This is a genomic window from Streptomyces sp. NPDC040589 (assembly GCF_055594445.1).
Genome location: NZ_JBVIWP010000014.1, coordinates 1 through 56,878, shown reverse-complemented (window position 1 = coordinate 56,878; position 56,878 = coordinate 1). Strand labels below are relative to the sequence as shown.

The window sequence follows — 56,878 nt, the reverse complement described above, 5'->3', positions numbered from 1 at the left end:
GCGCTCCTGTTTCTCGGGGCGCATGACGCCGAGGGTGCGCATGTTGTGCAGCCGGTCGGCGAGTTTGATCGACATGACGCGGACGTCGTTGCCGGTGGCGACGAGCATCTTGCGGAAGGTCTCGGACTCGGCGGCGGCGCCGTAGTCGACCTTCTCCAGTTTGGTGACGCCGTCGACTAGGTAGCGGACCTCTTCGCCGAACTGGTCGCGGACCTGGTCGAGCGTCACGTCCGTGTCCTCGACGGTGTCGTGGAGCAGGGACGCGGTCAACGTCGTGGTCTCGGCGCCGAGTTCGGCGAGGATCAGGGTCACGGCGAGCGGGTGCGTGATGTACGGCTCGCCGCTCTTGCGCATCTGCCCGCGGTGCGAGGACTCGGCCAGGACGTAGGCGTGGCGCAGGGGTTCGAGGTCGGCGTCGGGGTGGTGGGCGCGGTGGGCCTCGACGACGTGGCTGATGGCGTCGGGCAGCCGGTCGCGCGCGGCCGGGCCGAGGAGCGCGGCACGGCCCAGGCGGCGCAGGTCGATCCGGGGACGGGCCTTTCTGCGCGGGGCTGTCGGCGTCACCGGTGATGACACCGCACCCGGCATCGGGCCTGGGGTCACGGAATTCGTGGCCTCCGCACTCATGGGCACCTCCGGCTGCGTGGACCGGCGGACGGGTGCCCCAGGGCGGACACGGCTCACGGGGCGGCTTCGGTCCCCCGTCCGGGCCGGTGCTTGATGCTACCGAGCCCACCACGCCCGGCTGACCGCCTCTCGCCGAGCGTGAAACTGATCACCCATTCGAGGGATGAATGTGAGGTTTGTGCCCCGTTACGTCGCGACCATGACGGTTGGTTTTCCGCCAAGTGGCCGGTTCTCACGGCGGTTTCGGGTCGGGCGGCCGAGGGTGAGCGGCTGTTTCGGGCCGATTGGCCCCTGCTCACGCGCCGGTGGCGGATTCCAGCCAGACCGAGTCGATCTCGCCCTCGGCCACGATCACGGCCGGGCCGGTCATCTCGATCTCGCCGTCGGGCCGCTCGGTGATCACCAGGGTGCCGCCGGGGACGTCCACGGTGTAGGTCGCCGGAACGCCGGTGGCCGCGGGGTCGGCACCGTCGCGCCGGGCGGTGGCCACGGCGACCGCGCACGCGCCCGTGCCGCAGGAGCGGGTCTCGCCGGAGCCGCGCTCGTGCACGCGCAGGGCGACATGCCGGGGGCCGCGGTCGATCACGAACTCGACGTTCACACCGTCCGGGTAGGCGGCGGCCGGGCTGAAGGGCGGCGGGGAGAGCAGGTCACCCGCGTGGGACAGGTCGTCCACGAAGGCGACGGCGTGCGGGTTGCCCATGTTGACGTTCCGCGCGGGCCAGCTGCGCTCGCCGACGCTCACCATGACGTCGCCCTCGGGGAGCAGCGCCTTGCCCATGCCCACGGTGACGTCACCGTCCTTGGAGATGTGCACGGCCTTCACGCCCCCGCGCGTGGCGACGGCGATGTCTCCTTCGGCCACGTGCCCGGCGCGCTGGAGGTAGCGCGCGAACACCCGCACGCCGTTGCCGCACATCTCCGCGATCGAGCCGTCGCCGTTGCGGTAGTCCATGAACCACTCCGCCTCGGCCGCCATGTGCCGGGCCTCGGGATGCGCCGCGGACCGCACGACGTGCAGCAGTCCGTCACCGCCGATGCCCGCGCGGCGGTCGCACAGGGCGGCGACGGCGGCCGGGGGCAGGTCGATGGTGTTCTCGGGGTCCGGAACGATCACGAAGTCGTTCTCGGTGCCGTGGCCCTTGAGGAAGGCGATCCGCGTGCGCGTGCTCATTCCTCGATCGTACGGGGCGCTCCGCGGGGAGAGCCGGATCGGGGTGGTGCGGTCCCAGTGCGGTCCGTCGCGGGCTGCGGGTGCGTCGTGGCCGGTCGCGCGGTTCCCCGCGCCCCTTTGGGAGCGCGTGCTCTAGCGGAGCCTTGCCACCCGCCAGACGGCGAGGGTCACAACGACCGCCACGACCAGGGCGTACGCGAGTACGACGCGCCAGTCCGGTCTGCGGCCGGAGCCGCGGGCCGGCAGGCCCGGCCAGGTGTAGCCGACGCGGCGGGCGGCCATCATGCCCCAGCCGGCCGCGCACGAGCAGATCAGCAGTCCGAGCATGGCGATGACGGCCCCGCTGTCGCCGAAGTCGAAGGCGAGCGGGAACGCGAACATCAGGGAGCCGAGCGCTGCCAGGCCCACGATGGGCGCGAGCTGCCAGATGCGCATCCGGCGCTGCGGGCGCAGCTCGACCTCGACCTCCTCCGCGAACATCTCGTCGGGCTCGGGGCCGTCGTCCGTCACACCCTGCGACTCGTCATCGGGCCCGTCGGAGCTGAGACGGTCCGTCTCCTGCTCGGGTCCGTCCCGGTGCTCCGGTCCGTCCAGACGCTCCGGTTCATCCCGGTCGGCGGTGATGTGATCGGTGCTGTGTGCGGTGTCGCGAGGGCCGGCCTCCATCGCCACGCGCCCTCCCAACTAGGACTCACTCGGTCGATCGAAGCTCGATGATGGCACGCCGCCGCAGGCCCGGATGACGGCCTGGGCGTCCCGATGCCATGACGTGATCAGGCTGTAACCGGTCGTTCGACCAAGGACAGCGCGAGCTGCGGAAGTTCTGTGAGATCGGCCGCAGCCCCACTCAACCAGTGCACCCGCGGATCGCGCCTGAACCATGAATCCTGACGGCGCGCGAAGCGCTTGGTGGCACGTACGGTCTCGGCCCGCGCTTCCTCGATCGCGCACTCCCCGGCAAGCGCCGCGAGGACCTGCTGGTAGCCGAGCGCGCGCGAGGCCGTACGCCCTTCTCGCAACCCCTGCGCCTCCAGTGCGCGCACCTCGTCCACGAGGCCGGCGTCCCACATCCGGTCGACCCGGCGCGCGATGCGCTCGTCGAGCTCGGGGCGGGCCACGTCGACGCCGATCTGGAGGGTGTCGTAGACGGAGTCGTGGCCGGGGAGGTTGGCGGTGAAGGGCTTGCCGGTGATCTCGATCACCTCAAGGGCCCGGACCACCCGGCGGCCGTTGCTCGGCAGGATCGCGCGAGCGGCCTCGGGGTCGGCGGCGGCCAGGCGGGCGTGCAGCGCGCCCGGGCCGCGCAGCGTGAGTTCCTCCTCCAGTCGGGCGCGGACCTCGGGGTCGGTGCCGGGGAACTCCATCTTGTCGACGGCCCCGCGCACGTACAGTCCGGAGCCGCCGACCAGGATCGGCCAGCGGCCCTCGGCGAGCAGCACGTCGATCCGCTCCCGGGCGAGGCGCTGGTACTCGGCGACGGACGCCGTGACGGTCACGTCCCAGATGTCCATGAGGTGGTGCGGGACGCCGCCGCGCTCCTCGGGCGTCAGCTTGGCGGTGCCGATGTCCATCCCTCGGTAGAGCTGCATGGAGTCGGCGTTGACGACCTCGCCGCCGAGGCGCTGGGCCAGGAAAACGCCCAGATCGGACTTTCCGGCCGCAGTTGGTCCGACGACGGCGATGACGCGGGGGGCGGGGGGTGCACTGCTCACCGACACAGTCTCGCAAACCTCGAACCCCGCTCTCGAACGAGTTACGTGACGCCGCGACTCCGGGGTCGTTGCCCGTTGCGAGGTTCCTGCCGCCGGATCACAGAGGCGGTGGCCCTGGTGGCGCAAACAGACGCACCGGGCAACGCGGGATTTCGCCCGCACGAGTAACGTATGGAGTGAATATGGGCGTTTTTGCACGACTTCTTCGGCGGTCGAAGGCCACATCTGAGGCGCCTGCCGCCGAGGCTCAGGCAGACATGGCGAAGGCCGGGCCCGAGGCGGAGGAGGCGGCCGAGGCCCTGGAGACGAAGGGGGCCGACGGAGCCACGGAAGCGGCCGAGGCGAGTGCCGAGGCCCCCGCAGAGGCCACCGATGGCGAAGGCGTCGACATCCCCAAGCAGCAGTCCACCGACAAGGCCGCCGACAACGAGGCCGGCGAGGGCGCCCGTACGTGATCGCCCCGCGCGAGGGAAGGTGAAGCGATGGGTCTCCTGGACGACTTGAAGGCCAAGCTGGGCCCGGCCAAAGGCAAGGTCTCGGACCTCGCGCAGCGTCACGAGGGCAAGGTCCACCACGGTCTCGAGAAAGCGGCGCATGCCGTCGACAAGAGGACCAAGGGCAAGTACAGAGACAAGATCCAGTCGGGCACGGGCAAGGCCAAGGGCGCCGTGGACCGGCTCGCGCACAAGGGCGGCAAAGGACCGGACACGGGCGGCACGACACCGCCGCCGAACGTGGGTGGCAGCACGCCGCCGGCCGGACCACCGCCCGCTTCCTAGGGCACATCGACGTACTGAAGTTCCTGAACGCACCACTCAAGGGCACATCGGCGGACGGCCGCGGAGCACGAGGGCTCCCGGCCGTCCGCCGTTTCCGGTGCCCTGCCGCCCGGGCTAGGACCAGGTGGCCACGAGGTATCCCACGCCGTACGGCGCGTCGTCGTACAGCAGTGATCCGCCGAGGTCCGCGCCCTCGGCCGCGCCCGCCAGGACCTGCCAGGGGGCCCGGCCGGACGCCTTCAGGTCATGCGCCAGCCGTGTGTCCAGCGTCATGAGGGCGGCCGCGTCCGCCGCGCCCAGCGCTCGCGCGACCTCCGCGTCGAAGGGCGCCGACCGTTCGTCCAGATAGCCCGGGGCCTTGAGCGTCCGGCACGCGCCGGCGTCCCCCATCACCAGCAGCGCGACCCGCTCGGCCCGCGCGGCGATGTCCCGTCCGGTCCGGGCACACCTCTCGGGCATGAGGGATTCCCCGACACCGAGCCCCTCGACCGGGGCGTCGGACCACCCGGTCCGCTCCAGCAGCCAGGCGGCCACCGCCAGCGAGTACGGCAGCCGCTGTGCCCCGTGCGGGCCCGCGGCCGGCCCCAGCCGTACGTCGAGATCGACGCCGAAGCCCCGGAACGAACCCCGTGTGCCCTGCGAGTAGGTCTCGGGCCCGGCGCTCTCCCCCGGCCCGACGACCACGAGCCGGTCGGGCCGGGCGGCGGCGAGCACCCCCAGGGCGTCCGTGCAGGCGGCCCGCGCGGCGTCCAGCTCCGGTGCGGCGCCCGCGGCGACCTCGGGGACCAGAAGGGGCGGGCAGGGGCAGACAGCGGCGGCGACAAGCATGATCGGCAGGGTAACCCCGGGGACCCACCCGCGCGCATCCCGCGCAGGGCGAACCGGCTGTGGGTCTCCGCAGGCGGGACCGGTCAGTCCAAGGCGCAGCCGCTCGTCGCGACCGGGAGCGGCTCGGGCACGCCGATCTTCGGCAGGCCGAGCAGCACTCCGGCCTGCTGTGCCGGCTTGCCCGCCTTCTCGGCGGTGCGCCTCTCCCAGGCGTCGCCCGCACGCGTGCGGCGCACGTCGAGCACGGCTCCCTCGGCGAGGAGGTGGTGCGGAGCGGCGTAGGTGATCTCGACCGTCACCACGTCGCCGGGGCGGACCTCCTGGTCCGGCTTGGTGAAGTGGACGAGGCGGTTGTCGGGGGCGCGGCCGGACAGGCGGTGGGTGGTGTCGTCCTTGCGGCCCTCGCCCTCGGCGACCATGAGCTCCAGCGTGCGGCCGACCTGCTTCTTGTTCTCCTCCCAGGAGATCTCCTCCTGGAGGGCGACGAGACGCTCGTAGCGCTCCTGGACGACCTTCTTGGGGATCTGGCCGTCCATCTCGGCGGCCGGGGTGCCGGGGCGCTTGGAGTACTGGAAGGTGAAGGCCTGGGCGAAGCGGGCCTCGCGCACCACGTGCAGCGTCTGCTCGAAGTCCTCCTCGGTCTCGCCGGGGAAGCCCACGATGATGTCGGTGCTGATCGCCGCGTGCGGGATGGCGGCGCGGACCTTCTCGATGATCCCCAGGAAGCGCTCCTGGCGGTACGAGCGGCGCATGGCCTTCAGGACCGGGTCCGAGCCGGACTGGAGCGGCATGTGCAACTGCGGCATCACGTTGGGCGTCTCGGCCATGGCGGCGATGACGTCGTCGGTGAAGTCGCGCGGGTGCGGGGAGGTGAAGCGGACGCGCTCCAGGCCGTCGATCTTCCCGCAGGCGCGCAGCAGCTTGCTGAAAGCCTCGCGGTCGCCGATGTCGGAGCCGTACGCGTTGACGTTCTGGCCGAGCAGCGTGATCTCGGAGACGCCCTCGCCGACCAGGGCCTCGATCTCGGCGAGGATGTCGCCGGGGCGGCGGTCCTTCTCCTTGCCGCGCAGGGCCGGGACGATGCAGAACGTGCAGGTGTTGTTGCAGCCGACGGAGATCGACACCCAGGCCGCGTACGCGCTCTCGCGGCGCGTCGGCAGCGTCGAGGGGAACTCCTCGAGCGACTCGGCGATCTCGACCTGCGCCTCTTCCTGCACGCGCGCGCGTTCCAGCAGGACCGGCAGCTTGCCGATGTTGTGCGTGCCGAAGACGACGTCCACCCAGGGCGCCCTCTTCACGATGGTGTCGCGGTCCTTCTGCGCCAGACAGCCGCCGACCGCGATCTGCATGCCGGGGCGGCTCGCCTTCTTCGGCGCGAGGTGGCCCAGGTTGCCGTACAGCTTGTTGTCGGCGTTCTCCCGCACCGCACAGGTGTTGAAGACGACGACATCCGCCTCGCCGTCGGAACCCTCGGGGGCGCGCACATAGCCCGCGTCCTCCAGCAGACCGGACAATCGCTCGGAGTCGTGGACGTTCATCTGACATCCGTAGGTGCGAACTTCGTATGTCCTGGATGTCTGCTTATCCACTGCCGGGCTCCGGTCGCTGCTGATGGTCATGGCTCAAGGGTAGGCGCTCCCGGGCGAGGGCCGTGTACGGACCGGTTCAGGACGCCTGCAGCACCGACGGCCCCTCCTCGAGGATGCGGTCGACGACGGCGGGCGGCAGACCGTCGTCGGTCACGATGGTGTCGAGCCCGTTGAGGGGGGTCACGTTGAACCGCTCGACGATGCCCCACTTCGTGCTGTCGGCGAGCAGGGCGACCGATGTCGCGGCTCGCATCACGGTCTGTTTGAGCAGCACCTTGTCGGTCGAGGGACTGGTCACGCCGTGGGCCAGGTCCCACGAGCCCGCGCTCAGGAAGAAGACGTCGATGTTCAGCGCCCCGATGGCCTGGGCGGCGAGCGGCCCGCTGCTCGACCCGCTCGACACGTCGATCTCGCCCCCGGTGTGAATGGCGCGGATCTCCGGATGGCCGCAGAGGGCGATCGCGGCGTGGAAGTCGTTGGTGACGACGGTGAGGTCCTTGCGGCCTGCCAGGAACGGGACGGTGGACTGGCAGGTCGTTCCCGCGTCGAGGAAGACCGCCATGCCGTCCTCGACGAGGCCCGCCGCGGTCTCGGCGATGGCCTGCTTGCGGGGAAGTTCCAGCTGGGCCCGGGACGCCCGCTCGCGGGGCGGGGCGTGCCCCGTCCAGTCCGCCAGTCTGACGCCGCCCTGGACCGAGATCACCTGGCCGCTCTTCTCCAGGGCGGCGATGTCTCGGCGCACCGTCATGTGGGAGACGTTCAGCCGCGTGGTGAGCTCCCGGATGCTCAGCACGCCGGTGCTCCGCAGCAGGCGCAGGAGCTCCTGGTGCCGCTGTTCCGGAATCAGCGGTGCCCTGACCATCACGTCTCCTCCAGAACGGTGGGGGAGATCAGATTAACTTCCCGCTTCCGACCTAGTGACAATATGTGAATCCGTGTTCTAGCGTGTTCCGCCATGGTAACGAAGTTTCAATCTCTTGACGCGATCGTCCGCACCGGAGCCCTGCTGATCGTCCGGCTGGACAGCGCGGAAGAGGCCCTGGCCGTGTCCGAGGCCGCGATCGAGGGCGGTGTGCGGGCCCTGGAGATCACGCTCTCGGTGCCGGGCGCGCTGGATGTCATCGCGAAGCTGTCCGAGCGCTACGGCAAGGACGGCGTGGTCGTCGGCGCCGGGACGGTCCTGGACGAGCAGGCGGCGCACGCCTGTGTCTCGGCCGGGGCGAACCTGCTGGTGAGCCCCAATCTGAACCCGGCGATGATCGCGGCAGCCAACCGCTATCAGGCCGTCACGGTCAGCGGCGCCTTCACCCCGACGGAGATCGTCGACACGATGCAGGCGGGCGCCGACATCGTGAAGCTCTTCCCCGCCGAGTTCATGGGCCCCGAGTACGTCCGGACCGTCAAGGCTCCCCTCCCCCAGGCGCCGCTCATGCCTGCGGGCGGCGTCTCGCCCGACAACGTGAAGGCGTGGTTCGACGCCGGTGTCGTCGCGGTCGGCGTCGGCAGCTCCGTGACCAAGGCCGCCCGTCCCGACGGTGACTACCGGCGCGTGACCGAAGCGGCCCGGACCGTCCTGCGGTCCATCGAAGACGCCCGGGCCTGAGGCCCGGGCCCCCGACTCCGCCCCCCACTCCTGCCCCTTGCGGTGTCTCGTCCCCCTCCCCAACCCCTTGCGGTGATCCCCCAGGAGCCCCCCATGTCCCATCCGCTCTCCGATGCCCAGGTTCCCGAGAGAACTGACACCGACGCCCCGCGGTCGATCAGGATCCGCTGGGTCCTGGTCGCCCTCCTGGTGATCGGCGGCGTGGTCAACTACCTCGACCGCTCCAACCTGAGCGTCGCGAACACGACCGTCGCGAGAGAGTTCGACCTGAGTTCCACCCAGATGGGACTCCTGCTCGCGGCGTTCGCCTGGCCCTACGCGCTGGCCAACCTCCCGGCCGGCTACCTCGTCGACCGCTTCGGGCCCAAGCGCATGTACGCCTGGGCGGCCGCGCTGTGGTCACTGGTGTCGATGCTCTCCGCGACCGCGAGTTCGTACGGCTTCATGTACGCGGCCCGGGTGGCTCTCGGTGTCGCCGAGGCCCCCTTCTTCACCGCCAGCCTGAAGGTCAACCAGCGCTGGTTCGCCCAGCACGAGCGCGCGCTGCCGATCTCGATCGTCAACACGGGCTCGCAGATAGCCAACGCGATCGCCCCGCCGCTGCTCACCACGCTGATGCTGCTGCTCGGGTGGCGCGGCATGTTCGTCACCATCGGCGCGCTGGGCGTCGTGCTCGTGCTGGTGTGGCTGCGTGTCTACCGTGACCCGACGGTGCGCGAGCAGGCGGCCATCCTGGGCGAAGAGTCCGCACCCCCGGCGCCCGAGGCCGAGGCGAAGGCCGGGTGGGGGCAGCTGTTCCGGCAGCGGAACACGTACTTCATGGTCCTCGGCGCCTTCGGCATCTTCTACACGGTGTGGGTGTACCTCACCTGGCTGCCCAGCTATCTGGAGACCTCCCGCGGCTTCAGCCTCACCGCGACCGGCTGGCTGGCGTCCCTGCCGTTCCTGTGCGGTATCGCGGGCGTGCTCTTCGGCGGCTTCCTCTCCGGGCGCCTGATCAGCCGCGGGGTCTCCGCCGTCACCTCGCGCAAGATCCCGATCGCCGGCGGCGCGGCCCTGGCGGCCGCCGCCGTACTTCCCGTGGCCTACGTCGAGAGCACCCCGCTCGCGATGGTGCTGCTGTCGGTGGGCTACTTCGCCGCGCAGGTGCCGATCGGGTGTCTGTGGACCCTGGCGTCCGACGTCGCGGAGCCGCACCAGGTGGCCTCGCTGGGTGCCATCCAGAACTTCGGCGGCTTCCTCGGCGCGACGCTGGCTCCGATCGTCACCGGGAGCATCCTGGATGCCACCGGAGGCAGCTACAACCTCGTCTTCCTGGTCGGCGGGGTGCTGCTGCTGGTCGGCGGTTCCTCGTACCTGTTCTTCGTCAAGGACCGCAGGGCTCCGAAGGAGAGCCTCACATGACCGTTCCACGGGCCTACTTCGTGATCGGGCCGGCCGGGTCGGGGAAGAGCACCGTGGCCCAGTTGCTCGCCCGGCTGACCGGGGCGGCCTACATCGACAAGGACACCGCCTGCACCCGCTTCACCGAGGCGCTCCTGGAGCTCGCCGGCACGGACCCGTCCGAGCGGGACCTCAACCCGTACTACCAGTCGGCGGTGATGGACCTGGAGTACCTGACCGTCCTGGACCTGGCGCGCGACAACCTCGTGGTGGGCCGGCCGGTCGTCCTGGACGCCCCGTTCGGCCGGTACTTCTCCCGCCCGGACTACCTCGCCGAGGTGGCCGAGCGTCACTCCTGGCCCCACCACGCCGAACCGGTGGTGGTGCGGGTCGAGACCGATTCCGACACCGCCCGGGCCCGCGTCCTCGCCCGCGGCTGCGCACGGGACCTCTCCAAGCTCGCCGACTGGGACGCCTTCTGGCAGAAGTCCCAGGACAACGCGTGCCGGTGGTCGAGCCGTCACAGTCTGGTGTTCGACAACCGGGCCGACGGTGTCACCCCGGACGCGGTCGCTCGCGCGCTGGGCGCACTCGCCGACGACGACGCGAGGGAGCCCGGGCTCACGGCTCGATGAGCCCGGCCCGGATCGCGTACCGGGTCAGCTCCAGGCGGTCGCGCATGCCGAGCTTCTGGAGGAGGTTGGCGCGGTGGCGTTCGACCGTCTTGGCGCTGATGAAGAGGAGTTCGCCGATCTCCTTCGAGGTGTGGCCCTCGGCGACCAGCTTGAGGATCTCCTCCTCGCGTTCGGTGATGGCCCGTTCCGGCAGGCCGTCACCGCGGTGCAGCCGCTCCAGGTAGGAGCGGACGAGGGCCCGCTCGGCGCCCGGGTAGATGAACGGCTCGTCACGCACGGCCGCCCGGCAGGCCTCGACCAGGTCGCGGTCGGCGACGGACTTGAGGACGTAGCCGCTGGCTCCGGCCCTGAGCGCCTCGAAGAAGTACTCCTCGTTGTCGTACATCGTCAGTATGAGGATGTGCAGGTCGGGCAGCCTGCGGGAGAGTTCGCGGGCCGCCTGGAGGCCGGTCATGCGGGGCATGGCGACGTCGAGGACGGCCAGGTCCACGGCGGTGTCCCGGGCCCGGGCGACGGCCTCGGCACCGTCCCCGGCCTCGGCGACGACCGTCAGGTCCGGCTCCCCGTCCAGGATGAGGCGCACTCCCCGGCGTACGAGGGTGTGGTCGTCGGCGAGCAGGACACGGATCGGGATGGGGGCGGACATCAGCGGGCTCCTCGGCCTGACGGGTGGGGACACATCAGCGGGCTCCTCGGCCTGACCGGTGCGGACACATCAGCGGGCTCCTTCCGTCACCGGTACGCGCAGGCGTACGTCGGTGCCCCGGCCAGGGGCCGGTTCGACGGTGAGGGCGGCGCCGATCAGGAGGGCGCGTTCGCGCATGCCCGTGATGCCGGCGCCCTCCGGGGCGTCGCCGACGCCCGTGCCGTTGTCGCGTACGAGGAGTTCGACGCCGTCGGGGACCTGCTGGAGGCGGAGTTCGGCGCGGTCGGCGCCGGCATGGCGGGCGGTGTTGGTCAGGCCTTCCTGGGCCACCCGGTAGACGACGAGTTCCGATTCCGGGCTCAGGGCGGGGAGGTCGCCGGTGACGTGGTGGCGCACGGTCAGCCCATGGGTCGTGAACTCGGAGGTGAGCGAGCGCAGGGCGCTGGCCAGCCCGAGCTCCTCCAGGACACCGGGGCGCAGCCGGCGGGCGATCCGGCGGATCTCGTCCAGACCGGCCCGGGTCGCCTCCTGCGCCTGGCCCACCTCCTCGCGCAGTTCCTTGGGCGCCCGGTCGGCGACGCGCTTGAGCTGGAGCAGGACGGCGGTCAGGGTCTGCCCGACCTCGTCGTGGAGCTCGCGGGCGATCCGGTGCCGTTCGCCCTCCTGCGCGGACAGGGCCCGGGCGGCGCCCGCGGCCCGCTCGGCCTCCAGCCGGTCGAGCATCGTGTTGTACGTCGCGATCAGCGCGGCCGTCTCCGCCGGGCCGGCGGCCACCGGACGGGATCCCGGACGCAGCAGATCGGCGGTGGCCATGGAACTGCCGAGCCGTTGCAGGGGCGCGAGGCCGAAGCGCAGCACGAGCGCGTTGCCCGCCAGCAGCATCACCAGGCCGCCGAGCAGGACGAGTGCCTCGCCCGCCAGGACGGGGGTGGACACGGTGACCGGGCCGAGCAGCAATGCCGTGGCCACGACCAGGCCCGCGGCGTTGAGGGAGAAGATCCGCCAGAACAACGACACGTTCCTGGATCCGCCCCTTCCGGCCTTCGCGTACGGCACCTCCCGCTCCACCCTTTCCGGCGACCGGCCGCTGTGTATATCCGTCACAACACCCATGTCGTCACCGTACGGGCGGATGGCAGCATGCGGACTTGACCCGTCCGTTGATCTACACCGTTCACGACACCGACACAGCAACACCAACAAGACAAACAAACCAAACAAGACGAAAAAGGGGAAGCAACGTGTCAGCTCCGCGCCTGAGGGCGACGCCGCTGCCGGGGATCGGGGTCCAGTACGACCTGGAGACCCGGGAACACCGCCATCTGTCGGTGGTGGCGCACCGCGACGGCACGCGCACGGTCAACGTGTACCGGGCCGACGATCCCGACTCCTGCGCGCATTCGCTGCGGCTGACCAGCTCGGAGGCGGGTTCGCTGATCGACGCGCTGAAGCCGTCCCACCACAGCCCGAGCCTGCTGTACACCACGGACCTGGGACTGGTCGCCGAGCGGATCGAGGTGGCCGCGACCTCGCGCTGGAACGGGCGGGTGCTGGGCGACATGAAGATGCGGACGGAGACGGGGGCGTCGGTCGTGGCGGTGCTGCGCCGGGCCGAGGCCATTCCGTCGCCCGCGCCGGACTTCCGGCTGGCGGGCGGTGACACGCTGATCGTCGTCGGGACCCGTGAGGGCGTGGACGCCGCCGCGACGGTACTCGGGCGGGAGTGAGCCAGTGCACTCCGCTGTCCTGCTCATCGAGTTCGGTTCCATCATTCTCGGCCTCGGCCTGCTCGGGCGGTTCGCCGGCCGTTTCCGGCTCTCGCCGATACCGCTGTACCTCCTGGCCGGTCTGGCCTTCGGCGAAGGCGGCCTGCTGCCGCTGGGCGCGAGCGAGGAGTTCATCGCCACGGGCGCCGAGATCGGCGTCATCCTCCTGCTGCTGATGCTGGGCCTGGAGTACACGGCGAGCGATCTGGTCTCCAACCTCAAGACGCACTACCCCTCCGGTCTGGTCGACTGCGCGCTCAACGCGCTGCCGGGAGCGGCGGTGGCGCTGCTGCTCGGCTGGGGGCCGGTGGCCGCCGTCGTCCTGGCCGGTGTCACCTGGATCTCGTCGTCCGGCGTGATCGCGAAGGTGCTCGGCGATCTGGGCCGGGTCGGCAACCGTGAGACGCCGGTGATCCTCAGCGTGCTCGTGCTGGAGGATCTGGCGATGGCGGTGTACCTGCCCATCGTCACGGCGCTGGTGGCGGGCGTCGGTCTGATGGCCGGCAGTGTGACGCTGGCGATCGCGCTGGGCGCGGCGGGGCTCGTGCTGTTCCTGGCCGTGCGCTACGGCCGGCTCATCTCGCGCTTCGTCTCCAGCGACGACCCGGAGAAGCTGCTGCTGGTGGTGCTGGGCCTGACGATCCTGGTCGCGGGTGTCGCGCAGCAGCTCCAGGTGTCGGCCGCGGTCGGGGCCTTCCTGGTGGGCATCGCGCTCTCCGGAGAGGTGGCGGAGGGTGCGCACACCCTCCTCAGCCCCCTGCGGGACCTGTTCGCGGCGGTCTTCTTCGTCTTCTTCGGACTGCACACCGACCCGTCCAGCATCCCGCCCGTCCTGCTGCCCGCCCTCGCGCTGGCCGTCGTCACGGCCCTGACGAAGATCGCCACAGGCTACTGGGCGGCCCGGCGCGCCGGGATCTCCGTCAAGGGCCGCTGGCGGACGGGCGGTGCGCTGGTGGCCCGCGGGGAGTTCTCGATCGTCATCGCCGGCCTCGCCGTCGCGGCCGGCATCGAACCGTCCCTCGGCCCTCTGGCCACGGCCTACGTCCTCATCCTGGTCGTCCTGGGCCCGCTCACCGCGCGCTACACGGAGCCGGTGGCGATGTGGTGGAGCGGCCGCCGCGAGGCCCGTCGGGGAACCCCGGAACCCGCGCCCCGGAAGGCCGAGGCGGAGGCGCCGGTGGGCGACTGAGGAGGGGGTGGGCCACCTCGGGGGCCTCTACTCACCGCCCGGAGCCCACCCCTGTCTCCGCAGCACCCCCGGCACATCCGGTGCCTCGTAGTGCTCGCCTTTGAGGACCTTGCCGTCCTCGCGTCGGGAGACCGCGCCGTCGGGGCCGATCTTGGTCATGTTGGAGCGGTGGATCTCGGTCAGTACCGCGTCGAGGTCGATGCCGTGGACGAGGGCGGTGCCGTAGGCGACGTAGACGACGTCCGCCAGTTCGTGGGCGAGCCGGTCGAGCGGGCCCCGGACCGACACCTCGGCGACCTCCGCGGCCTCCTCCGCGAGGAGTTCGCCGCGGTGGGCGGCGAGTTCCGGGGAGATCTCCGTCGGGGTACTGCGGGCGTCCAGGCCGAAGGCGAGGTGGAATTCACGGACCAGGTCAGCGGGCGAGGAGCTCATGGGGACGACAGTAGCGGCCGCCACTGACACTCCTCCCCGCCCCGGTGGCGGACCCCGCCCCTGGTCAGCGGGGCACCAAGGCTGGCAGGATCTCGCGCATGTCCAAGATGTTCCCCCCTATCGGCAGGCGCCGGGCCCTGCAGGGCGGCACCGCCTCCCTCCTGGTCCTCGGGCTGCTGCTGTGGTGGCTGCGCCCCTGGGCCGAAGAGCCTCCGGGCGGGGCGATCACCTTCAGCACGGGCACGCGCGCCGGGGTCTACCACGAGTACGGGGAACTCCTGCGTGCCGAGATCGACCAGGACATGCCGGACCTGAGGGTGCGCCTGCTGACCAGCGCCGGGTCACAGGAGAACGTCTCGGACGTGGCGACGGGCAAGGCCGACTTCGCGATCGCGGCGGCGGACGCGGTCGCCACGTACAGGCTCGACCACGGCACGGGCGCCGACCGGCTGCGCGGTATGGCCCGCCTCTACGACGACTACCTGCAGCTCGTCGTACCGCCCGACTCGGACATCCGCTCCGTCGCGGACCTGCGGGGCAAGCGCGTGGCCATAGGGCTGCCGAACTCCGGTGTGCGGCTGATCGCGAACGGAGTGCTCAAGGCGGCCGGAATCGATCCGGAGAAGGACATCAAGCCCTCGTCGGACGGCATCGACACCGGTCCCAGGCGGCTGGGGCACGGCCTCGACGCGTTCTTCTGGTCGGGCGGTCTGCCCACGGACGGGCTCAGCCGCCTGGCCAAGAAGTCGGCCTCCGCCTTCCGGTTCGTGCCGATCGACGCCGGGCTCGTCGCCAAGCTGCACGACCAGGGCGGTGCCACGCGGTACTACCGCGCCACCAAGATGCCGGAGTCGGCCTACCCCACCATCCAGCGCGGTGACCCGGTGCCGACCCTGGCGGTGTCCAACCTGCTGGTCACCCGCAGCGACATGAACCCCCGGCTCACCGAGTGGCTGACCCGTACGGTGATCGACAGCCGGGACGGCATCGGCGCGACCGTCCACTCCGCCCAGCTGGTCGACGTCCGCACCGCGATCTACACCGACCCGCTCCAGCTGCACCGCGGCGCACAGCGCTACTACCAGTCCGTCAAGCCGTAGGGCCCGACCTCGGCACCCTCACCGTCACCCGCAGCCCGTGCGGCTCATGACGGTCGTAGGCGATCGAACCGCCGCCCGCCGTGAGCAGCGCCCGCGAGATGGACAGTCCGAGGCCCGAACCCTTGATGTTCTGGTGGCGGCTGCTGCGCCAGAAACGGTCGCCGACGCGAGCCAGTTCCTCGTCGGTGAGGCCGGGTCCGTGGTCGGTGACGACGATGGTGGAGGTGTCGCCGTGGGAGGCGACGGTCACCTCGACGGTCTGGTCCTCGGGCGTGAACTTCACCGCGTTGTCGATGATCGCGTCCAGCGCGCTGGACAGCGCGACCGGGTCGGCCCACGCGGTCGTGGGCGGGCAGTCGCCGACCAGGCGTACGCCCTTGGCCTCGGCGGTCGGGGCCCAGGCCGCGAGGCGTTCGGCGGCGAGCTCGCCGATGTCGGTGATCCTCAGGTCGGCCTCGGTGTGCTCGGCCAGCGCCAGGTCCAGCAGGTCGTCCAGGACCTGCGCGAGGCGCTTGCCCTCGGCCTGGACGGAGGCGATCTCCTTGTTGCCCTCGGGCAGCTCGAAGGAGAGCAGCTCGATGCGCAGCAACAGCGCCGCGAGCGGGTTGCGCAGCTGGTGCGAGGCGTCGGCGACGAAGGCGCGCTGCTGCTCCAGCACGTCCTCGACGTTGTCCGCCATCTCGTTGAACGACCGGGCCAGACGCCTCAGTTCCGGCGGTCCGCCGGCGGCCGCGACCCGGGACTTGAGCCGACCGGTGGCGATGTCGTGGGTGGTGGCGTCGAGGACGCGCACCGGCCGCAGGACCCAGCCGGTCAGCCGCAGGGCGGCGCCGACGGCCAGCAGCATCGCGGCGCCCTCGCCCGCTCCGATGACCAGCCAGCCGTGCAGGGTGCGCGAGCGCATCTGCCCGGTGGGCGAGTCGGTCACCACGACCGCGACGACGTCACCGTCCCGGATGACCGGCGAGGCCACCACGAGGTTGTTCCGCTGCCAGGGCCAGACCTGCTTCGGGTCGTGGCTGCGGCGGCTGAGCAGCGCCTCGTCGAAAGCGTCACGCACCTCGCCCTCTTCCGGCAGGGACCACCTGGCCGGTGCATGAGCCATGGCACTGCCGCTGCGGTAGAAGACACCGGCCCGGATGCCGTAGACGTCGTAGTAGCTGTCGAGTTCGCTGCTGAGCGTGGCCAGGCGCTCGTTCTCGAACGCGCCGGTGGTCCCGTCGGGCGAGTCGGTGACGAACTGGGCGAGGGCGGCGAAGCGCGCGGTGTCGTCGATGCGGTCGACGACGACCTTCTGCTGCTGGGCCCCGGCCAGACTGACGGCGAGCGGGACCCCGAGCGCGAGCAGCACGGCCGCCATCAGGATGATCAGCAGCGGGAGCAGACGAGTGCGCACCCGGCCCCGCTATCCGGCAGGCGCGACGAGCCGGTAGCCGACGCCGCGTACGGTCTCGATGAGGGCCGGCATGCGCAGCTTGGCGCGCAGGGACGCGACATGCACCTCCAGGGTGCGCCCGGTCCCCTCCCAGCTGGTCCGCCACACCTCGCTGATGATCTGCTCCCGGCGGAAGACCACCCCGGGCCGCTGCGCGAGCAGGGCCAGCAGGTCGAACTCCTTGCGGGTCAGCTGGACCACCGACCCGTCGACGCTGACCCGGCGTGTGGGCAGCTCTATGTGCACGGGCCCGAGGCGCAGCTCGGTCTCGATGCCGCTGGAGGTGTCCTCGTGGGAGGTGCGCCGGCTCACGGCGTGGATGCGGGCGAGCAGTTCCCCGGTGTCGTACGGCTTCACCACGTAGTCGTCGGCGCCGAGGTTGAGGCCGTGGATGCGGGAGCGGACGTCGGAGCGCGCGGTGACCATGATCACCGGGGTGGCGGTGCGTTTGCGGATCTTGCCACAGACCTCGTACCCGTCCTGGTCGGGCAGGCCGAGGTCGAGGAGGACGACACCGAAGCAGTCGCTCTCGGGGACGAGTGCCTGGAGGGCCTCCTCACCGCTGCGTGCGTGCGTGACGTCGAACCCGTGCCGTGCCAGGACCGCCGACAGGGCGGCGGCGACATGGTTGTCGTCCTCGACGAGCAGCAGTCTCATCCGGGCCCCCTTCGGTTCACTGGCCGTACGATCTGTCTGTGTACAAGAAATGCGTGCACGCGCGCGTGCACGCATTGCAGTCACGCTGATGGATGAGGACGGCGTCAAGAGGGTTCCGGTTGCGGAGAGCTTCCGTTACCCGGCCGATATGAGCGCTGCTCACAAGTGCTACGACACGTGTCCGATTGCTATCGGATCGTGATGCTCAGATTCCCCTCAGATGTAATGACGCAGGTCGTAGAGGGTTACTACTGTCCTCCGAAACCGAGGAGGACGGAGCCTGAGAGCGATGACCGAAGTATCGGTGGCCAAGGAAGATGTGGCCGCGACCGGCGAACTGGTCGTCCTGAAGAGCGTCAACAAGCACTTCGGCGCGTTGCACGTACTCCAGGACATCGACCTGACGATCGCCCGCGGTGAAGTCGTCGTGGTCATCGGACCCTCCGGGTCCGGTAAGTCCACCCTGTGCCGCACCATCAACCGCCTGGAGACGACCGACTCCGGCTCGATCACGATCGACGGCAAGCCGCTGCCCCACGAGGGCAAGGAGCTGGCCCGGCTGCGGGCCGACGTCGGAATGGTCTTCCAGTCCTTCAACCTCTTCGCGCACAAGACCGTGCTCGAGAACGTGATGCTCGGCCAGATCAAGGTCCGCAAGAAGGACAAGAAGGCGGCCGAGGAGCGGGCTCGGGCCCTGCTCGACCGGGTCGGCGTGGGCGCGCAGGCCGAGAAGTACCCCGCACAGCTCTCCGGCGGCCAGCAGCAGCGCGTCGCGATCGCGCGGGCGCTGGCCATGGAGCCGAAGGTCATGCTCTTCGACGAGCCGACCTCCGCGCTCGACCCCGAGATGATCAACGAGGTGCTGGAGGTCATGCAGCAGCTCGCCCGCGACGGCATGACCATGATCGTCGTCACCCACGAGATGGGCTTCGCACGATCGGCCGCGAACCGCGTGGTGTTCATGGCGGACGGCCGAATCGTCGAAGAGGCTGCGCCCGACCAGTTCTTCAGCAACCCGCGTAGTGACCGTGCCAAGGACTTCCTGTCGAAGATCCTGCACCACTGACGGCGCACTCCGCGCGCGACGCGACCGGCGTCGCCGCCCTGCCGACCCGCATCTCTTCACCAGCCAAAGGATGTTCATCATGAAGCTCCGCAAGGTCACCGCCGCCTCGGCCACCGTGTTCGCCCTCGCCCTCACCGCCACCGCCTGCGGCGGCGACAACAGCACGGGCGGCGACTCCGGCTCCGACGGTGGCAAGACGATCACCGTCGGCATCAAGTTCGACCAGCCCGGCCTCGGCCAGAAGACGCCGCAGGGCTACGCCGGCTTCGACGTCGACGTCGCCACGTACGTCGCGAAGAAGCTCGGTTACAACGCGGACCAGATCGAGTGGAAGGAAGCGAAGAGCGCCGACCGCGAGACCATGCTGCAGCGTGGTGACGTCGACTTCATCGCCGCGACCTACTCGATCACCCCGGAGCGCCAGGAGAAGGTCGACTTCGCCGGCCCGTACCTGCTGGCCCACCAGGACGTGCTGGTCCGCGCCGACGACAACAAGATCAAGTCGCCGAAGGACCTGAACAACGCCAAGCTCTGCTCGGTGACCGGCTCCACCTCCGCGCAGAACGTGAAGGACAAGCTGGCGCCGAAGGCTCAGCTGCAGCCGTACCCGACGTACTCCGCCTGTCTGCCGGGTCTGCAGAACGGTGCCGTCGACGCGCTGACCACCGACGACTCCATCCTCGCGGGTTACGCCGCCCAGTCGCAGTTCAAGGGCAAGTTCAAGCTCGGCGGCTTCAAGCTGACCAACGAGAACTACGGCATCGGTGTCAAGAAGGGCAGCGACCTCAAGGCCGACATCAACAAGGCCCTCGAGGCCATGGTCGCCGACGGCGCCTGGCAGAAGGCCGTGGACAAGAACCTCGGCCCGGCCAACTACAAGAACGAGCCCGCGCCGAAGATCGGCGACATCAAGAGCTGAGGCAGCGCCTGACGGGTGCGCCGCCCCGCGGGGCGGCGCACCGGGGCATCCCTATACGCGGAAGCGCGGGAGATCGTGTTCGACTTTCTCAAGGATTACGACCTGCTGGGAGCCTTCTGGACGACAGTGCAACTCGCTGCGCTGTCCGCCGTCGGCTCTCTCATCTGGGGCACCATGCTGGCCGCCATGCGCGTGGGCCCGGTGCCGCTGATGCGCGGTTTCGGGACCGCGTACGTGAACACCGTGCGGAACATCCCGCTGACCGTCATCATTCTGTTCACGTCGCTGGGCCTGAACCAGACGCTGGGTGTCTCCCTCGGCGCCGATGACGTCGAGACGATCAACTTCCGGCTGGCCGTCCTGGGCCTGATCTTCTACACCTCGTCCTTCGTGTGCGAGGCGCTGCGTTCCGGCATCAACACGGTGCCGGTCGGGCAGGCGGAGGCGGCTCGGGCGATCGGTCTCAGCTTCCGCCAGGTGCTGGGTCTGGTCGTGCTGCCGCAGGCGTTCCGTTCGTCGGTCGTCCCGCTGGCCAACGTGCTGATCGCCCTCATCAAGAACACCACGGTCGCGGCCGCCATCGGTGTCGCCGAGGCGGCGGTGCTGATGAAGGAGATGATCGAGAACGAGGCCCAGCTGCTGCTGATCGCGGCGATCATCGCGTTCGGCTTCGTGGTTCTGACGCTGCCGACCGGTCTGATCCTCGGTTGGGTGGGCAAGAAGGTGGCGGTGAAGCGATGAGCTCCGTTCTGTACGACGCCCAGGGCCCTCGCGCCAAGCGGCGCAACGCCGTCCTCACGGTGGTCTTCGTGGCCGCCGCCGCGGCCCTGCTGTGGTGGGTGTTCGGCACCCTCAAGGACAAGGGCCAGCTGGAATGGGCCCTGTGGGAGCCGTTCTTCTCCGGCAGCGAGGCCTGGTCCACCTACATCTGGCCGGGTCTGCTGAACACGCTGAAGGCCGCCGCCCTGGCGGTGATCATCGCGATGCCGCTCGGCGCGGTTCTGGGCATCGCCCGCCTCTCGGACCACGTGTGGGTCCGGGTTCCGGCAGCGGTCGTGGTCGAGTTCTTCCGGTCCATCCCCGTGCTGGTCCTGATGATCTTCGGTCTCGCCCTGTTCGCCGAGTACACCAACGTCAGCTCCGACGACCGTCCGCTCTACGCGGTCGTCACCGGCCTGGTGCTGTACAACGCGTCCGTCCTCGCAGAGATCGTCCGGGCGGGCATCCTGGCCCTGCCCAAGGGCCAGGCCGAGGCGGCGCAGGCGATCGGCCTGCGCAAGGGGCAGCTGATGCGCCTGATCCTCCTGCCGCAGGCGGTCACCGCGATGCTCCCGGCCATCGTGAGCCAGCTCGTCGTCATCGTGAAGGACACCGCGCTCGGCGGCGCCGTCCTCACCTACTCCGAGCTGCTCTCCTCGGCGAACACGATGAGCGGCTACTACGGCGCGAACGTCATCGCCAGCTTCACGGTCGTGGCCGTCATCTTCATCGCGCTCAACTTCGCCCTCACGTCGTTCGCGAGCTGGCTCGAGCGCCGGCTGCGGCAGGCCAAGAAGTCGACGGGAGCGGTCGTGGGCGCGAACGACGCACAGATCGCCGGCACCACCGGGACCGGCACCGGAGGCACCGTCTGACACTCGGTCAACCCGGATGACATACTCAGGGGCAGTGGCATGATCGCCACTGCCCCTGGTCACTTGACGCAAGCACCGGCAATGGGTTGCATACGTTCTGTGATCGTGCACCCTGCTCCGACTTCGTGTTCACCTACGTCCCTCAGGACGTCACCACGGGCAGGGGGCGCCGCGCCGTGGACCCGGTGATCGTCGTCGGAGCGGGGCCCGTCGGGCTCACGCTCGCCCTGGCGCTGGCGCGTCAGGAGGTGCCGTGCGTCGTCCTGGACGAGGGGCCGGGCAAGGACGAACCCCGTGCGTCGCGCACCGTGGTCCTCCGCGAGGACACCACCGCCCTCATCGAACGGCTCACCGGCGTTCCGATGGACCGGGTCGGCGCCCACTGGGCCGGATGGCGGTCGGTGCGGCGCAAGCAGGTGATGCGCGAGGTCTTTTTCGACGGCACCGAGCCCGTCCCGCTGCACATCGCCCAGCACGTGCTGACCGACGTCCTGCGCGCGGCCCTCGCGGGCGAACCGCTCGTCAAGATCGCCGTGGAGAGCCGGCTCGACGGCATGGAGCAGGAGTCCTCGGGCGTCACGGCCCACACACGCGGCCCCAAGGGCACATGGTGGCGCGGCAGTTACCTGGTCGGCTGCGACGGCCCCCGCTCGACCGTACGCAAGCTCCAGGACATCCGCTTCCCCGGCCGTACGGCGGTGGAACGTCACGCCGTCGCGGCCCTGCGGACGGAACTGCCCTGGTACAACGAGGCGTTGCTGCACCGCATGCCGCCGTGGCGCATGTCGGGTCCCTCGGCCGGCGAGGTCACCGCGCGCCCCCTTCCGGACGGCGTCTGGCGTCTGGACTGGCTCCTGCCGCCCGGAAAGGACCTGGTCACACCCGAGCTGCTGCTGACCCGCATCCGGGAGACCCTGGCGGGTTGGTCGGGCGGCACGACCCCGCCGTACGAACTCCTGGACACCGGTGTCCACACCGTCCACCACCGGCTGGCCCGCCGCTGGCGCGCCGACCGCGTCTTCCTCGCGGGGGACGCGGCGCACCTCCACGGCTCACTGGGCACGCACGGGCTGGACGAGGGCCTGCGGGACGCCGACAACCTCGCCTGGAAACTGGCCCTGGCCTGGCACCACGGACCGCACGAGGCGCTCCTCGACAGCTACCAGACCGAACGCCGGGCGATCGTGGCGGCCCGGCTCCGCGCAGCCGACCAGGCCCTGCCCCTGCTGCGCGGCGGCGGAGGCCTGCGCTCCTACGTCCCCGGCTCGGCCCGGGGCCACGACTCGCTCCTCACGGACGGCCATCTGGGGCACGGCCAGCTGGGCGCGCCGGGGGCGTACGCCGACTCGCCGCTCGCTCCGCCACCCCTCGAAGGAGAGGTCCCGGTCCGGACATCGCCCGGCTCGCCGGTCATCGACGTACGGGTCACCGCGGAGGACGGCACCTTCGTCCGGCTGCGGGACCGGCTCGGCCGCGGCGCGCTGCTCGTCGTGCTGATCGCCCCTGGCACGGGCGTGTGGGAGCGCCGGCACTGGGTGAGCGCCGGCATCATGCCCCAGCTCGCCGCCGCGGTCATGGCGCTGCCGCACCACGCCGAGCTGCTGGTCGCCGAGAGCTATCCCGGCGCTGCCGCGCACACGGTGCTCCTGGTACGCCCCGACGGCCATCTCGTGACCGCGCTGGGCGGAGTGCGCCCGGCCGATCTGTACACGGCGGCCGAGGCCGCGCTGGGCGGACCGGCCAAGGTGCAGGCACAGGCACAGGCACAGGCCGGTGCCTCGGCCGGTTCGCGCTGACCTCGGGTGCCGGAGGGGACGTGCTCTCTGTCACAGTGCGTCCGCATGGTGACAGTGAGTTGACCGGCTCGGACGATCGTGGTGTACTCCGGTGCGTGACCGACACCTGTGTGCGCCTGTGGCGGAGGGTCCATATGGATCTCCTCCGCTATGCGGGCTGCGTGTGTCGCCCGTCCTGCTGACTTCGCATCCCTCTTTCCTTCGCGCGCGCCGCGCTCTCCACGCCGGCCGACGCGCCTCCCGTGCGAACCCGCATCAGGACCTCCAGGACGGCACCCGTGTCTGTATCCCCCTCCGCATCCCCTTCCCCTGTCTCCACTTCAGTCTCCTCCGCCTCTTCCGGGCCCACCCAGGCCGACCTCTTCGACTTCGTCCGGCGCACGGCGGCCGACACCGAGCTGATCGACTCCCTGCCGCTCGACCCGGAAGGCCGCACCTGGGTGCGGCTGGAGGGGCCCGGCGGCAGCGAGGCCTGGCTGATCGGCTGGCCGCCCGGCACGGGCACCGGCTGGCACGACCACGCCGAGTCCGTCGGCGCCTTTCTGACCGCGTCGGGCGAGCTCAAGGAGAACTCGCTCGCCGCGCGGCTGCCCGCCGACGGCTGGAAGACCCTGGAACTCTCCCACGGTGTGGACCGGGAACGCCGGCTGTCGTCCGGTCAGGGCCGCGCCTTCGGCCGGCACCACGTGCACGAGGTGCTCAACGAGTCCCCCGAGCAGCACGCGATCTCCGTCCACGCCTACTACCCGCCCCTGCCGCAGATCCGCCGCTACAGCCGCAGCGGGCCGATCCTGCGGCTCGAGCAGGTCGAGCGGCCGGAGGACTGGCAGTGAGCGCCATACACGAGTCGGCGAGCGGCAGCGGCGGTGTCCAACCTCCCGTCGGCATCGACGAGTTGCTGGAACGTGTCCGCGCGGGCTACGAGCGGATCGAGCCGCCGCAGGCGTACGAGGCCGCCGAGGCGGGTGACGCGCTGCTGGTGGACATCCGCTACGCGGCGCTGCGCGAGCGAGACGGCCTCATCCCCGGCGCGCTCGTCGTCGAGCGCAACGAGCTGGAGTGGCGTCTCGACCCGCAGGGCAGCCACCGGGCCGCCGAGGCCACGAGCCACTCCCTGCGTGTCGTCGTGATCTGCAACGAGGGCTACGCCTCCAGCCTGGCGGCTCAGTCCCTGCACCAGTTGGGCCTGCACCGGGCCACCGACCTGGTCGGCGGGTTCCAGGCCTGGAAGGCGTCAGGGCTTCCGGTCGTGTGATCACGGCGGAGCATCCGAACGGCTCGTCCCGGAAGCGCAGATCTCAGAACTGCTCGTCCCCGAGAAAGTCCGGGTCCTCGCCCTCCTCCTCCAGCGCCTGCCGGACCACGCGCAAGGCCATGCCCTCGGAGTAGCCCTTGCGGGCGAGCATGCCCGCGAGGCGGCGGAGTCGCTTGTCGCGGTCGAGCCCACGGGTGGAGCGGAGCTTGCGCGCGACGAGGTCACGCGCGGTCTCCTCTTCCTGCTCGGGCTCGAGCTGGGAGACGGCCTCGTCGATCAGCGTGGAGTCGACGCCCTTGGTCCGCAGCTCGCGGGCGAGCGCACGCCGCGCCAGCCCCCGGCCGCGGTGGCGGGACTCCACCCAGGCGTCCGCGAAGGCGCTGTCGTTGATGAGGCCGACCTCTTCGAACCTCGACAGCACCTCCTCGGCGGCGTCGTCCGGGATCTGCCGCTTGCGCAGGGCGTCGGCGAGTTGCCTGCGGGTCCGCGGGGTCCCGGTGAGCAGGCGCAGGCAGATCGCCCGAGCCTGCTCGACCGGGTCCCCTGGAGGCTCTCCCTGCTCGGCCCTCGACGAGGAGGGGGAGCCTCCGTCTTCGGTAATCACCTCACCGAAGCCCTGCCGGCGACGTCCACGCCCACGACGCGCCCCGCCGTCACGCGAGCCGTCCCTGCGTGAGCCGCCTCCGCGTGCGCCCGTGCCGGGTGGGTCGCCGCCCCGGGAGCCGCCCCCGTACGGCCCCTCGCCCTCCCCGTACGGCCCGTCGGTCCCGTACCCGCCGTCACCGTCCACGGCCGAGCCCGCGTCGTCTCCGGTGCCCCTCCCCCGTGGGGCACCGGAGGCGGCGTACTCGTACTCCGCCCAGTCGGTTCGTCGTGTCACGGGTCAGCTCTTGGCTGCGGCGGCCTTGGACTTGGCGGTCTTGGCCGCTGCCGGGGCGGGCACCGCGGGCGCGGCGTCGGCCGGAGCGGCGGAGACTGCGGCGTCCGTGCCCGGCTCGGCGGCCGGCTCCTCGGGGCGCACGCCGACGCCCAGCTTCTCCTTGATCTTCTTCTCGATCTCGTTGGCCAGGTCGGGGTTGTCCTTCAGGAAGTTGCGCGCGTTCTCCTTGCCCTGGCCGAGCTGGTCGCCCTCGTACGTGTACCAGGCGCCGGCCTTGCGGACGAAGCCGTGCTCCACGCCCATGTCGATCAGGCCGCCCTCGCGGCTGATGCCCTGGCCGTAGAGGATGTCGAACTCGGCCTGCTTGAAGGGCGGCGCGACCTTGTTCTTGACGACCTTGCAGCGGGTGCGGTTGCCGACCGCGTCGGTGCCGTCCTTCAGGGTCTCGATGCGGCGGATGTCGATGCGCACCGAGGCGTAGAACTTCAGCGCCCGGCCACCGGTCGTGGTCTCCGGGGAGCCGAACATCACGCCGATCTTCTCGCGGAGCTGGTTGATGAAGATCGCGGTGGTCTTGGACTGGTTGAGCGCGCTGGTGATCTTCCGCAGGGCCTGGCTCATCAGGCGGGCCTGCAGACCCACGTGGCTGTCGCCCATCTCGCCCTCGATCTCCGCGCGCGGGACGAGCGCGGCGACGGAGTCGATGACGATGAGGTCGAGGGCGCCGGAGCGGACCAGCATGTCCACGATCTCCAGGGCCTGCTCGCCGTTGTCCGGCTGGGACAGGATCAGGTTGTCGATGTCGACGCCGAGCTTCTGCGCGTACTCGGGGTCGAGGGCGTGCTCCGCGTCGACGAAGGCGACCTGGCCGCCGGACTTCTGCGCGTTCGCCACCGCGTGCAGGGTCAGGGTCGTCTTGCCCGAGGACTCCGGGCCGTAGATCTCCACGACACGGCCACGCGGCAGGCCGCCCACGCCGAGGGCCACGTCGAGGGCGGTCGACCCGGTCGAGATGACCTCGATGGGCTCCTTCGTCCGGTCACCCATGCGCATGACCGCGCCCTTGCCGAATTGCCGTTCAATCTGTGCGAGTGCGGCATCCAGGGCCTTCTCGCGGTCGGTTCCTGCCATGGGTTCCACCCGATTTGCTTGAGTCGATCGCTTCACGTCAAAGACGCTAACGCCTGCCACTGACAATGCGCCCCGACGCACGTCCGGCCTGTGGATAACTCGGGCACTTCCCTACCCAAAGTACGTCGAAATGCTCGCCGTTGAGCCGTGCCGGAGACTCCATGAGAATGGATGTTCGATTTTGGTGTCAAGCGCACCACGCGGCACACCCGGGACCGAGCGGGGCCGACGACGAGATCAGGCGGAGCCCTGCCCTGGCCCTCCGCCCGCCGGGCCCTCCGGCCGTTCCGCCCCTGGCCGGCGTGCCCACAGCTGCCTCGTGCGCGCTATCAGGCCCGGCCCCGCACCCCGCCAGCGATGGCCGTGCACGCGCGGGTCGTCCGTGACGTCGTAGCGCTTCACGTACGCCCCCAGGAAGGCCTGGAGCGTGGCGATGGCGGGGATGGCGATCAGCGCGCCGACGGCGCCGAGGAGCGCGGTGCCCGCGATGACCGAGCCGAAGGCGACCGCGGGGTGGATGTCGACGGTCTTCGAGGTCAGCTTGGGCTGCAGCACGTAGTTCTCGAACTGCTGGTAGACCACGACGAAGATCAGCACCCACAGCGCGTACCAGGGATCCACCGTGAACGCGATCAGCATGGGCAGGGCGCCCGCGAGATACGTGCCGATGGTGGGGATGAACTGCGACACCAGCCCCACCCACACCGCGAGCACGGGCGCGTAGGGCACGCCCAGTATCTGCAGCAGGACGAAGTGCGCCGCGCCGGAGATCAGCGCCATCAGGCCGCGCGAGTAGATGTAGCCGCCGGTCTTGTTCACGGCGATCTCCCAGGCGCGCAGTACCTCGGCCTGGCGGGCGGGCGGCAGGACGGAGCAGAGCGCGCGGCGCAGTCGCGGGCCGTCCGCGGCGAAGTAGAACGAGAACAGCCCGATCGTCAGCAGCTGGAAGAGGCCCCCGAGGACCTGGGCGGACACGTCCAGGACGCCCGTGGCGCTGTTCTGCACGTAGTTGCGCAGCCAGTCGGAGCGGAGCACGCCCTCCTGGATGTCCACGCGCTTCAGGTCGGTCTTGAAGTGTGTGTTGATCCAGTGGATCACGGAGTCGAGGTACGCCGGGAAGCCCTCGATCATCTTGATGATCTGGTCCGCGAGGATGGAACCGAGCAGCGTGACGAAACCCGCCGACACGATCACCACGCCGATGAAGACGACGAACGCGGCCAGTCCTCTGCGCATGCCGCGCGAGGCCATCCAGCTCACCGCCGGTTCGATGGCGAGCGCCAGGAAGAACGCGATGAGGATGTTGATCAGCAGGCCGGTGACCTGGTGAAAGGCCCAGCTGCCCAGCTGGAACGCGGCGACGAGGGCGAGCGCGAGCACCATGGCACGCGGCAGCCAGCGCGGCATGCGGCCGTTCGGCCCGGCGGTTCCGCCGGCGGCGGGGGGCCCGGTCGGCGGCGTCGTACCGAAGGGGGAGGACTGCTGGGTTTCCTGCCCGGTCTCGTCAGTGGGTGCCACGGACCAAGTCTCACCCACGCCACCGACAGCCGTCTGCCCGCCTGCGATCTTCGTGACCCGTCAGCGTTCCGCGCGGCCGCTCGACCGTCCGCCGCGACCGGTCGAGGCCCTCGGCGCCGGGTCGGTCAGCGCCTTTCCCGGGGCACGTCCATCACCGAGCAGACCACCTGCCAGACTTCCTTGGCGTCCCAGCCGGCGTCCAGCGCCTCGTGCACGGTGCGCCCGCCGAGCTCCGTCATCACGTGATCGCGCGCGAAGGTGTCGGCGTAGCCCGGACCGAAGTGCTCCGCCATTCGCTGCCAGAAGACCGTCAACCGCATGACTCCAGTATCCCGCCCCTGGGGGTGGGCCTGAGCCAGGACCGCCTGCCGGCGCCGCTTTCCGCCCTACGGTCTGACCCATGGCCGAAACAGGAGCTTCCACACTCCCCCCGACGCCCCCGCCGCACAGCCCTGTCACGCGCGCGGAGCGCTTCGTCTGGCTCACCGCGCGCGTGCTGGAGCAGCGCCTCTTCGCCCACCACTTCCATGGCGCCTCCGCGGACCCGGTGGAGACGGCGCTGGACGCCTACCGCAACGAGGACGGCGGGTACGGCCACGCACTGGAGCCCGATCTGCGCGGCCCGGCCAGCCGGCCGCTGCACACCGCCCACGCCCTGCGCGTCCTGGACGCCGTGGCGCGCTGCGCCGGCCAGCGCGTGGAACGCATCTGCCGCTACCTGACGTCCGTCTCCTCGGCGGACGGCGCGCTCCCGGCGATCCATCCCGGCTGGCGCGACTGTCCTACGGATCCCTTCGTGCCGGTCGTGGCCGACCCGCCCGGCGACCTCCTGGCCACCGGGCCGGTGGTGGGGCTCCTGCACCGCAACGAGGTCTGGCACGCCTGGCTGTTCCGGGCCACGGACTTCTGCTGGCAGGCGGTCGAGTCCCTGGAGAAGTCGCACCCGTACGAGATCGAGGCCGCCGTGACCTTCCTGGACTCCGCCCCCGACCGCCCGCGCGCGGAGGCGGCCGCCGACCGCCTGGGCCGCCTGGTACGCGCACACGGCCTCGTGGCCCTGGACCCCGACAAGCCGGACGCGTACCCCGTCTCCCCCGGCTACGCCGCCGGCGAGCACCACTTTCCCTACGATTACGCGAGGACGCCGCGCTCCCTCGCGCGCGCGTGGTTCACGGACGACGAGATGACCCGCTCCCTGGACCACCTCGCGGCCCAGCAGCAGGACGACGGCGGCTGGCCCGTCCGATGGCGCCACTGGGCCCCGGCCCCCGTCCTGGAGGCCCGCCCGGTCGTGACGATCGAGGCCCTGCGCACCCTCAGTGCCTACGGCCGCACCATCGACTGATCACCACGCGCCCCATGGCCCGCACCTCGACTGATCACCACGCGCCCATGACCCGCACCTCGACTGATCACCACGCCCCCATGGCCCGCACCCCCGCGGTCACCACCACGGCCGCCGCGACGACGAGCAGGAACGGGGCGCGCAGCATCAGGGCCACAGCCGCCGCTCCGAGCCCGGCGGCCCGCGCGTCCAGCACCAGCGCCTGCCCGTCGGCGAAGGTCTGCTGGGCCGTGAGGGCCGCGAGCAGCGCGACGGGCAGCAACGCGGCAAGACGCTTGACGACGGGCCGCTCCAGGGCTCCGGCCGGCACCAGCAGCCCGGCCAGCTTGACGGCGTAGCACCCGAGGACGGTCACAACGATGGCGATCCAGACGTTCACGCCTCGTCCTCCCGGGAAGCGGGCGCACCCCTGCGCCGGCCGTCCGCCCACAGGACGACCGGCGCCGCCAGCGCGGCCAGCAGCACCGGCACCCCGGCGGGCAGTACGGGCAGCAGCCCGAGCCCCAGCAGCACGGCCAGCCCGGCGACGGCCCGCTCGGTGCCGGTCTTCAGCATCGGCGCGAGCAGGGCCAGGAACACCGCGGGCCCCGCGGCGTCCAGCCCCCACGCGTCGGTGTCCCCGATGGCCTCGGCGCCCAGGGCGCCGAGCAGCGTGGTGAGGTTCCACAGGACGTACAGGGTCAGCCCGGTCACGAAGAACCCGATCCGCGCGGCGCGCCGCGTGGGCTGAGCCAGCGCGACGGCGGCCGTCTCGTCGATCACCCACTGGGCGGCGAACGGCCGCACCGCGCGCGGGAGGGCCAGCAACTGCGACAGCCGCAGGCCGTAGAAGGCGTTCCGCACACCCAGGAAGAAGGCCCCGGCAGCCGCCGTGAACGGACTGCCTCCCGCCGCGAGCGCGCCCACCAGGGCGAACTGGGACGCCCCGGTGAACACCAGAAGACTGAGCGCGCACGTCTGCATCAGCGTGAGTCCGCTGCCGGCCGACGTCACTCCGAAGGCGAACCCGGACAGCCCGACGGCCACCCCGACGCCCAGTGCGTCCCGTACGACGGCCCGGTCCTCTTTCGCACCGGTCCCTGTATCTCTGAGAGCTGTCCGATCCACCACGCCCCGCACGCTACGAGCAGCCGCTACCGCAGGTCTTGTACGTTCTTGCGCTCCCGCTGATACGCCCCCGGCGGCACCCCGACCATCCGGCTGAAGTGCCGGTTGAGATGCGGCTGGTCGGTGAACCCCACGGCCACGGCAACCTCGGAGGGCGCCGTCCCGAGGTCCAGCAGCCGTCGCGCCCGCCGGACTCGCGCATCCGTGAGCCACGCGTGCGGAGGCATCCCGTAGGCGTCCCGAAACGCCCGCAGCAGAGCGAACGGACTGGCCCCCAGATCAGCCGCCAGCTGCTCCAGGGTCGGCGGCCGCGCCATCCGCTCCTCCAGCACCCCGCGCGCGCGTGCCGCGATCCGGGTCCCGGCCGTCCGCACCTCACGCCGCGGCATGGGCCCACCGTTCAGCCGCAGCAACCTGGTCACAGCGACCCGCAGCAGCGTGTCAGCGGCCAGGGCGTTGCCCTCGTCGGCGGCCCGCAGCACCTGGTGCACCAGACCGGCGGCGTACGGATCGTCCACCACCGGACTGACGAAGCCCGGCGTCCCCCGCAGCGCCGTCGTCTCGGCCGCGATCTCCGCCACCACGTCGACCGACGGATACACGGCCCCGTACCGCCACCCCTCGGGCACACCGGCCCGCCCGGTGTGCGGAGTATCGGGATTCACCAGCGCGAGGGCCCCTGCCCCGGCGTACTGATCACCCCCACCGTGGTGGAACACCTCCACCCCGTCGGCGATGGCGGCGATCACGAAGTTCTCGTGCGTATGCCGGACGAACGTCTTCCGCACGTACCGGGCCCGCAGCAGATCCACCCCGGGCAGCTCGTCGTACTGCCAGTGCCGCGCGCGCTCTGTCATACCGTCATTGTCCGCCACCCCGCCCGTGGCTCCCTGGCCCCCGTCTCCGGCCCCCGCGACGCTGAGGCCCCCAGGCCAGACCGCCGCAGGGCCCCGTTGTCAGTGCCGAGGTGCACGATGGACGCATGCCCAGCAATGCGCACCGAGCCCTGGACGGCTTCTCCCCCGCGACCCGCGCCTGGTTCACGGGTGCCTTCCCCGCGCCCACCACCGCCCAGGCCGGCGCGTGGCAGGCCATCCACGAGGGCTCCGACGTGCTGGTCGTCGCCCCCACCGGTTCAGGCAAGACCCTGGCCGCCTTCCTGGCCGCCCTGGACCAGCTCGCCTCGACTCCTCCCCCCGCCGATCCCAAGAAGCGCTGCCGGGTCCTGTACGTCTCGCCCCTGAAGGCCCTGGCCGTGGACGTCGAGCGCAACCTCCGCAGCCCCCTGACCGGCATCCGCCAGGAATCCGTACGGATGGGCCTGCCCGAGCCCGAGGTCAAGGTGGGAATCCGCTCGGGCGACACCCCGCCGGCCGAGCGCCGCTCCCTGGCCACCCGCCCGCCGGACATCCTGATCACGACCCCCGAGTCGCTGTTCCTGATGCTGACCTCGGCCACGCGCGACGCGCTGACCGGCATCGAGACGGTGATCCTCGACGAGGTGCACGCGGTCGCCGGCACCAAGCGCGGCGCCCATCTGGCACTCTCCCTGGAGCGGCTGGACGACCTCCTGCCGAAGCCGGCCCGCCGCATCGGCCTCTCCGCGACGGTCCGCCCGGTCGACGAGGTGGCCCGCTTCCTCTCGCCCCAGCGCAAGGTGGAGATCGTCCAGCCGGAGTCGGGCAAGGAGTTCGACCTGTCCGTGGTCGTCCCGGTCGAGGACCTGGGCGAGCTGGGCGGCTCCCCGGTGGCGGACGGCTCGGAGGGCGCCGAGCGCCCGTCGATCTGGCCGCACGTCGAGGAGCGGATCGCCGACCTCGTGCAGTCCCACCGCTCCACGATCGTCTTCGCGAACTCCCGCCGCCTCGCGGAGCGCCTGTGCAACCGCCTGAACGAGATCGCGTACGAGCGGGCCACGGGCGAGCCTCTCGACGAGCACCACTCCCCCGCCGAGCTGATGGGCGGCTCGGGAGCCGCCCAGGGCGCGCCCCAGGTCATCGCCCGCGCCCACCATGGCTCGGTCTCCAAGGAACAGCGCGCCCTGGTCGAGGAGGACCTCAAGGCGGGCCGGCTGCCCGCGGTGGTCGCCACGTCCAGCCTGGAGCTGGGCATCGACATGGGCGCGGTGGACCTGGTCGTCCAGGTCGAATCCCCGCCCTCGGTCGCCTCCGGCCTCCAGCGCGTGGGCCGCGCGGGCCACCAGGTGGGCGCGGTCTCCACCGGCGTCGTCTTCCCCAAGTACCGAGGCGACCTGGTCCAGGCTGCGGTGGTCACCGAGCGCATGCGCACCGGCGCCATCGAGTCCCTGAGGGTCCCGGCCAACCCCCTGGACGTCCTGGCCCAGCAGGTCGTCGCCATGACGGCCCTGGACACCTGGCAGTTCGACGACCTGCTGGCAGCCGTCCGCCGGGCCGCCCCCTTCGCCTCACTGCCCGAGTCCGCCTTCACGGCGGTGCTCGACATGCTCGCCGGCCGCTACCCGTCCGACGCCTTCGCCGAGCTGCGCCCGCGCGTGGTGTGGGACCGCGTCACCGGCGAGATCACCGGCCGCCCCGGCGCACAGCGCCTTGCCGTCACCTCCGGCGGCACGATCCCCGACCGCGGCCTCTTCGGTGTCTTCCTCGCGGGCGCCGACCCCAAGAAGGGCGGCGGCCGGGTCGGCGAGCTCGACGAGGAGATGGTCTACGAGTCCCGCGTCGGCGACGTCTTCACGCTCGGCACGAGTTCCTGGCGCATCGAGGACATCACCCGCGACCGCGTCCTGGTCTCCCCCGCCCCGGGCGTGCCGGGCCGGCTGCCCTTCTGGAAGGGCGACCAGCTGGGCCGCCCGCTCGAACTGGGCCGGGCGCTGGGCACGTTCCTGCGCGAGGTCGGTTCACTGCCCAAGGACGACGCCCGCCTCCGCCTCGTCGCCGCGGGCCTGGACGCCTGGGCCGCGGACAACGTGCTCTCGTACCTGGAGGAGCAGCGGGAGGCCTGCGGCCATGTCCCGGACGACCGGACGATCGTCGTGGAGCGCTTCCGCGACGAGCTCGGCGACTGGCGGGTGGTGGTGCACTCCCCCTTCGGCGCCCAGGTGCACGCCCCGTGGGCGCTCGCGCTCGGCGCCAAGCTCTCCGAGCGGTACGGCATGGACGCGCAGGTCATGCACGCCGACGACGGCATCGTGCTGCGCCTGCCGGACGCCGATCTGATGAGCCTGGACCTGCTGGACCAGGAACCGGTCAAGACGGGCCGGGAGTACGACGCCGAACAGGCCCCCGTGGGCGCGGCCGACGTCGTCTTCGACAAGGGCGAGGTCGACCAGGTCGTCACCGACCAGGTCGGCAGCTCGGCCCTGTTCGCGTCCCGCTTCCGGGAGTGCGCCGCCCGCGCGCTGCTCCTGCCGCGCCGCAACCCCGGCAAGCGCACGCCCTTGTGGCAACAGCGGCAGCGCGCCTCCCAGCTGCTGCAGGTGGCCAGCGAGTTCGGCTCGTTCCCGATCGTCCTGGAGGCGGTCCGCGAGTGCCTCCAGGACGTCTTCGACGTTCCCGGGCTCGTCGAACTGATGGGCGACCTGGAGTCGCGCAAGGTGCGCCTCGTCGAGGTCACCACCGCCGAACCGTCTCCCTTCGCGCGTTCCCTCCTCTTCGGCTATGTCGCCCAGTTCCTGTACGAGGGCGACTCCCCGCTCGCCGAGCGCCGCGCCGCCGCCCTGTCTCTGGACTCCCGGCTGCTGGCCGAGCTGCTGGGCCAGGCGGAGCTGCGTGAGCTGCTCGACGCGGAGGTGCTGACCGAGCTGGAGCGCGAGCTGCAGTGGCTCACCGAGGACCGCCGCGCCAAGGACGCCGAAGGCGTCGCGGACCTCCTCCGCCTCCTCGGCCCGCTCACGGATACGGAACTGGCCGAGCGGGGCGCCGAACCCCAGTGGGCTCAGGAGCTGGCCGGTGCCCGCCGTGCCATCCGGGTCCGGATCGCGGGCGGAGACCACTGGGCGGCGATCGAGGACGCGGGCCGGCTGCGCGACGCCCTGGGCACGGCCCTGCCGGTCGGTGTCCCGGAAGCGTTCACCGAGCCCGTCAAGGACCCGCTCGGCGACCTCCTCGCGCGCCACGCCCGCACCCACGGCCCGTTCACCTCGACCACGGCGGCGGCCCGCTTCGGCCTGGGGGTGGCCGTCACCGAGGGCGCCCTCCAGCGGCTCGCCGCGGCGGGCAGGATCGTCCAGGGCGAGTTCCACCCGGCCGGGATCGGCCAGGAGTGGTGCGACGCGGCCGTGCTGCGCCGACTGCGCCGCCGCTCCCTGGCCGCCCTGCGGCACGAGCTGGAGCCGGTGGCGCCCTCCGCGCTCGCCCAGTTCCTCCCGCAGTGGCAGCACATCGGCAAGGGGCACTCCCTGCGCGGCATCGACGGGCTGGTGCGCGCCATCGAGCAGGTGCAGGGCGCGTCCGTGCCGGCCTCCGCCCTGGAGAAGCTCGTCCTGCCCTCCCGGGTCGCGAACTACAGCCCGGGGATGCTGGACGAGCTCACCGCCGCCGGCGAAGTGGTGTGGGCCGGGGCCGGCTCGCTCCCCGGCAAGGACGGCTGGGTCTCCCTCTACCTGGCGGACGCGGCCCCCCTGCTCCTGCCGCCCCCGCACCCCTTGGAGCTGACCGCCCTCCACCAGTCCGTCCTGGACACCCTCTCCGGCGGCTACGGCCTGTTCTTCCGCCAGATCGCCGACCAGGTCCGCGCCACCACCCACCCCGACGCCACCGATCCCCAGCTGGCCGACGTGCTCTGGGACCTGGCCTGGTCCGGCCGTCTGACGAACGACACGCTCACCCCCATGCGCTCCCTGCTCGGGTCGGGCCGTACGGCCGGCTCCACCGCCCACCGCGCCAAGCGCGCGGTCCCGCGCGGCCGGTACGGCTCCCTGACGGCCGCGGCCCGTCCCGCCGCGTCCCGCTCCGGTCCGCCGACCGTCGCCGGCCGCTGGTCCCTGCTCCCGTCCCACGAGCCGGACCCCACGGTGCGCGCCCACGCCCTCGCCCGCACCCTCCTCGACCGGCACGGCGTGGTGACCAGGGGCGCGGTCTCGGCGGAGGGCGTCGAGGGCGGGTTCTCGGCGACGTACCGCGTCCTGTCCGTCTTCGAGGAGAGCGGCCAGGCCCGCCGCGGCTATGTGGTGGAGGGGCTCGGCGCGGCTCAGTTCGCGATGGACGGCGCCGTGGACCGCCTGCGCGCGGTGTCCAACGCCCGCGACCGCGGCGAAGACCTGCCCGGGCCTCCTCCGGGCCCCGACCTCGATCCGTTTCCCGCCCACGACTTCGCCGAGCTGGACGACGCGCCCCGCTCCAACGGCCACACCGACACCCCCGGCCCCGACGGTTTCCCCGACTTCGGCCCCGCCCACGACGCCCTGGCACCCCAGCCGTTCCCGGGCGACTACGTCTCGCCTCGCGACTACCCCCCGCAGGCCGCCCCGCCCTGGCAGAACGGCGGACGCGCGGCGTACGACGCCGGCTTCCCGGGCCGCCGTACCCGCCCGGACCCCTCGTCCAGGGCCGTCGTCCTCGCCGCCGCCGATCCGGCGAACGCGTACGGCGCCGCCCTGCCCTGGCCGGAGCCCCCGACCGGCGCCGGGCACAAGCCGGGCCGCAAGGCGGGCTCCCTGGTGGTGCTCGTCGAGGGCGAGCTGACGCTCTACATGGAGCGCGGCGGCAAGACCCTGCTGGCCTGGGCCGCCGACCCGGACGGCGCCCCCACCGACGACCCCCGCCTGCGCGCCGCGGCGGAGGCACTCGCCGCAGCCGCCCGCGCGGGCACCCTCGGCACGGTCACCGTGGAGCGGGTCAACGGCACCCAGGCCCTGACCTCCCCCATCGGCACCCTCCTGGAAGGAGCGGGCTTCATCGCGACCCCCCGCGGACTCCGCCTCCGAGCCTGACCTCACCACTCCCGGCGCACCCGCGAACGCCCCGTGCCACCCTTGACCCATGCCCGAAGGCGACACGGTCTGGCAGACCGCGAAGCGGCTGCACGGCGCCCTCGCGGGCAAAGTGCTGACCCGCAGCGACCTGCGGGTGCCCCGTTTCGCCACGGCCGACCTCACGGGCCGTACGGTCCTCGACGTCACCCCGCGCGGCAAGCACCTCCTGACCCGAGTGGAGGGCGGCCTGACGCTCCACTCCCATCTGCGGATGGACGGCTCCTGGAAGGTCTACGCGAACGGCCGGCGCTGGAGCGGCGGCCCCGGCCACCAGATCCGCGCGATCCTCGCGAACGCCGACAGCACAGCCGTCGGCTACCGCCTCCCCGTCCTGGAACTGCTGCGCACCACCGACGAGCACCGCGCGGTGGGCCACCTCGGCCCGGACCTCCTCGGTCCGGACTGGGACTCCGACCGGGCCCTCGCCCAGGTCCTCCAGGACCCCGCCCGCCCCCTCGGCGAGGCCCTGCTCGACCAGCGCAACCTCGCCGGCATCGGCAATGTCTACAAGAGCGAGCTCTGCTTCCTGCTCGGCGTCACCCCCTGGCTCCCCGTGGGCGACCTGCCCCTGGAACGCGCCGCGAAGCTGCCCGCGCTGGCCAAGAAGCTGCTGGAGACCAACCGCGACCGCCTGGTCCGCAACACGACGGGCCGCCGCGGCCAGGACCTCTTCGTCTACGGCCGGGCTCCCCGCCCCTGCCTGCGCTGCCGCACGCCCCTCCGCGTCGCCGACCAGGGCGACGGCTCCCGCGAACGTCCCACCTACTGGTGTCCCACCTGCCAGCCGGGCCCCGCCCCCGCCCCGTCCAGACGCATCCGGCCCGACCCAAGTAATTGACGACCCGTCAGTTCCGCTCGTACGGTCCCTACATGCCCGTCACGGCGTACGACCTCACCGGCCGCACCGTGTTCGTCACCGGGGCCGCGAGCGGCATCGGCCGCGCCTCGGCCCTCCTGCTCGCCGAGGCGGGCGCGACCGTGCACTGCGCGGACCGCGACACCGAGGGCCTGCACGAGACGGCGACCCTGATCAAGAACACCGGCGGCACCGCTCACCCGCACCCCCTCGACGTCACCGACCGCTCGCAGCTGAGGCAGGCCATCACCTCCTGCGAACGCCTGGACGCCCTGGCCGCGATCGCCGGCATCATGCACAGCAGCCCCGTGCTGGAGACCCGGGACGAGGACCTCGACCGGGTGCTCGCCGTGAACTTCAAGGGCGTGCTGTACGCCTGCCAGGAGGCGGCCCGTCTGATGACCGCCACCGGCACCCGGGGCAGCATCGTCACCATGGCCTCGGGCGCCGTCGACACCGGCGGCCCCGGGCTGCTCTGCTACGGCGCGGCGAAGGCGGCGGTGGTCCAGCTGACGAAGACCCTCGCGACGGAGGTCGGCCGGCACGGCATCCGCGTCAACGCGGTCGCTCCCGGCTGGATCCGTACGCCGATGACCGACCGCCACGACAGCGAGGCCCAGACGCGCACGGAGTCCGTCATGGCCCGCATGTCACCCCTGGGCCGGGTGGGCGAACCCGAGGACATCGCGCACGCGGTCCTACACCTGGCATCCGACGCCTCGGCCTTCACCACAGGCCAGATTCTCCGCCCGAACGGGGGTGTGGCGATGCCGTGGTAGCACGCGTCCCGCGTTCACCCCATGCGTGTCCCGCGATCCCCCCGCACCCCCCAGGCCCTCCGCCACCGCCCCGAACCGACCACCCCGCTCGCCCGCCCCTTCGGCACACAGTGCACCGGCAGCACGCTCAACCCCCACCCCCCGGCCGCGACCGCCGCCTCCAGCGCCCCGGCCCCCGGCACGACCGCCAGCCGGAGCACGGCCCACCACCACAGCACCCCCAGCCCGAGCACGGCCCCGCGGACCCCCCAGCCCCAGTCCCCCCAGCGCCCTATCCCCGCCATGGCCGCCACCTCCAGCCCGACGCTATTCGGCCGCTCGGACCCACGGGCAGGGCGCACCCACGGCACACAGGCGCACCGCGCACCACTCGAAGCCGGGCGGCATCGCGCCCGGCCGGCTCGTCACCGGGTTCCGTCACCCGTTCTCGGCCTGGAACATCCAGTGATGCTTCTCCAGGTCGGCGGTGATCCCGATGAAGATGTCCTGGCTCACCGGGTCCGGCTCGCCGGTCGCCTCGATCCGCTCACGCATCCGCGCGATCACCGCGCCCAGCGCCTCTACGAGCGCCCCCACGGCGGTCGTGTCATCGACCCACCCTTCAGGGGTCACGCCGATTCCACTGCCGACGGCCACCGTCGCGGCACGTCCGTCGGGCGAGACACCGAGCGCCGCGGCGCGCTCCGCCACGGTGTCGGAGTACTTCCGCGCGGTGTCGACGACCTCGTCGAGCTGGAGATGCACGGAGCGGAAGCGCGGTCCCACCACGTTCCAGTGGATCTGCTTCGCCACGAGGGCGAGATCCACCAGGTCGACCAGGGCGCCTTGCAGCGCCTCCGACACTGTCTTCAGGCTCGCGTCGGACAACGGGCTCTTCACGACGTACATCCGCACCTCCGTGGACTGCCCCCCGCCATCCCCTCAACGATGACCGCCATACGCCACACCGGCAAACGCACACGAAACGGTCAGCCGACGCCATGGACTGCCCGCGCACAAGCAAAGACCCCGGGCGGACACCCCTCCGGATCTCCCGGAGAGGCCCGGCCGGGGCCTCAGCTCACTTCTCAGCGCCTCGTCGGCGCCGTTCGTTTCATGCCGCGTACGCGAGAACGCTCACGCGGCGACGACGTCCACCGCCTCGGCGGGCGCCTTGATGGTCACCCGTTCCGGTGGCACACCGGTCACCGAAACGGAACCCAGCATCGGGCGAACCGGCGTGGGTACAGGCTCGCTGGGGGTGGCCGCAGCAGACTGGGCCAGCTCGGCGAGGGCGAGCTCGTCGCTCACTTCCCGCATGAGCTCGGACATCCGTACGTCCAACGCGTCGCAGATGGCGGAGAGCAGCTCGGAGGAAGCCTCCTTCTGCCCCCGCTCCACCTCGGAGAGATAGCCGAGTGAGACTCGGGCGGACGAGGAGACTTCGCGCAGAGTACGGCCCTGGCGCTGGCGCTGCCGACGCAGCACGTCACCCAGCAGGCGACGGAGCAGAATCATCGGTGGCTCCCTCCTCGGACCGCGTAGCCGCATCCATTACGCCCCACCGTACCGCCTTGCGCCGCGGCCGTGCGGGGAGCGATGTCGTGTTCACTCAGGGCTGCAAACATCAAAACCCCCCGTTCCGTTCCGTATCCTGTGTCCGCTCATTCCCAGTCTGTTCGCCCGCAAGCTCCTTCAGGAGCAGTGCGAGTACGCTCCGTACACTCTCTCTACGAATTTCCTCGCGGTCGCCGTTCAACCGCAGAGCCTCCACTTTTCCGCCGCCGGCAGAACCGGAATCGAGCCCGAAGGGCCCGTTCACGGCGACGAGGGCCGCCCCGACGGCCCGTTCGCCCTGCGGCTCGGGACACGCGATACCGGTGGTCACACCGGTGGGGCGGGCGGTCACGGAGCCCCGGAAGCCCTGGGACGCACTGGGAGCGGATGTGACCTCCGCCGCGACGAGGCCACCGGTCGGCGACTCCGCGACGGCGAGCGTCCCGCTCTTCACCGTGAGTGATCGCACCACGTCAGTGGCCGTGGAACTCACGCTTCCTTCTCCTCCAACGCGGCCTTGCGCTCGGCGATTCCCTGCCTGCGCAGCACAATGGCCTGTTTCACATAGTCGAGCCCGGTCACCACGGTCAGAACGACCGCCGCGGCCATCACCCACCACCTCAGGGTGGCCAGCCACCCCGTCAGCGCCAGCACATACATGCCCACGGCCACGCCCTGGGTGAGGGTCTTGAGCTTGCCTCCGCGGCTGGCCGGGATGACGCCGTACCGGATGACGATGAAACGCAGCAGGGTGACCCCGAGTTCCCGCCCGAGGATGAGGCCGGTCACCCACCAGGGCAGATCCCCGAGCGCGGACAGACAGATCAGCGCCGCCCCCATGATCGCTTTGTCGGCGATGGGGTCGGCGATCTTCCCAAAGTCCGTGACCAGGTTGTACGTGCGCGCCAGATGACCGTCGAAGATGTCCGTGATCATGGCGATGGCGAAGGCCGCCCAGGCGAGGGCCCGCCACGCCGGGTCGTATCCGCCGTCCGCGAGCATCAGCGCCACGAAGGCCGGTACGAGGACCAGCCGGAGCATGGTCAGGAGGTTGGCGATGTTCCAGACACTGGCCTGGTTGACGGCCGCTGCCGTCAGCTTCCCGCCCCGCGCGCTCTTCTCCTCGCCCTGGGCGTCGACGCCGGCGCCGTCCGAGCCCTCACCGACGACAGCCCCGCTGCCACCCGCACCGTGCCCCGTACCGGACGCCCCGCCCTCAGCCGACCGCGCGGCCGTACGGCTGACCGCCGACCCGGACACCTTCCCCGAGGCCGCGCCGGACGCGGCCCTCCTCGCGCCGGAGGCGCCTCCCGCCGCGGCTGCCGGGACACCGGTCATCTGCCCGCCTCCTCACTCCACGCAGGCGACGCGAACGAGCCCTGCAGGGGCTCGGCCACCAGGTCGACACCCTCCGTACCGACCACCTTCGCCTCGACCATACGACCGCTACGGAGCCCCGCGCCGCTCGTGAGCTGCACCTGGCCGTCCGTCTCGGGCGCCTGGTGCGCGGCGCGGCCGTACACGCCCTCCTCGTCGACGGACTCGACGAGCACGTGCACCGTCTGTCCGACGCGCTCCTCGGCGCGCTGCGAGACGAGTTCCTCGGCCAGCCGCGAGACCCGGGCCAGCCGCTCGGCGACCACGTCCTCGTCGAGCTTGTTCTCGTAGGTCGCCGCCTCGGTGCCCTCCTCGTCGGAGTAACCGAAGACGCCGATGGCGTCCAGCCGCGCGCCGTCGAGGAACCGCTCCAGTTCGGCGAGGTCGGCCTCGCTCTCGCCGGGGAAGCCGACGATGAAGTTGGAGCGCACACCGGCCTCGGGCGCCTTGCTCCGGATGGTGTCGAGCAGTTCCAGGAAGCGGTCGGTGTCGCCGAAGCGGCGCATCGCGCGCAGCACACCGGGTGCGGAGTGCTGGAAGGAGAGGTCGAAGTAGGGCGCGACCTTCGGGGTCGACGTCAGGACGTCGATCAGGCCGGGCCGCATCTCCGCGGGCTGGAGGTAGCTCACCCGGACCCGCTCGATGCCGTCGACCTCGGCCAGCTCGGGCAGCAGCGACTCCAGCAGCCGGATGTCGCCCAGGTCCTTGCCGTAGGAGGTGTTGTTCTCGGAGACCAGCATGATCTCCTTCACGCCCTGCTCGGCCAGCCAGCGCGTCTCGTTCAGCACGTCGCTCGGGCGGCGGGAGATGAAGGAGCCGCGGAAGGACGGGATGGCGCAGAAGGAGCACCGCCGGTCGCAGCCGGAGGCGAGCTTCACGGAGGCCACCGGGGCGCCGTCCAGACGGCGGCGCAGGGGCGCGCGGGGACCGGAGGCCGGAGCGAGGCCTTCCGGAAGGTCGGCCGGGGCGTGCCCGGGCAGCGCGACCTCGGCGGCGGACTCCTGTCGCTGCGCGGGGCTGATCGGCAGCAGCTTGCGCCGGTCGCGCGGGGTGTGCGAGGCGTGGATGCCGCCGTTGAGGATGGTCTGGAGCCGGTCCGAGATGTCCGTGTAGTCGTCGAAACCGAGCACGCCGTCGGCCTCGGGGAGCGCCGAGGCGAGTTCCTTGCCGTACCGCTCGGCCATGCAGCCCACCGCCACCACGGCCTGGGTTCTGCCATGCCCCTTGAGGTCGTTGGCCTCCAGGAGGGCGTCGACGGAGTCCTTCTTGGCGGCCTCGACGAAGCCGCAGGTGTTCACGACGGCGACGTCCGCGTCCTCGGCGGCTTCCACGAGCTGCCAGCCGTCCGCCTCCAAACGGCCTGCGAGCTCCTCGGAGTCCACCTCGTTACGGGCGCAGCCAAGGGTGACCAATGCGACGGTACGGCGTTCAGGCATGGGCTCAAGAGTACTTCGTCCCGCTGACACCCCACGTCGACGGGGTTGGCCGATCACGGCCAACCCCGTACGTCGGACACCCCTTCGGCGCGGTCACCCGGCCTCGGGGTCGCCCTTCGTGTACGTGAGACGTTCCACGGAGCCGGGCTGGAAGTCGTCCTCGATCTTCTTGCCGTTGACGAAGAGGTCGATCGCGCCGGCGTCCCCGAGGACGAGGTGCACCTTCGAGCTGTCCTGGAAGGTCTTGGAATCGCCCTGTTTGAGGACACCGTCGAAGATCATCCGGCCGTTGTGGTCCTTGGCGGCGATCCAGCTGCGGCCGTCGGCGGCGGCCACCCGGACCGTCACCTTGTCCTGAGGCGCGGCCGCGATGGCGCTGTCGGAGGGTTCGGGCTTGGGTTCGGCGGGCTTCTTGGACTTGGTGGTCGGGGAGGCGGACGCACCGGGCGTGGAGCCCTCGGCCACATTGGCCTCGCCGGCGCTGTCGTCGCCGCCCTGGAACATGGTGAACCCGACGAAGCCGATCACGACGACGATCGCGGCGACCATGGCCGCGGTCCAGTTGGGCCCCCGCCGCTCGGGACGGATACGTTCCGCCTCGAACAGGGGAGCTGCCGGGGTCGGTGCCGGACGTCCGCCGTGCGTGTCGCCGTACTGGGCGAGCAGCGGCGCGGGGTCGAGGTGGACGGCCTTGGCCAGGGTCCTGATGTGCCCGCGGGCGTAGACGTCCCCGCCGCAGGCGGTGAAGTCGTCCGCCTCGATGGCGTGCACGATGTTCATGCGGACCCGGGTGGCGCTACTGATGTCGTCGACGGTCAGTCCGGCGGCGATACGTGCCTGCTGCAGGACACGGCCGATGGAGGGGCGGGCTTCCTCGCGGTCGTCTTCGACGCGCTCGTCTTCGAACGGACGCTCGTCTTCAGGGGAGTTGCCGATGGACACGGGGGCGCCTTTCGAGCGTGTAGCCGCCTGTGCTGGAAGTTCAGTCTAGGGGGGGTATGAAAGGGTGGGGCAACCGGGCGGTGTCACTTTGTACGCCATCGGAATGGCCCGACATTCCGATGGTGGGGTCGGTGCTTTTCGCCTCCCTCAACTTGACGTACGCCGGAGGGAAACGGTTGCTCAATGATCCCTAACGGGTGAGTCACGATCCGGCCACCCGATTGCCGTACACGCCGCGCGAGGCGACCACCGCTTCCCTACCCTTCAGACTCCCCCCGGATCAGCGCGAGCACGCCATCCAGCTCATCAGGCTTCACAAGAACGTCACGCGCCTTGGAGCCCTCGCTCGGTCCGACGATGTTCCGGGACTCCATGAGGTCCATCAGCCGCCCGGCCTTGGCGAAGCCGACGCGCAGTTTGCGCTGGAGCATGGACGTCGACCCGAACTGCGTGGAGACGACCAGTTCGGCCGCCTGGCACAGCAGGTCGAGGTCGTCGCCGATGTCCTCGTCGATCTCCTTCTTCTGCTTGGTGCCGACGGTGACGTCGTCCCGGAAGACGGGCGCCATCTGGTCCTTGCAGTGCTGGACGACGCCCGCGATCTCCTCCTCGGTCACGAAGGCGCCCTGCATACGGGTGGGCTTGTTGGCCCCCATCGGCAGGAACAGTCCGTCGCCCTTGCCGATGAGCTTCTCGGCGCCCGGCTGGTCGAGGATGACCCGTGAGTCGGCCAGCGACGAGGTGGCGAAGGCCAGCCGGGAGGGCACGTTGGCCTTGATCAGGCCGGTGACGACGTCGACCGACGGCCGCTGCGTGGCGAGCACCAGGTGGATGCCGGCCGCGCGCGCGAGCTGGGTGATGCGCACGATCGCGTCCTCGACGTCCCGCGGCGCGACCATCATCAGGTCGGCGAGCTCGTCGACGATGACCAGCAGATACGGGTACGGCTGGAGCTCCCGCTCGCTGCCCTCGGGCGGCTTGACCTTGCCCTCGCGCACGGCCCGGTTGAAGTCGTCGATGTGCCGGTATCCGTAGGCCGCCAGGTCGTCGTAGCGCAGGTCCATCTCGCGCACGACCCACTGGAGCGCCTCGGCGGCCCGCTTGGGATTGGTGATGATCGGCGTGATCAGGTGCGGGATGCCCTCGTAGGCGGTCAGCTCGACCCGCTTGGGGTCGACGAGGATCATCCGGACGTCCTCGGGGGTCGCCCGCATCATGATCGAGGTGATCAGGCAGTTGATGCAGGACGACTTGCCGGAGCCGGTGGCGCCGGCGACCAGCATGTGCGGCATCTTCGCCAGCGAGTGCATGACGAAGCCGCCCTCGACGTCCTTGCCGAAGGCGACCAGCATCGGGTCGTCGTCCTCCGCGGACTCCGCCAGACGGAGTACGTCACCGAGGTTGACCATCTCCCGGTCTGTGTTCGGGATCTCGATGCCGACCGCGGACTTGCCGGGGATCGGGCTGATGATCCGCACGTCCGGGGAGGCGACGGCGTAGGCGATGTTCTTGGTCAGCGCGGTGATCCGCTCGACCTTCACGGCGGGGCCGAGCTCGACCTCGTAGCGCGTGACCGTCGGCCCGCGGGTGAAGCCGGTGACGCCGGCGTCCACCTTGAACTCGGTGAAGACGGTGGTCAGCGACTCGACGATGGCGTCGTTGGCGGCGCTGCGGGCCTTGCCCGGGCCACCGCGCTCGAGCAGGTCGAGCGACGGCAGGGAGTACGTGATGTCGCCGGAGAGCTGCAGTTGCTCCGCGCGCGGGGGCAGGTCGCGGGGCTCGGAGGGCGGGGCCTTGGTGAGGTCGCGGACGCCCGCCTTCGGCTTCTCCTTCTCGGGCTTGTCCTGCTTGAGCTTCTCCTGCCCGGACTTGGCCTTGTCCTGCTGGGGGCGTGCTGCCGGGACGGGCGTCGGCGTGGTCGCCTCGCGGTCCCCCACCGTCACGCCCTGGGTGAGGTCGGCGACGATCGGCGAGGGCGGCATCCCGTGCATGACGGCACCGTCGAGCGCGGCGGCGGCCGCGGCGGCGACATCCACGGCGTCCATGGGCCGGTCCATGTCGGGCTGCGGCACGGCGGACCGCCGGGGACGGCCGCGGCGCCGGGAGAGGGCCTCCTGCTCGGCGCTGTCGGGGTCGTACTCCGCGGGCGCCGGCGCTCGCCTGCCGCGCGGCCGGGCGGGCAGCGCCTCCCGCCACTGCTCGTCGTAGCGCTCGTCGTCCTCGCCGAACTCGTCCTCGGCCGGGTCGCGGACGATCCCGAGCCGCACCCCGAGCAGCCGCAGCCGCTGCGGAATGGCGTTGACGGGAGTGGCCGTGACGACCAGCAGCCCGAAGACCGTCAGCAGCACGAGCAGCGGTACGGCGAGCACATGGCCCATGGCGTACGACAGCGGCGTCGCCATGGCCCAGCCGATGAGCCCGCCGGCATCCCTTATGGCCTGCATGCCGGCGCCGCGCGCAGGCGAGCCGCAGGCGATGTGGACCTGGCCGAGCACGCCGATGACAAGCGCGGACAGGCCGATGACGATGCGTCCGTTGGCCTCGGGCTTCTCCGGGTGGCGGATGAACCGCACGGCGATGACGGCGAGCAGTATCGGCACGAGCAGGTCGAGCCGGCCGAAGGCGCCGGTCACCAGGATCTCGACCAGATCGCCCACGGGCCCCTTCAGATCGGCCCAGGTGCCCGCGGCGACGATCAGCGCGATGCCGAGCAACAGCAGCGCGACACCGTCCTTGCGGTGCGCCGGGTCGAGGTTCTTGGCGCCCTGCCCTATGCCGCGGAACACGGCACCGACGGCATGCGCGACGCCGAGCCACACCGCGCGCACGAGCCGGTAGACGCCTCCGGTCGGGCTGGGTGCCGGTTTGGGCGCGGGCTTCTTCGCCGCGGCCTTCTTGGCGGGCGCCTTCTTCGCGGGAGCCTTTTTGGCAGCGGCCTTCTTCGCCGGAGCCTTCGCTGAAGCGGCCGCCTTCTTCGCGGGCGGCTTCTTGGCTGCGGAGGAACGTGAGGCCATGGGTGTGAGGTTACCGGTGGAGACGACAGGGGACACGTGTGCCTACGGCTTCACCCGTTCGTGTCGCTCCGGGAGAGGCGCGAAACTGACGCGTGTTCATGGACGGGCAACCCCACCCGCCCGCACGTCAGTTCTGTGAGGGCACCGAAGACGTGCTCCCGGTGCCTGGCTCCAGCGCGTCCAGCGCCCGCCGCAAACCCGTGAGCTTGCGCTCCAGATGAGCCGCCGTGGCCACCGCGGCCGCGTCCGTCGACTCGTCGTTCAGCTGCTTGGTCAGCGCCTCGGCCTGCTCCTCGACGGCCGCGAGCCGTGCGGAGAGCTCCGCGAGCAGCCCGGCCGACTCCTTGGCCTCGCCGCCCGCGCTCTTGTCGCCGCCCTCCAACTGGAGCCGCAGCAGCGACGCCTGCTCACGCAGCTGGCAGTTCTTCATGTACAGCTCGACGAAGACGGAGACCTTCGCGCGCAGCACCCACGGGTCGAACGGCTTGGAGATGTAGTCGACCGCGCCCGCCGCGTAGCCCCGGAAGGTGTGGTGCGGGCCGTGGTTGATCGCCGTGAGGAAGATGATCGGGATGTCCCGGGTCCGCTCACGCCGCTTGATGTGCGCCGCCGTCTCGAAGCCGTCCATGCCCGGCATCTGGACGTCCAGCAGAATGACCGCGAAGTCGTCCGTGAGCAGCGCTTTGAGTGCTTCCTCCCCGGACGATGCCCGCACCAGCGTCTGATCGAGCGCAGAGAGGATCGCCTCCAGCGCCAGCAGATTCTCCGGCCGGTCATCGACCAGGAGGATCTTGGCCTTCTGCACCATGGCCCGCCCTCCTCGCCCCGGCGTGGGGCCTCCCCTGTCCGCAGGACCTGAGGACGCACCGGTCGGTGCCGCCCCAGGGGACGACTCCCTTACGTCGCCCGTCCTTGTGCCGGTCATCGTAGCCGCACCCTGCCGGTCGCCACACCCTGTCACCGTGATGTCACTGTGCACGTAGCGGAAACGCAGCAGGAGACCAGAAGGTTCCCCAGATCTTGTACTTCTACACGACTAAGCGCACATCGAGTCGGCAACTCCGCGTGAACACCGAACCTTCCCGCCACGGTTGCGTAACGACCCGACGTTCCCCTCATTCCCCTCGCATCCACTGATCCATCACCGCGAGCAGATGATCGGGGTCGACCGGCTTCGTGACGTAGTCGGAAGCGCCCGACTCGATCGCCTTCTCCCGGTCGCCCTTCATGGCCTTCGCGGTCAGCGCGATGATCGGCAGTCCGGCGAACTGGGGCATCCTGCGGATCGCCGTGGTCGTCGCGTACCCGTCCATCTCGGGCATCATGATGTCCATCAGGACGACCGCCACGTCGTCGTGCTGCTCCAGCACCTCGATGCCCTCACGGCCGTTCTCGGCGTACAGCACGGACAGGCCGTGCTGCTCCAGGACACTGGTCAGGGCGAAGACATTGCGGATGTCGTCGTCGACGATCAGGACCTTCTGGCCGCCGAACCGGATACCGCGGTGCGGCTTGGGCGCCGTCTGCTGTTCGGAGGGCGTCCACTGCTCCGGAGGCGCGGGGCGCGCCTCCAGCTCGGGCATCCTGCGGCGCCGCCGGAACAGGGCCGCCGGTCCGTTCTGCGTGTCGCGGTACGACTTCACCTCCGCCGGAGTGTCGACCTCCACCTCGGACAGCTCCGACAGGTCGGACGACGACACCAGGTCACCGGCCTCCAGGGCGGGCAGCTGCTGCTGGTAGCCCTGCGGCGGCAGTTCGCTGGGGTGCAGCGGCAGGTACAGCGTGAACGTCGAGCCACGGCCCGTCTCGCTCTGCGCGTAAATCTCACCGCCTAGCAGCTGGGCGATCTCCCGCGAGATGGACAGCCCGAGGCCCGTACCGCCGTACTTGCGGCTGGTCGTGCCGTCGGCCTGCTTGAACGCCTCGAAGATCACCCGCATCTTGCTGGAGGCGATACCGATCCCGGTGTCCGTCACGGAGAACGCGATCAGCTCGGCATCCGCGTCGGTCAGCGACCCGGTCTCCAGCAGCTGCTCCCGGATCCGCTGCGGCACGTCGTCCCGCGCCGGCCTGATGACCAGCTCCACCGACCCCGAGTCGGTGAACTTCACCGCGTTCGACAGCAGGTTGCGCAGCACCTGCAGCAGCCGCTGCTCGTCGGTGTGCAGCGTGGCGGGCAGCTCCGGCGACACCCGTACGGACAGGTCCAGGCCCTTCTCCGCGGTCAGCGGGCGGAACGTGGCCTCCACGTAGTCCACGAGCTGCACGAGCGCGATACGCGTCGGGGAGACGTCCATCTTGCCCGCCTCGACCTTCGACAGGTCGAGGATGTCGTTGATGAGCTGGAGCAGGTCGGACCCGGCCCCGTGGATGGTCTCGGCGAACTCGACCTGCTTCGGGGAGAGGTTCCCCTCGGCGTTGTCGGCGAGCAGCTTGGCCAGGATCAGCAGCGAGTTGAGCGGCGTACGCAGTTCGTGCGACATGTTCGCCAGGAACTCGCTCTTGTAGCGCATCGACACGGCGAGCTGCTCGGCGCGCTCCTCCAGGACCTGCCGCGCCTCCTCGATCTCGGTGTTCTTCACCTCGATGTCGCGGTTCTGCTGGGCCAGCAGCTCGGCCTTCTCCTCCAGTTCCGCGTTGGACGCCTGGAGGGCCTTCTGCCGCTGCTCCAACTCCGCCGACCGCTCGCGCAGTTGCTCGGTCAGCTCCTGCGACTGCGCCAGCAGCAGCTCGGTCTTGGTGTTGACGGAGATGGTGTTGACGCTCGTCGCGATCATCTCGGCGATCTGGTTGAGGAAATCCTTCTGGATCTGCGTAAAGGGAGTGAAGGAGGCCAACTCGATGACACCGAGCACGCTGCCCTCGAACAGGACCGGCAGCACGATCACCTGCGCGGGCGGCGCCTCGCCGAGCCCCGAGGAGATCTTCAGATAGCCGCTCGGCGCGTTCTCCACCAGGATCGTGCGCTTCTCCTCGGCGGCCGTCCCGACCAGCGCCTCACCCGGCTGGAACGATGTCGGCATGGAGCCCATCGAGTAGCCGTACGAGCCGAGCATGCGCAGCTCGTACTGGTCGTCGCCCGCGGCGTTCTTGTCCTCGCCGTCGACGAGCGGCATCGCCAGGAAGAACGCGCCGTGCTGCGCGGACACCACCGGCGTCAGCTCGCTCATGATCAGCGAGGCCACGTCCTCCAGGTCGCGGCGGCCCTGCATCAGTGCGGAGATCCGGGCCAGGTTGCCCTTGAGCCAGTCCTGCTCCTTGTTGGCGATCGTGGTGTCACGCAGGTTGGCGATCATCTTGTTGATGTAGTCCTGGAGCTCCTGGATCTCCCCGGACGCGTCCACGTCGATCTTCAGATTCAGGTCGCCACGGGTCACCGCGGTCGCCACGCGCGCGATGGCACGCACCTGCCGGGTCAGGTTCCCCGCCATCTCGTTCACGGACTCGGTCAGGTCGCGCCACGTCCCGTCGACGTCACGCACGCGTGCCTGCCCGCCGAGCTGCCCTTCCGTGCCCACCTCGCGGGCGACCCGGGTGACCTCCTCGGCGAAGGAGGACAGCTGGTCGACCATCGTGTTGATGGTCGTCTTCAGCTCCAGGATCTCGCCGCGCGCGTCGATGTCGATCTTCTTCGTCAGGTCACCCTTGGCGATGGCCGTGGTCACCATGGCGATGTTGCGCACCTGGCCGGTCAGGTTGGAGGCCATGCCGTTCACGGACTCGGTCAGGTCCTTCCACGTACCGGCCACACCCGGCACATGCGCCTGCCCGCCGAGGATGCCGTCCGTACCCACCTCACGGGCCACCTTGGTGACCTGCTCCGCGAACGAACTCAGCGTCTTCACCATCGTGTTGATGGTGTCGGCGAGCTGCGCGACCTCACCGCGCGCCTCGATGGTGACCTGGCGCGTCAGGTCACCGTTGGCGACCGCCGCCGAGACCTGGGAGATGTTCCGCACCTGCGTGGTGAGGTTCTTGGCCATCAGGTTGACGTTGTCGCTCAGGTCCTTCCAGATGCCCGTGACACCCGGCACGTGCGCCTGTCCGCCCAGGATGCCCTCGGTGCCCACCTCACGGGCCACCCGGGTCACCTGCTCGGCGAAGGAGGACAGCTGGTCCACCATCGTGTTGACGGTCGTGACAAGCTCGAGGATCTCGCCCTTGGCGTCGACGGTGATCTTCTTCGACAGATCGCCCCGGGCCACCGCGGTCGTGACCTCGGCGATGTTGCGCACCTGGATGGTCAGGTTGTTCGCCATGCCGTTCACGGACTGGGTGAGGTCCTTCCAGGTGCCGGAGACACCCTGTACCTCGGCCTGGCCGCCCAGGATGCCCTCCGTTCCCACCTCACGGGCCACACGCGTGACCTCCTGGGCGAACGACGACAGCTGATCCACCATCGTGTTGAGGGTGTTCTTCAGCTCCAGGATCTCCCCGCGCGCGTCCACGTCGATCTTCTGCGACAGATCACCCCGGGCCACCGCGGTCGCGACCTGCGCGATGTTGCGTACCTGCGCGGTGAGGTTGCCGGCCATGCCGTTCACGGAGTCCGTCAGGTCACGCCACACACCGGCTACCCCGGGCACCTGCGCCTGACCGCCCAGCCGGCCGTCCGTACCCACCTCACGGGCGACCCGGGTCACCTGGTCGGCGAAGGCCGAGAGCTGGTCGACCATCGTGTTGATGGTGTTCTTCAGCTCGAGGATCTCCCCGCGCGCGTCGACGTCGATCTTCTGGGACAGGTCGCCCCGGGCCACGGCCGTCGTCACCTGCGCGATGTTGCGCACCTGGGAGGTGAGGTTCCCGGCCATGGAGTTGACGGAGTCGGTGAGCTCCTTCCACGTACCGGACACGCCGTCCACCCGGGCCTGACCGCCGAGACGGCCCTCCGTGCCCACGTCCCGGGCCATCCGGGTCACCTGGTCGGCGAAGCTCGACAGCTGGTCCACCATCGTGTTCACGGTGTTCTTCATCTTGAGCATCTCGCCGGAGACGTCGACCGTGACCTTCTGCGAGAGGTCACCGTTGGCCACCGCCGTCGTCACCTGCGCGATGTTCCGCACCTGTCCGGTGAGGTTCCGGAACGCCGTGTTGACGGAGTCCGTCAGGTCCTTCCACGTCCCGGCCACACCCGGCACCTGCGCCTGACCGCCCAGCTCACCCTCGACACCGATTTCACGTGCCACACGGGTCACTTCTGCACCGAAGGCGGACAGCTGGTCGACCATCGTGTTGACGGTGTTCTTCAACTCCAGCATCTCGCCGGCCACGTCCACGGTGACCTTCTGCGACAGATCACCGTTGGCCACGGCCGTCGTCACGGCGGCGATGTCCCGCACCTGAGTGGTCAGATTCCGGAAGACCGTGTTCACCGAATCGGTGAGGTCCTTCCACGTCCCCGCCGCACCCGGCACGTTCGCCTGACCACCGAGCCGCCCCTCGGCCCCCACCTCGTTGGCCACACGCGTGACCTCGTCCGCGAAGATCCGCAGCGTCTCGGTCATCTGGTTGATCGTCTCGGCGAGCTGCGCGACCTCGCCCCGCGCCTGCACGGTCACCTTCCGCGACAGGTCACCGTTGGCGACCGCCGTCGTCACCTCCGCGATGCCGCGCACCTGGGCCGTGAGGTTCCCGGCCATGGTGTTCACGGAGTCGGTGAGCTCCTTCCACACACCGTCCACACCGGGCACCTGCGCCTGCCCGCCCAGCGCGCCCTCGGTGCCCACCTCTCGGGCCACCCGGGTCACCTCGGAGGAGAACGCCGACAGCTGGTCCACCATCGTGTTGACGGTGTTCTTCAGCTCCAGCATCTCGCCGGCCACCTGAACAGTGACCTTCCGCGACAGATCACCCTTGGCGACCGCCGTCGTCACCAGCGCGATGTCCCTCACCTGGGCCGTCAGCCGGTACGCCATCGTGTTGACGGAGTCCGTGAGATCCCGCCACGAGCCCGACATGCCACGTACGCGCGCCTGCCCGCCCAGCTTGCCCTCGGTGCCCACCTCACTGGCCACACGCGTGACCTCGTCGGTGAACGTCGACAGCTGGTCGACCAGGTTGTTGACCGTCCGTCCGACCTTCAGGAACTCTCCGCGCAGCGGATGCCCGTTCCCGTCCGGGGCCTGCGTCCGCAACTCCATCCGCGGTGACAGATCGCCCTCGGCCACCGCGGACAGCACCCGGCTGACCTCGGAAACCGGCCGCACCAGGTCGTCCACCAGGGCGTTCGAGTTGTCGATCGCCGTGGACCACGAGCCTTCGCAGGCCCCGGTCTCCAGCCGCTCGGTGAGCTTGCCCTCACGGCCCACCATCCGCCGCACCCGGGCCAGCTCGCCCGTCAGATGCAGATTGCGGTCGGCCACTTCGTTGAAAACGGCCGCGATCTCGGCCATCACGCCGTCCCCGGACACCGTGAGCCGCTTGCGGAAGTTTCCGTCCCGCATCGACACCAGGGCCGCCATCAGACGGTTCAGGGCTGCCGTGTCCACCTCGGTGGTGCCATTGCGTGTTTTGCCCTGGTTGCTCGGGGACTGTCCGCCTTTCGCGCGCGTCTTCGTGCCACGCGTCGCTGCGCCAGACTCCACTGTGTCCCTCCCGCAGGGGTCGACCGTCACTGCTGTGCTCGGGTACCGCGCTCGGCGTACCAGTTACTACTGCGTATTCTCTGCCCTGCATATCAGGCTCTCGCCAGAGGGCTGCTGCCCGCCGCACGCCTTGGGCACTCAGCCTGCCCGGACCTTCACAGGAAGCTTGCCCAGTGTTTCACCCTGGCCGAACCAGGCCATAACAGTTCGGCAGCTTCGCACATCGTCCGCACACCCTCCGGACGGAAACACTGCAGACCGGCACCCGAATGGACCGCGAAGGTAAGTAACCTTGCATCCGGCTGTCCAGCCGCGCCGGTCCGTCCGGCCTGGGCGGTGGCACGAAGACGAGCGGGCATCGGAGGGGCGGCCGCACACATGACCACCGGACTGATCCCGGGGGGACAGCCCCCGGACCCCCGGCCGACGGGCAGCCTGCCGCAACAGCGGCGCGAGCCGGTCGGTCACGCAGCCCAGCACGTCGAGAACCGGTCAAGGAGTTCTGTGATCACCGCGCGCGCGGCCGCCAGTTTCGAGCCCGTCGGGCGATCTGTCGCGAGCGCCCGCTCCTTCGTCCGCGACACCCTCCAGGGCTGGGGCTTCGCCGACATCGTCGACGACGCCGTGGTTCTCACGAGCGAACTGGTGACCAACGCCGTGGTCCACGCCGGCACCTCCGCCGACCTGCTGTGCCTGCGCAGCGACGAGGGCGTGCGCATCGAGGTGGCCGACCGGTATCCCGAGCGCGAGATCCCGCTCCAGGGCGCGGCCGTCAACATGGGCAGCCCCGACCGCGAAGGCGGCCGCGGCCTCCAGCTCTGCGCGGCCCTCGCCGGCCGCTGGGGCGTCGAGTACACCCCCACGCACAAAACCGTCTGGTTCCAACTCGATCTGCCCGCACGCGCGGTGGGCACCCGAGCGGCCGGACCTGCCCTCCCCGCCGACCTCCTCCCCCTCGCCGACGGCCGGGTCCGCGTGGCCGTCATCCAGATCGACCGCACCGGCCACATCACCGCCTGGAGCGAGGACGCCGAGGAACTCTTCGGCTACCCGGCCGAGCAGGTCACCGGCAAGCCCCTGACCGACCTCGCGGCCTGGCCGCACACCCCGGGCACCAGCACCGGCATCGCCGAGGCACTCCAGCTCTCCCGCTGGGAGGGCAGTTACGGCATCCGCGCCGCCAGCGGCCGCGTCACCCCCGTCTACGCCTCCCACCTGCGCGTCCGCGACACCGGCGGCGAACCGTCAACTGTGTGCCTCCTCGTACGGGACCACGAACGGGCCGTTCTTCAGACGCCCCTGCGCGTCCCCGCCTCCGACACCTCGACCACCTCCGAGGGCCAGGGCACCGACCCCTTCGAGGTGTTCATCGGCTACCCCGCCCCGGACGACCTCGACGGCCTCCTCCAGCGCACGGTGGAGCGCGCCCGCGACATGCTCGACGGCGACTCGGCGTTCCTCTTGCTGGCCACCGACGACGAGACGGAGCTGGAGGTCCGTGCCTCCACAGGCCTGCCCTCGGCACGCCAGCGCTTCGCCCGCGTCCCCGTCGAGGCGGGCCCCGGCCGCTACGGTTCGGCCCGCATGCCGGCCGTCCACGACGACCTGACGGCGGTCCCCGGCGCGGTGCCGTTGCTGAACGGCACGGGCATGCGCTCGATCGTCACGGTCCCGCTGAAGGTCGAGGGCCGCCTCACCGGCTCCCTCGGCGTCGCCGCCGAAGCCCCCGGCAGATACTCCAACGAGGAGGCGCTGCGCCTCCAGTTCGCCGCCGACCGCATCGCACTCGCCGTCGAATCGGCCCGCCTCGGCGAACTGGAACGCCTGCGCCGCGGCTCCCTGAATTTCCTGGTCGAGGCCTCCGACCTGCTCGCCGGCACCCTGGACCGCGACCAGACCCTGGCCTTGATGGCCCAGATGACGGTCCCCACCCTTGCCACCTGGTGTGCCGTCTACACGATCGCCCACCAGGCTTCGGAGCCGTACCTGTCGTACGTCCTGCACGAGGACGAGGAACTCATCGACGGCATCAAGTCCCTGCTGTCGAAGGTCCCCCCGCCGGACCCGGTCCCCACCCCCGGCGCCCGCGTCTGGACGGCCCCCGGCGAAGTGGCCCACCAGGCGGCCCTGCGCAGTTCCATGCGCAGCCTCGGCCTCAGCGGCGGCCCGACCCGCCAGGTCACGCCCGGCATCGGCCCGACCCTCGCCACAGCCTCGGCCGTGGGCGGCGAGACGGTCGTCCTCCCCCTGGTCGCCCGCAACCGCGTCATCGGCATGCTGACCCTCGGCAAGCCGACCGACGAACACTTCCGCCAGGAGATCCTCGAACTCGCCGAGGACCTCTCTCGCCGAGCCGCCCTGGCCCTCGACAACGCCCGCCTCTACTCGGAGCGCACGGCGATCAGCCAGGCCCTCCAGCGCAGCCTCCTGCCCCCGGAGCTCCCCGTGATCGCGGGCGTCGAGGTCGAGGTCATCTACCGCGCCGCCGGCGAGGGCAACGAGGTCGGCGGCGACTTCTACGACGTCTTCCCCATCAGCGACGGCGCCTACGGCTTCGCCATCGGAGACGTCTGCGGTACGGGACCGAACGCCGCCGCGGTCACCGGCCTGGCCCGCCACGCCCTGCGCCTCCTGGCCCGCGAGGGCCTCAGCGGCCCGGCGGTCCTGGAACGCCTCAACTCCGCGATCCTCGACGAGGGCGCCCGCAGCCGCTTCCTCACCCTCCTCTACGGCGAGATGCGACCCCAGGAGGACGGCAGCGCGGAACTGAAGGTCGTCTGCGCCGGCCACCCGCTCCCGCTGCGCCTGCGCCAGGACGGCTCGGTCGAACCGGCGGCCGAACCTCAGCCGCTCCTCGGCGTCATCGAGGACCTGGAGCTCTACGAGCAGACGGTCACCCTCGACCCGGGCGACGTCCTCCTGTGCGTCACGGACGGCGTCACCGAACGCCGCGAAGGCGCCCGCATGCTGGGCGACGATGGCCTCGCCGACGTCCTCACGACCTGCACGGGCCTGACAGCCGGAGCGGTCGCGGCCCGCATCATGCGGGCGGTGGAACGCTTCGCGTCGGACGCGCCGTCCGACGACATGGCGATCCTGGCCATGCGCGTCCCAGGCCTCCACAAGGACTAGGGCAAAGGCCTAGGACATGCGAAAGGCCCCACCCGTGAGGGTGGGGCCTTTTCTGCTGGAGCCCCCAAGCGGAATCGAACCGCTGACCTTCTCCTTACCATGGAGACGCTCTACCGACTGAGCTATAGGGGCCTGTCGCGTTGCGGTTTCCCGCGCGGCAACGGAATAGATCATACCCCGAACAGACCCGTGCTCCCAACCACGTCAGAACGCGGGCTGCAGCAGCCCTCCGAGGGCGTTGCAGGCGGACACGATCCGCTGCATGTCCCGCTTGGTCAGCGTCGCGTCAACCGGCAGCGCGAGCGTCTCGTCAGCAGCTCGCTCCGTCTCCGGGAGGGAAACACACCGCCGGAATTCGGGCAGCCGATGCACCGGGGTCTTCACCGGCACCCGGCATTCAACTCCCTTGGCACGCACAGCGCGCGCGAAGGCGTCCCGGTCCGGTCGCCCGTTGCCCGGAACCCGCACGACGTACTGCTGGTAGGTGTGCCCGTCACCGTCTTCCGGCGTCCGCACTCCCCTCAGCTTCGCGTCGAGGTAGCCCGCGCGCTCCCTGCGCTGAGCTATCTCGTCGTACGGCGCCTCGGACTCTCCCTGCTCCAGCACGAGCAGTCCGTGCCGCGCTCCCAACGTGTGCAACCGCGCGATGTCGGCGAGCCGCCCGAAGCGGTGCACGACAACCACGGCCGCGGTGCGCGGAGTTACCGCCGCTTCCACAGCGACGGCGTCGAGACAGTAGGTGACAGGATCTATGTCGGCGAACACCGGCATCGCCCCGGCCATGGCAACGGCCTCGGCGACCTCGACGTTCCCGAAGGCCGGCACGACGACCTCGTCACCGAGTCCGACTCCGGCGGCCCTGAGCATTGCAGCAGTACCCATGCTTTGGATGCTGGGCGTGCAACGTGAACTTCAAGTGACGCGGAACAAAAAAGGGTTGGTCCCGTAACCGAAGTTACGGGACCAACCCATTCAATGATTGTTCGGCGGCGTCCTACTCTCCCACAGGGTCCCCCCTGCAGTACCATCGGCGCTGAAAGGCTTAGCTTCCGGGTTCGGAATGTAA

The 56,878-nt window shown here is 70.8% G+C and carries 49 protein-coding genes, 1 tRNA gene, 1 rRNA gene and 1 pseudogene (1 of these 52 cut by a window edge); 21 read left to right on the top strand and 31 right to left on the bottom strand.

Annotation, left to right across the window (positions count from 1 at the left end):
- The 4 genes from ACZ58V_RS38485 to miaA all read right to left on the bottom strand — a co-directional run.
- Positions 1-627: the 5' end (the start) of a RelA/SpoT family protein gene (locus ACZ58V_RS38485; RefSeq protein WP_471295896.1), read on the bottom strand. 1,584 nt of this gene lie to the left of the window's left edge; the window shows 627 of its 2,211 coding nt (coding positions 1-627); the start codon lies at positions 625-627; the stop codon falls past the left edge of the window.
- Positions 628-922: 295 nt separating this feature from the next.
- The gene (gene dapF, locus ACZ58V_RS38480; RefSeq protein ID WP_471295893.1) at positions 923-1,801 is read right to left on the bottom strand and encodes a diaminopimelate epimerase; all 879 of its coding nucleotides are present in this window, start codon (positions 1,799-1,801) and stop codon (positions 923-925) included.
- A gap of 132 nt (positions 1,802-1,933) precedes the next feature.
- On the bottom strand, positions 1,934-2,467 hold the full coding sequence (locus ACZ58V_RS38475) for a hypothetical protein (protein WP_468192460.1): 534 nt from the start codon (positions 2,465-2,467) through the stop codon (positions 1,934-1,936).
- 107 nt (positions 2,468-2,574) lie between these two features.
- Positions 2,575-3,513 carry a tRNA (adenosine(37)-N6)-dimethylallyltransferase MiaA gene (gene miaA / locus ACZ58V_RS38470; RefSeq protein ID WP_468192382.1) on the bottom strand — a complete coding sequence of 313 codons (939 nt, stop codon included), beginning with the start codon at positions 3,511-3,513 and terminating at the stop codon, positions 2,575-2,577.
- Between the two features lie 257 nt (positions 3,514-3,770).
- On the opposite strand from miaA, the gene ACZ58V_RS38465 reads away from it, so the two are divergent.
- Positions 3,771-3,968 carry a gliding motility protein gene (locus ACZ58V_RS38465; RefSeq protein WP_471295891.1) on the top strand — a complete coding sequence of 66 codons (198 nt, stop codon included), beginning with the start codon at positions 3,771-3,773 and terminating at the stop codon, positions 3,966-3,968.
- 27 nt (positions 3,969-3,995) lie between these two features.
- A complete protein-coding gene (locus ACZ58V_RS38460; RefSeq protein ID WP_468192385.1) occupies positions 3,996-4,292 on the top strand; it encodes an antitoxin in 297 nt (98 codons plus the stop codon).
- A 114-nt stretch (positions 4,293-4,406) separates the two neighbouring features.
- Here the strand turns inward: ACZ58V_RS38460 and ACZ58V_RS38455 are convergent, their stop codons facing one another.
- The 3 genes from ACZ58V_RS38455 to ACZ58V_RS38445 form a co-directional block, all read right to left on the bottom strand.
- Entirely contained in the window at positions 4,407-5,120 is a 714-nt protein-coding gene (locus ACZ58V_RS38455) for a class III extradiol dioxygenase subunit B-like domain-containing protein (protein WP_468192387.1), read from the bottom strand.
- An 83-nt stretch (positions 5,121-5,203) separates the two neighbouring features.
- The gene (gene miaB / locus ACZ58V_RS38450) at positions 5,204-6,739 is read right to left on the bottom strand and encodes a tRNA (N6-isopentenyl adenosine(37)-C2)-methylthiotransferase MiaB (protein WP_468192389.1); all 1,536 of its coding nucleotides are present in this window, start codon (positions 6,737-6,739) and stop codon (positions 5,204-5,206) included.
- Positions 6,740-6,785: 46 nt separating this feature from the next.
- Entirely contained in the window at positions 6,786-7,571 is a 786-nt protein-coding gene (locus ACZ58V_RS38445) for a DeoR/GlpR family DNA-binding transcription regulator (protein ID WP_468192390.1), read from the bottom strand.
- A 93-nt stretch (positions 7,572-7,664) separates the two neighbouring features.
- Between ACZ58V_RS38445 and ACZ58V_RS38440 the strand changes: the two genes are divergently transcribed.
- From ACZ58V_RS38440 to ACZ58V_RS38430, 3 genes are all read left to right on the top strand, one after another.
- Positions 7,665-8,312, top strand: a complete 648-nt coding sequence (locus ACZ58V_RS38440) for a bifunctional 4-hydroxy-2-oxoglutarate aldolase/2-dehydro-3-deoxy-phosphogluconate aldolase (RefSeq protein WP_471295888.1) — start codon at positions 7,665-7,667, stop codon at positions 8,310-8,312.
- A 93-nt stretch (positions 8,313-8,405) separates the two neighbouring features.
- Positions 8,406-9,716 (top strand): MFS transporter, encoded by a 1,311-nt coding sequence (locus ACZ58V_RS38435; RefSeq protein WP_468192394.1) that lies wholly within the window; start codon positions 8,406-8,408, stop codon positions 9,714-9,716.
- Positions 9,713-10,330, top strand: coding sequence for a P-loop nucleotide/nucleoside kinase family protein (locus tag ACZ58V_RS38430; protein WP_468192396.1), 618 nt, complete (start codon positions 9,713-9,715; stop codon positions 10,328-10,330). Before ACZ58V_RS38435 ends, ACZ58V_RS38430 begins: the two co-directional genes overlap by 4 nt.
- On the opposite strand, the gene ACZ58V_RS38425 is transcribed toward ACZ58V_RS38430, so the two are convergent.
- Together ACZ58V_RS38425 and ACZ58V_RS38420 are read right to left on the bottom strand one after the other, a co-directional pair.
- Positions 10,317-10,976 (bottom strand): response regulator, encoded by a 660-nt coding sequence (locus ACZ58V_RS38425; RefSeq protein ID WP_471295886.1) that lies wholly within the window; start codon positions 10,974-10,976, stop codon positions 10,317-10,319. The genes ACZ58V_RS38430 and ACZ58V_RS38425 overlap by 14 nt on opposite strands.
- 69 nt (positions 10,977-11,045) lie before the next feature.
- Entirely contained in the window at positions 11,046-12,089 is a 1,044-nt protein-coding gene (locus tag ACZ58V_RS38420; RefSeq protein ID WP_471295884.1) for a sensor histidine kinase, read from the bottom strand.
- Between the two features lie 128 nt (positions 12,090-12,217).
- Between ACZ58V_RS38420 and ACZ58V_RS38415 the strand changes: the two genes are divergently transcribed.
- The gene (locus ACZ58V_RS38415) at positions 12,218-12,703 is read left to right on the top strand and encodes a cation:proton antiporter regulatory subunit (RefSeq protein ID WP_471295882.1); all 486 of its coding nucleotides are present in this window, start codon (positions 12,218-12,220) and stop codon (positions 12,701-12,703) included.
- Positions 12,704-12,707: 4 nt separating this feature from the next.
- Positions 12,708-13,931 carry a cation:proton antiporter gene (locus ACZ58V_RS38410; RefSeq protein WP_468192400.1) on the top strand — a complete coding sequence of 408 codons (1,224 nt, stop codon included), beginning with the start codon at positions 12,708-12,710 and terminating at the stop codon, positions 13,929-13,931.
- A gap of 27 nt (positions 13,932-13,958) precedes the next feature.
- Here ACZ58V_RS38410 and ACZ58V_RS38405 read toward each other — a convergent pair whose 3' ends face one another.
- Complete coding sequence (locus tag ACZ58V_RS38405; RefSeq protein WP_471295880.1) at positions 13,959-14,363, bottom strand: pyrophosphohydrolase domain-containing protein; 405 nt, start codon at positions 14,361-14,363, stop codon at positions 13,959-13,961.
- Between the two features lie 98 nt (positions 14,364-14,461).
- Between ACZ58V_RS38405 and ACZ58V_RS38400 the strand changes: the two genes are divergently transcribed.
- A complete protein-coding gene (locus ACZ58V_RS38400) occupies positions 14,462-15,463 on the top strand; it encodes a TAXI family TRAP transporter solute-binding subunit (protein WP_471295879.1) in 1,002 nt (333 codons plus the stop codon).
- Here ACZ58V_RS38400 and ACZ58V_RS38395 read toward each other — a convergent pair.
- Together ACZ58V_RS38395 and ACZ58V_RS38390 are read right to left on the bottom strand one after the other, a co-directional pair.
- Positions 15,453-16,859: a sensor histidine kinase gene (locus ACZ58V_RS38395; RefSeq protein ID WP_468192404.1), complete on the bottom strand. Its 1,407-nt coding sequence runs from the start codon at positions 16,857-16,859 to the stop codon at positions 15,453-15,455. The genes ACZ58V_RS38400 and ACZ58V_RS38395 overlap by 11 nt on opposite strands.
- Positions 16,860-16,868: 9 nt before the next feature.
- Entirely contained in the window at positions 16,869-17,555 is a 687-nt protein-coding gene (locus ACZ58V_RS38390; protein WP_189721866.1) for a response regulator transcription factor, read from the bottom strand.
- 289 nt (positions 17,556-17,844) lie between these two features.
- On the opposite strand from ACZ58V_RS38390, the gene ACZ58V_RS38385 reads away from it, so the two are divergent.
- The 8 genes from ACZ58V_RS38385 to ACZ58V_RS38350 all read left to right on the top strand — a co-directional run bounded on the left by ACZ58V_RS38385 (position 17,845) and on the right by ACZ58V_RS38350 (position 24,225).
- On the top strand, positions 17,845-18,621 hold the full coding sequence (locus ACZ58V_RS38385; RefSeq protein WP_468192406.1) for an amino acid ABC transporter ATP-binding protein: 777 nt from the start codon (positions 17,845-17,847) through the stop codon (positions 18,619-18,621).
- Positions 18,622-18,700: 79 nt separating this feature from the next.
- Positions 18,701-19,540, top strand: a complete 840-nt coding sequence (locus tag ACZ58V_RS38380) for a glutamate ABC transporter substrate-binding protein (protein ID WP_468192407.1) — start codon at positions 18,701-18,703, stop codon at positions 19,538-19,540.
- A 75-nt stretch (positions 19,541-19,615) separates the two neighbouring features.
- Positions 19,616-20,281: an amino acid ABC transporter permease gene (locus ACZ58V_RS38375; protein ID WP_189721869.1), complete on the top strand. Its 666-nt coding sequence runs from the start codon at positions 19,616-19,618 to the stop codon at positions 20,279-20,281.
- Positions 20,278-21,174 carry an amino acid ABC transporter permease gene (locus ACZ58V_RS38370; RefSeq protein WP_468192408.1) on the top strand — a complete coding sequence of 299 codons (897 nt, stop codon included), beginning with the start codon at positions 20,278-20,280 and terminating at the stop codon, positions 21,172-21,174. The genes ACZ58V_RS38375 and ACZ58V_RS38370 overlap by 4 nt, the downstream gene beginning before the upstream one ends.
- Positions 21,175-21,350: 176 nt before the next feature.
- Complete coding sequence (locus ACZ58V_RS38365; RefSeq protein WP_471296013.1) at positions 21,351-22,970, top strand: FAD-dependent monooxygenase; 1,620 nt, start codon at positions 21,351-21,353, stop codon at positions 22,968-22,970.
- A 20-nt stretch (positions 22,971-22,990) separates the two neighbouring features.
- Complete coding sequence (locus ACZ58V_RS38360; protein ID WP_471295876.1) at positions 22,991-23,152, top strand: putative leader peptide; 162 nt, start codon at positions 22,991-22,993, stop codon at positions 23,150-23,152.
- Between the two features lie 96 nt (positions 23,153-23,248).
- Positions 23,249-23,803, top strand: coding sequence for a cupin domain-containing protein (locus ACZ58V_RS38355; protein ID WP_471295875.1), 555 nt, complete (start codon positions 23,249-23,251; stop codon positions 23,801-23,803).
- Positions 23,800-24,225: a rhodanese-like domain-containing protein gene (locus ACZ58V_RS38350; protein ID WP_471295873.1), complete on the top strand. Its 426-nt coding sequence runs from the start codon at positions 23,800-23,802 to the stop codon at positions 24,223-24,225. The genes ACZ58V_RS38355 and ACZ58V_RS38350 overlap by 4 nt, the downstream gene beginning before the upstream one ends.
- Before the next feature lie 43 nt (positions 24,226-24,268).
- Here the strand turns inward: ACZ58V_RS38350 and recX are convergent, their stop codons facing one another.
- The 4 genes from recX to ACZ58V_RS38330 all read right to left on the bottom strand — a co-directional run bounded on the left by recX (position 24,269) and on the right by ACZ58V_RS38330 (position 28,074).
- Positions 24,269-25,105 (bottom strand): recombination regulator RecX, encoded by an 837-nt coding sequence (gene recX / locus ACZ58V_RS38345; protein WP_468192412.1) that lies wholly within the window; start codon positions 25,103-25,105, stop codon positions 24,269-24,271.
- Positions 25,106-25,108: 3 nt separating this feature from the next.
- Positions 25,109-26,236, bottom strand: coding sequence for a recombinase RecA (gene recA / locus ACZ58V_RS38340; RefSeq protein ID WP_376391325.1), 1,128 nt, complete (start codon positions 26,234-26,236; stop codon positions 25,109-25,111).
- Positions 26,237-26,473: 237 nt separating this feature from the next.
- On the bottom strand, positions 26,474-27,754 hold the full coding sequence (locus tag ACZ58V_RS38335; RefSeq protein WP_471295871.1) for an AI-2E family transporter: 1,281 nt from the start codon (positions 27,752-27,754) through the stop codon (positions 26,474-26,476).
- Positions 27,755-27,879: 125 nt separating this feature from the next.
- A complete protein-coding gene (locus tag ACZ58V_RS38330) occupies positions 27,880-28,074 on the bottom strand; it encodes a DUF3046 domain-containing protein (protein WP_468192414.1) in 195 nt (64 codons plus the stop codon).
- Between the two features lie 80 nt (positions 28,075-28,154).
- Here ACZ58V_RS38330 and ACZ58V_RS38325 point away from each other — a divergent pair, with 80 nt between their 5' ends.
- Positions 28,155-29,099 (top strand): hypothetical protein, encoded by a 945-nt coding sequence (locus tag ACZ58V_RS38325; RefSeq protein ID WP_471295868.1) that lies wholly within the window; start codon positions 28,155-28,157, stop codon positions 29,097-29,099.
- A gap of 67 nt (positions 29,100-29,166) precedes the next feature.
- Here the strand turns inward: ACZ58V_RS38325 and ACZ58V_RS38320 are convergent, their stop codons facing one another.
- From ACZ58V_RS38320 to ACZ58V_RS38310, 3 genes and pseudogenes are all read right to left on the bottom strand, one after another.
- Positions 29,167-29,478 (bottom strand): AzlD domain-containing protein, encoded by a 312-nt coding sequence (locus tag ACZ58V_RS38320; protein WP_468192423.1) that lies wholly within the window; start codon positions 29,476-29,478, stop codon positions 29,167-29,169.
- Complete coding sequence (locus ACZ58V_RS38315; protein ID WP_471295867.1) at positions 29,475-30,209, bottom strand: AzlC family ABC transporter permease; 735 nt, start codon at positions 30,207-30,209, stop codon at positions 29,475-29,477. The genes ACZ58V_RS38320 and ACZ58V_RS38315 overlap by 4 nt, the downstream gene beginning before the upstream one ends.
- Positions 30,119-31,063, bottom strand: a pseudogene (locus ACZ58V_RS38310) (AraC family transcriptional regulator); the annotation flags it as partial. The pseudogene ACZ58V_RS38310 and the gene ACZ58V_RS38315, both read right to left, overlap by 91 nt.
- Positions 31,064-31,188: 125 nt before the next feature.
- On the opposite strand from ACZ58V_RS38310, the gene ACZ58V_RS38305 reads away from it, so the two are divergent.
- From ACZ58V_RS38305 to ACZ58V_RS38295, 3 genes are read left to right on the top strand one after another with little or no spacing between them, the layout of a single operon-like run.
- Positions 31,189-36,114: an ATP-dependent helicase gene (locus ACZ58V_RS38305; RefSeq protein ID WP_471295865.1), complete on the top strand. Its 4,926-nt coding sequence runs from the start codon at positions 31,189-31,191 to the stop codon at positions 36,112-36,114.
- 49 nt (positions 36,115-36,163) lie between these two features.
- A complete protein-coding gene (locus tag ACZ58V_RS38300) occupies positions 36,164-36,994 on the top strand; it encodes an Fpg/Nei family DNA glycosylase (protein WP_468192426.1) in 831 nt (276 codons plus the stop codon).
- Positions 36,995-37,026: 32 nt separating this feature from the next.
- A complete protein-coding gene (locus ACZ58V_RS38295; protein WP_468192427.1) occupies positions 37,027-37,791 on the top strand; it encodes an SDR family NAD(P)-dependent oxidoreductase in 765 nt (254 codons plus the stop codon).
- Between the two features lie 417 nt (positions 37,792-38,208).
- Here the strand turns inward: ACZ58V_RS38295 and ACZ58V_RS38290 are convergent, their stop codons facing one another.
- The 9 genes from ACZ58V_RS38290 to ACZ58V_RS38250 all read right to left on the bottom strand — a co-directional run bounded on the left by ACZ58V_RS38290 (position 38,209) and on the right by ACZ58V_RS38250 (position 52,680).
- A complete protein-coding gene (locus ACZ58V_RS38290) occupies positions 38,209-38,679 on the bottom strand; it encodes a Dps family protein (RefSeq protein WP_468192429.1) in 471 nt (156 codons plus the stop codon).
- A gap of 228 nt (positions 38,680-38,907) precedes the next feature.
- A complete protein-coding gene (locus tag ACZ58V_RS38285) occupies positions 38,908-39,288 on the bottom strand; it encodes a helix-turn-helix domain-containing protein (protein WP_003993396.1) in 381 nt (126 codons plus the stop codon).
- A gap of 109 nt (positions 39,289-39,397) precedes the next feature.
- Positions 39,398-39,820: a CinA family protein gene (locus ACZ58V_RS38280; RefSeq protein ID WP_471295861.1), complete on the bottom strand. Its 423-nt coding sequence runs from the start codon at positions 39,818-39,820 to the stop codon at positions 39,398-39,400.
- Entirely contained in the window at positions 39,817-40,665 is an 849-nt protein-coding gene (pgsA, locus tag ACZ58V_RS38275) for a CDP-diacylglycerol--glycerol-3-phosphate 3-phosphatidyltransferase (protein ID WP_471295859.1), read from the bottom strand. The genes ACZ58V_RS38280 and pgsA overlap by 4 nt, the downstream gene beginning before the upstream one ends.
- On the bottom strand, positions 40,662-42,140 hold the full coding sequence (gene rimO, locus ACZ58V_RS38270; RefSeq protein ID WP_468192434.1) for a 30S ribosomal protein S12 methylthiotransferase RimO: 1,479 nt from the start codon (positions 42,138-42,140) through the stop codon (positions 40,662-40,664). Before rimO ends, pgsA begins: the two co-directional genes overlap by 4 nt.
- A 93-nt stretch (positions 42,141-42,233) precedes the next feature.
- Positions 42,234-43,082: a helix-turn-helix domain-containing protein gene (locus tag ACZ58V_RS38265; RefSeq protein WP_468192436.1), complete on the bottom strand. Its 849-nt coding sequence runs from the start codon at positions 43,080-43,082 to the stop codon at positions 42,234-42,236.
- A gap of 257 nt (positions 43,083-43,339) precedes the next feature.
- Positions 43,340-46,096 carry a DNA translocase FtsK gene (locus ACZ58V_RS38260; protein ID WP_471295858.1) on the bottom strand — a complete coding sequence of 919 codons (2,757 nt, stop codon included), beginning with the start codon at positions 46,094-46,096 and terminating at the stop codon, positions 43,340-43,342.
- 127 nt (positions 46,097-46,223) lie between these two features.
- The gene (locus ACZ58V_RS38255) at positions 46,224-46,904 is read right to left on the bottom strand and encodes a response regulator (RefSeq protein ID WP_189721890.1); all 681 of its coding nucleotides are present in this window, start codon (positions 46,902-46,904) and stop codon (positions 46,224-46,226) included.
- A 307-nt stretch (positions 46,905-47,211) separates the two neighbouring features.
- Complete coding sequence (locus tag ACZ58V_RS38250) at positions 47,212-52,680, bottom strand: HAMP domain-containing protein (protein ID WP_468192439.1); 5,469 nt, start codon at positions 52,678-52,680, stop codon at positions 47,212-47,214.
- A 378-nt stretch (positions 52,681-53,058) separates the two neighbouring features.
- On the opposite strand from ACZ58V_RS38250, the gene ACZ58V_RS38245 reads away from it, so the two are divergent.
- Positions 53,059-55,812 (top strand): SpoIIE family protein phosphatase, encoded by a 2,754-nt coding sequence (locus ACZ58V_RS38245; RefSeq protein ID WP_468192440.1) that lies wholly within the window; start codon positions 53,059-53,061, stop codon positions 55,810-55,812.
- A 56-nt stretch (positions 55,813-55,868) separates the two neighbouring features.
- On the opposite strand, the gene ACZ58V_RS38240 is transcribed toward ACZ58V_RS38245, so the two are convergent.
- The 3 genes from ACZ58V_RS38240 to rrf all read right to left on the bottom strand — a co-directional run.
- Positions 55,869-55,944: transfer RNA gene (locus tag ACZ58V_RS38240), tRNA-Thr, on the bottom strand.
- Positions 55,945-56,016: 72 nt separating this feature from the next.
- On the bottom strand, positions 56,017-56,679 hold the full coding sequence (locus ACZ58V_RS38235) for a DegT/DnrJ/EryC1/StrS family aminotransferase (RefSeq protein ID WP_468192464.1): 663 nt from the start codon (positions 56,677-56,679) through the stop codon (positions 56,017-56,019).
- Between the two features lie 114 nt (positions 56,680-56,793).
- A 5S ribosomal RNA gene (gene rrf / locus ACZ58V_RS38230) occupies positions 56,794-56,878 on the bottom strand; the annotation flags it as partial.

What these genes read in the sequence shown, in the direction of transcription:
- ACZ58V_RS38325 (WP_471295868.1), top strand. Translation starts at nt 28,155, where the DNA reads ATGGCCGAAACAGGAGCTTCCACACTCCCCCCGACGCCCCCGCCGCAC.
- pgsA (WP_471295859.1), bottom strand. Translation starts at nt 40,665, where the DNA reads ATGACCGGTGTCCCGGCAGCCGCGGCGGGAGGCGCCTCCGGCGCGAGG.
- ACZ58V_RS38330 (WP_468192414.1), bottom strand. Translation starts at nt 28,074, where the DNA reads ATGCGGTTGACGGTCTTCTGGCAGCGAATGGCGGAGCACTTCGGTCCG.
- ACZ58V_RS38390 (WP_189721866.1), bottom strand. Translation starts at nt 17,555, where the DNA reads ATGAGACTGCTGCTCGTCGAGGACGACAACCATGTCGCCGCCGCCCTG.
- ACZ58V_RS38420 (WP_471295884.1), bottom strand. Translation starts at nt 12,089, where the DNA reads ATGGGTGTTGTGACGGATATACACAGCGGCCGGTCGCCGGAAAGGGTG.
- ACZ58V_RS38465 (WP_471295891.1), top strand. Translation starts at nt 3,771, where the DNA reads ATGGCGAAGGCCGGGCCCGAGGCGGAGGAGGCGGCCGAGGCCCTGGAG.
- ACZ58V_RS38285 (WP_003993396.1), bottom strand. Translation starts at nt 39,288, where the DNA reads ATGATTCTGCTCCGTCGCCTGCTGGGTGACGTGCTGCGTCGGCAGCGC.
- ACZ58V_RS38235 (WP_468192464.1), bottom strand. Translation starts at nt 56,679, where the DNA reads ATGCTCAGGGCCGCCGGAGTCGGACTCGGTGACGAGGTCGTCGTGCCG.
- ACZ58V_RS38475 (WP_468192460.1), bottom strand. Translation starts at nt 2,467, where the DNA reads ATGGAGGCCGGCCCTCGCGACACCGCACACAGCACCGATCACATCACC.
- ACZ58V_RS38385 (WP_468192406.1), top strand. Translation starts at nt 17,845, where the DNA reads ATGACCGAAGTATCGGTGGCCAAGGAAGATGTGGCCGCGACCGGCGAA.
- ACZ58V_RS38295 (WP_468192427.1), top strand. Translation starts at nt 37,027, where the DNA reads ATGCCCGTCACGGCGTACGACCTCACCGGCCGCACCGTGTTCGTCACC.
- dapF (WP_471295893.1), bottom strand. Translation starts at nt 1,801, where the DNA reads ATGAGCACGCGCACGCGGATCGCCTTCCTCAAGGGCCACGGCACCGAG.
- ACZ58V_RS38255 (WP_189721890.1), bottom strand. Translation starts at nt 46,904, where the DNA reads ATGGTGCAGAAGGCCAAGATCCTCCTGGTCGATGACCGGCCGGAGAAT.
- ACZ58V_RS38445 (WP_468192390.1), bottom strand. Translation starts at nt 7,571, where the DNA reads ATGGTCAGGGCACCGCTGATTCCGGAACAGCGGCACCAGGAGCTCCTG.
- ACZ58V_RS38435 (WP_468192394.1), top strand. Translation starts at nt 8,406, where the DNA reads ATGTCCCATCCGCTCTCCGATGCCCAGGTTCCCGAGAGAACTGACACC.
- ACZ58V_RS38260 (WP_471295858.1), bottom strand. Translation starts at nt 46,096, where the DNA reads ATGGCCTCACGTTCCTCCGCAGCCAAGAAGCCGCCCGCGAAGAAGGCG.
- ACZ58V_RS38425 (WP_471295886.1), bottom strand. Translation starts at nt 10,976, where the DNA reads ATGTCCGCCCCCATCCCGATCCGTGTCCTGCTCGCCGACGACCACACC.
- ACZ58V_RS38245 (WP_468192440.1), top strand. Translation starts at nt 53,059, where the DNA reads ATGACCACCGGACTGATCCCGGGGGGACAGCCCCCGGACCCCCGGCCG.
- ACZ58V_RS38400 (WP_471295879.1), top strand. Translation starts at nt 14,462, where the DNA reads ATGTCCAAGATGTTCCCCCCTATCGGCAGGCGCCGGGCCCTGCAGGGC.
- ACZ58V_RS38440 (WP_471295888.1), top strand. Translation starts at nt 7,665, where the DNA reads ATGGTAACGAAGTTTCAATCTCTTGACGCGATCGTCCGCACCGGAGCC.
- ACZ58V_RS38305 (WP_471295865.1), top strand. Translation starts at nt 31,189, where the DNA reads ATGCCCAGCAATGCGCACCGAGCCCTGGACGGCTTCTCCCCCGCGACC.
- ACZ58V_RS38460 (WP_468192385.1), top strand. Translation starts at nt 3,996, where the DNA reads ATGGGTCTCCTGGACGACTTGAAGGCCAAGCTGGGCCCGGCCAAAGGC.
- ACZ58V_RS38300 (WP_468192426.1), top strand. Translation starts at nt 36,164, where the DNA reads ATGCCCGAAGGCGACACGGTCTGGCAGACCGCGAAGCGGCTGCACGGC.
- ACZ58V_RS38455 (WP_468192387.1), bottom strand. Translation starts at nt 5,120, where the DNA reads ATGCTTGTCGCCGCCGCTGTCTGCCCCTGCCCGCCCCTTCTGGTCCCC.
- ACZ58V_RS38370 (WP_468192408.1), top strand. Translation starts at nt 20,278, where the DNA reads ATGAGCTCCGTTCTGTACGACGCCCAGGGCCCTCGCGCCAAGCGGCGC.
- ACZ58V_RS38290 (WP_468192429.1), bottom strand. Translation starts at nt 38,679, where the DNA reads ATGTACGTCGTGAAGAGCCCGTTGTCCGACGCGAGCCTGAAGACAGTG.
- recA (WP_376391325.1), bottom strand. Translation starts at nt 26,236, where the DNA reads ATGGCAGGAACCGACCGCGAGAAGGCCCTGGATGCCGCACTCGCACAG.
- miaB (WP_468192389.1), bottom strand. Translation starts at nt 6,739, where the DNA reads ATGACCATCAGCAGCGACCGGAGCCCGGCAGTGGATAAGCAGACATCC.
- ACZ58V_RS38405 (WP_471295880.1), bottom strand. Translation starts at nt 14,363, where the DNA reads ATGAGCTCCTCGCCCGCTGACCTGGTCCGTGAATTCCACCTCGCCTTC.
- ACZ58V_RS38380 (WP_468192407.1), top strand. Translation starts at nt 18,701, where the DNA reads ATGAAGCTCCGCAAGGTCACCGCCGCCTCGGCCACCGTGTTCGCCCTC.
- rimO (WP_468192434.1), bottom strand. Translation starts at nt 42,140, where the DNA reads ATGCCTGAACGCCGTACCGTCGCATTGGTCACCCTTGGCTGCGCCCGT.
- ACZ58V_RS38430 (WP_468192396.1), top strand. Translation starts at nt 9,713, where the DNA reads ATGACCGTTCCACGGGCCTACTTCGTGATCGGGCCGGCCGGGTCGGGG.